50 protein-coding genes and 4 tRNA genes (1 of these 54 running past the window's edge) are annotated in these 56,900 nt (G+C 62.8%); 44 read left to right on the top strand and 10 right to left on the bottom strand.

Translation table 11 applies throughout. The features are described from left to right. From ACP7D4_RS22505 to ACP7D4_RS22495, 3 genes are all read right to left on the bottom strand, one after another. A protein-coding gene (locus ACP7D4_RS22505) for an AAA family ATPase (protein WP_426211418.1) crosses the window boundary here: on the bottom strand, positions 1 to 1,043 show its 5' portion. The gene continues 2,695 nt to the left of window position 1, outside the view; 1,043 of the gene's 3,738 nt are visible here — the first part of the coding sequence; its start codon is at positions 1,041 to 1,043; the stop codon falls past the left edge of the window. After that, positions 1,040 to 2,338, bottom strand: a complete 1,299-nt coding sequence (locus ACP7D4_RS22500) for an exonuclease SbcCD subunit D C-terminal domain-containing protein (RefSeq protein WP_426107072.1) — start codon at positions 2,336 to 2,338, stop codon at positions 1,040 to 1,042. The genes ACP7D4_RS22505 and ACP7D4_RS22500 overlap by 4 nt, the downstream gene beginning before the upstream one ends. A gap of 74 nt (positions 2,339 to 2,412) precedes the next feature. Then, positions 2,413 to 5,436 (bottom strand): PAS domain S-box protein, encoded by a 3,024-nt coding sequence (locus ACP7D4_RS22495; protein WP_426107073.1) that lies wholly within the window; start codon positions 5,434 to 5,436, stop codon positions 2,413 to 2,415. Positions 5,437 to 5,567: 131 nt separating this feature from the next. On the opposite strand from ACP7D4_RS22495, the gene ACP7D4_RS22490 reads away from it, so the two are divergent. Together ACP7D4_RS22490 and ACP7D4_RS22485 are read left to right on the top strand one after the other, a co-directional pair. Beyond that, the gene (locus tag ACP7D4_RS22490) at positions 5,568 to 6,896 is read left to right on the top strand and encodes a winged helix-turn-helix domain-containing protein (RefSeq protein ID WP_426211417.1); all 1,329 of its coding nucleotides are present in this window, start codon (positions 5,568 to 5,570) and stop codon (positions 6,894 to 6,896) included. Beyond that, entirely contained in the window at positions 6,893 to 7,864 is a 972-nt protein-coding gene (locus ACP7D4_RS22485; protein ID WP_426211415.1) for a DUF2804 domain-containing protein, read from the top strand. The genes ACP7D4_RS22490 and ACP7D4_RS22485 overlap by 4 nt, the downstream gene beginning before the upstream one ends. A gap of 18 nt (positions 7,865 to 7,882) precedes the next feature. On the opposite strand, the gene ACP7D4_RS22480 is transcribed toward ACP7D4_RS22485, so the two are convergent. Continuing rightward, complete coding sequence (locus tag ACP7D4_RS22480) at positions 7,883 to 8,041, bottom strand: hypothetical protein (RefSeq protein ID WP_426107077.1); 159 nt, start codon at positions 8,039 to 8,041, stop codon at positions 7,883 to 7,885. A gap of 23 nt (positions 8,042 to 8,064) precedes the next feature. On the opposite strand from ACP7D4_RS22480, the gene ACP7D4_RS22475 reads away from it, so the two are divergent. The 5 genes from ACP7D4_RS22475 to yiaA all read left to right on the top strand — a co-directional run bounded on the left by ACP7D4_RS22475 (position 8,065) and on the right by yiaA (position 12,702). Further along, entirely contained in the window at positions 8,065 to 8,658 is a 594-nt protein-coding gene (locus ACP7D4_RS22475) for a hypothetical protein (protein WP_426107078.1), read from the top strand. A gap of 188 nt (positions 8,659 to 8,846) precedes the next feature. Then, positions 8,847 to 11,417 (top strand): DUF349 domain-containing protein, encoded by a 2,571-nt coding sequence (locus ACP7D4_RS22470; RefSeq protein ID WP_426211413.1) that lies wholly within the window; start codon positions 8,847 to 8,849, stop codon positions 11,415 to 11,417. Continuing rightward, entirely contained in the window at positions 11,414 to 11,872 is a 459-nt protein-coding gene (locus ACP7D4_RS22465) for a molybdenum cofactor biosynthesis protein MoaE (protein ID WP_426211411.1), read from the top strand. Before ACP7D4_RS22470 ends, ACP7D4_RS22465 begins: the two co-directional genes overlap by 4 nt. Next, positions 11,857 to 12,243: a fluoride efflux transporter CrcB gene (gene crcB / locus ACP7D4_RS22460; RefSeq protein ID WP_426107081.1), complete on the top strand. Its 387-nt coding sequence runs from the start codon at positions 11,857 to 11,859 to the stop codon at positions 12,241 to 12,243. The genes ACP7D4_RS22465 and crcB overlap by 16 nt, the downstream gene beginning before the upstream one ends. Before the next feature lie 24 nt (positions 12,244 to 12,267). Continuing rightward, on the top strand, positions 12,268 to 12,702 hold the full coding sequence (yiaA, locus tag ACP7D4_RS22455; protein WP_426107083.1) for an inner membrane protein YiaA: 435 nt from the start codon (positions 12,268 to 12,270) through the stop codon (positions 12,700 to 12,702). A 173-nt stretch (positions 12,703 to 12,875) separates the two neighbouring features. On the opposite strand, the gene ACP7D4_RS22450 is transcribed toward yiaA, so the two are convergent. Both ACP7D4_RS22450 and pepN read right to left on the bottom strand, forming a co-directional pair. Then, complete coding sequence (locus ACP7D4_RS22450; RefSeq protein ID WP_426107084.1) at positions 12,876 to 13,643, bottom strand: DUF4184 family protein; 768 nt, start codon at positions 13,641 to 13,643, stop codon at positions 12,876 to 12,878. A 66-nt stretch (positions 13,644 to 13,709) separates the two neighbouring features. Next, positions 13,710 to 16,391, bottom strand: coding sequence for an aminopeptidase N (gene pepN, locus ACP7D4_RS22445; RefSeq protein ID WP_426211409.1), 2,682 nt, complete (start codon positions 16,389 to 16,391; stop codon positions 13,710 to 13,712). 137 nt (positions 16,392 to 16,528) lie between these two features. Between pepN and clpB the strand changes: the two genes are divergently transcribed. Next, positions 16,529 to 19,147 (top strand): ATP-dependent chaperone ClpB, encoded by a 2,619-nt coding sequence (gene clpB, locus ACP7D4_RS22440; RefSeq protein WP_426211407.1) that lies wholly within the window; start codon positions 16,529 to 16,531, stop codon positions 19,145 to 19,147. Positions 19,148 to 19,172: 25 nt separating this feature from the next. Here clpB and ACP7D4_RS22435 read toward each other — a convergent pair whose 3' ends face one another. Further along, positions 19,173 to 20,759 (bottom strand): hypothetical protein, encoded by a 1,587-nt coding sequence (locus ACP7D4_RS22435; RefSeq protein WP_426211405.1) that lies wholly within the window; start codon positions 20,757 to 20,759, stop codon positions 19,173 to 19,175. A gap of 276 nt (positions 20,760 to 21,035) precedes the next feature. On the opposite strand from ACP7D4_RS22435, the gene rraA reads away from it, so the two are divergent. The 4 genes from rraA to ACP7D4_RS22415 all read left to right on the top strand — a co-directional run bounded on the left by rraA (position 21,036) and on the right by ACP7D4_RS22415 (position 25,758). After that, positions 21,036 to 21,530, top strand: a complete 495-nt coding sequence (gene rraA, locus ACP7D4_RS22430; protein ID WP_426107089.1) for a ribonuclease E activity regulator RraA — start codon at positions 21,036 to 21,038, stop codon at positions 21,528 to 21,530. Between the two features lie 308 nt (positions 21,531 to 21,838). After that, positions 21,839 to 23,137, top strand: a complete 1,299-nt coding sequence (gene aceA, locus ACP7D4_RS22425; protein WP_426211404.1) for an isocitrate lyase — start codon at positions 21,839 to 21,841, stop codon at positions 23,135 to 23,137. 136 nt (positions 23,138 to 23,273) lie between these two features. Continuing rightward, complete coding sequence (locus ACP7D4_RS22420; RefSeq protein ID WP_426211402.1) at positions 23,274 to 24,419, top strand: 23S rRNA (adenine(2030)-N(6))-methyltransferase RlmJ; 1,146 nt, start codon at positions 23,274 to 23,276, stop codon at positions 24,417 to 24,419. A gap of 79 nt (positions 24,420 to 24,498) precedes the next feature. Then, on the top strand, positions 24,499 to 25,758 hold the full coding sequence (locus ACP7D4_RS22415; protein WP_426107092.1) for an EAL and HDOD domain-containing protein: 1,260 nt from the start codon (positions 24,499 to 24,501) through the stop codon (positions 25,756 to 25,758). 18 nt (positions 25,759 to 25,776) lie between these two features. Here the strand turns inward: ACP7D4_RS22415 and ACP7D4_RS22410 are convergent, their stop codons facing one another. The 3 genes from ACP7D4_RS22410 to ACP7D4_RS22400 all read right to left on the bottom strand — a co-directional run bounded on the left by ACP7D4_RS22410 (position 25,777) and on the right by ACP7D4_RS22400 (position 27,996). Then, the gene (locus ACP7D4_RS22410; protein WP_426211400.1) at positions 25,777 to 26,460 is read right to left on the bottom strand and encodes a DUF6445 family protein; all 684 of its coding nucleotides are present in this window, start codon (positions 26,458 to 26,460) and stop codon (positions 25,777 to 25,779) included. A gap of 179 nt (positions 26,461 to 26,639) precedes the next feature. After that, positions 26,640 to 27,377: an SAM-dependent methyltransferase gene (locus ACP7D4_RS22405; protein ID WP_426211398.1), complete on the bottom strand. Its 738-nt coding sequence runs from the start codon at positions 27,375 to 27,377 to the stop codon at positions 26,640 to 26,642. A 7-nt stretch (positions 27,378 to 27,384) separates the two neighbouring features. Further along, positions 27,385 to 27,996, bottom strand: coding sequence for a Maf-like protein (locus tag ACP7D4_RS22400; RefSeq protein WP_426107097.1), 612 nt, complete (start codon positions 27,994 to 27,996; stop codon positions 27,385 to 27,387). 91 nt (positions 27,997 to 28,087) lie between these two features. On the opposite strand from ACP7D4_RS22400, the gene ACP7D4_RS22395 reads away from it, so the two are divergent. The 32 genes from ACP7D4_RS22395 (at position 28,088) to ACP7D4_RS22240 (ending at position 56,701) form a co-directional block, all read left to right on the top strand. After that, the gene (locus ACP7D4_RS22395; RefSeq protein WP_426107098.1) at positions 28,088 to 28,585 is read left to right on the top strand and encodes a YceD family protein; all 498 of its coding nucleotides are present in this window, start codon (positions 28,088 to 28,090) and stop codon (positions 28,583 to 28,585) included. Positions 28,586 to 28,773: 188 nt separating this feature from the next. Then, positions 28,774 to 28,956: a 50S ribosomal protein L32 gene (gene rpmF, locus ACP7D4_RS22390; protein WP_008449924.1), complete on the top strand. Its 183-nt coding sequence runs from the start codon at positions 28,774 to 28,776 to the stop codon at positions 28,954 to 28,956. 196 nt (positions 28,957 to 29,152) lie between these two features. Beyond that, the gene (gene plsX / locus ACP7D4_RS22385; protein WP_426107100.1) at positions 29,153 to 30,211 is read left to right on the top strand and encodes a phosphate acyltransferase PlsX; all 1,059 of its coding nucleotides are present in this window, start codon (positions 29,153 to 29,155) and stop codon (positions 30,209 to 30,211) included. Between the two features lie 14 nt (positions 30,212 to 30,225). Then, entirely contained in the window at positions 30,226 to 31,212 is a 987-nt protein-coding gene (locus tag ACP7D4_RS22380) for a beta-ketoacyl-ACP synthase III (protein ID WP_426211397.1), read from the top strand. A gap of 81 nt (positions 31,213 to 31,293) precedes the next feature. Further along, the gene (gene fabD, locus ACP7D4_RS22375; protein WP_426211396.1) at positions 31,294 to 32,244 is read left to right on the top strand and encodes an ACP S-malonyltransferase; all 951 of its coding nucleotides are present in this window, start codon (positions 31,294 to 31,296) and stop codon (positions 32,242 to 32,244) included. Between the two features lie 21 nt (positions 32,245 to 32,265). Next, entirely contained in the window at positions 32,266 to 33,003 is a 738-nt protein-coding gene (gene fabG / locus ACP7D4_RS22370; RefSeq protein ID WP_426107104.1) for a 3-oxoacyl-ACP reductase FabG, read from the top strand. A gap of 177 nt (positions 33,004 to 33,180) precedes the next feature. After that, a complete protein-coding gene (acpP, locus tag ACP7D4_RS22365; protein WP_018059410.1) occupies positions 33,181 to 33,420 on the top strand; it encodes an acyl carrier protein in 240 nt (79 codons plus the stop codon). A 25-nt stretch (positions 33,421 to 33,445) separates the two neighbouring features. Continuing rightward, a complete protein-coding gene (gene fabF, locus ACP7D4_RS22360; RefSeq protein ID WP_426107105.1) occupies positions 33,446 to 34,693 on the top strand; it encodes a beta-ketoacyl-ACP synthase II in 1,248 nt (415 codons plus the stop codon). A gap of 153 nt (positions 34,694 to 34,846) precedes the next feature. Further along, positions 34,847 to 35,332 carry a flagellar hook-length control protein gene (locus ACP7D4_RS22355; protein WP_426211395.1) on the top strand — a complete coding sequence of 162 codons (486 nt, stop codon included), beginning with the start codon at positions 34,847 to 34,849 and terminating at the stop codon, positions 35,330 to 35,332. Between the two features lie 70 nt (positions 35,333 to 35,402). Then, on the top strand, positions 35,403 to 36,005 hold the full coding sequence (gene rpoE / locus ACP7D4_RS22350) for an RNA polymerase sigma factor RpoE (RefSeq protein WP_426107107.1): 603 nt from the start codon (positions 35,403 to 35,405) through the stop codon (positions 36,003 to 36,005). Between the two features lie 65 nt (positions 36,006 to 36,070). Then, on the top strand, positions 36,071 to 36,460 hold the full coding sequence (locus ACP7D4_RS22345; RefSeq protein WP_426107108.1) for a sigma-E factor negative regulatory protein: 390 nt from the start codon (positions 36,071 to 36,073) through the stop codon (positions 36,458 to 36,460). A gap of 218 nt (positions 36,461 to 36,678) precedes the next feature. Beyond that, positions 36,679 to 38,142, top strand: coding sequence for a DegQ family serine endoprotease (locus ACP7D4_RS22340; protein ID WP_426107111.1), 1,464 nt, complete (start codon positions 36,679 to 36,681; stop codon positions 38,140 to 38,142). Beyond that, the gene (locus tag ACP7D4_RS22335) at positions 38,142 to 38,408 is read left to right on the top strand and encodes a glutaredoxin family protein (RefSeq protein ID WP_426211393.1); all 267 of its coding nucleotides are present in this window, start codon (positions 38,142 to 38,144) and stop codon (positions 38,406 to 38,408) included. Before ACP7D4_RS22340 ends, ACP7D4_RS22335 begins: the two co-directional genes overlap by 1 nt. Positions 38,409 to 38,612: 204 nt before the next feature. Further along, complete coding sequence (gene lepA / locus ACP7D4_RS22330; RefSeq protein ID WP_426107114.1) at positions 38,613 to 40,403, top strand: translation elongation factor 4; 1,791 nt, start codon at positions 38,613 to 38,615, stop codon at positions 40,401 to 40,403. Continuing rightward, the gene (lepB, locus tag ACP7D4_RS22325) at positions 40,404 to 41,324 is read left to right on the top strand and encodes a signal peptidase I (protein WP_426107115.1); all 921 of its coding nucleotides are present in this window, start codon (positions 40,404 to 40,406) and stop codon (positions 41,322 to 41,324) included. Between the two features lie 16 nt (positions 41,325 to 41,340). Further along, the gene (locus ACP7D4_RS22320; protein WP_426107116.1) at positions 41,341 to 41,748 is read left to right on the top strand and encodes a DUF4845 domain-containing protein; all 408 of its coding nucleotides are present in this window, start codon (positions 41,341 to 41,343) and stop codon (positions 41,746 to 41,748) included. 24 nt (positions 41,749 to 41,772) lie between these two features. After that, positions 41,773 to 42,624: a ribonuclease III gene (gene rnc / locus ACP7D4_RS22315; protein ID WP_426211391.1), complete on the top strand. Its 852-nt coding sequence runs from the start codon at positions 41,773 to 41,775 to the stop codon at positions 42,622 to 42,624. Further along, on the top strand, positions 42,621 to 43,523 hold the full coding sequence (gene era / locus ACP7D4_RS22310; protein WP_426107119.1) for a GTPase Era: 903 nt from the start codon (positions 42,621 to 42,623) through the stop codon (positions 43,521 to 43,523). The genes rnc and era overlap by 4 nt, the downstream gene beginning before the upstream one ends. Positions 43,524 to 43,541: 18 nt before the next feature. Further along, the gene (gene recO / locus ACP7D4_RS22305) at positions 43,542 to 44,363 is read left to right on the top strand and encodes a DNA repair protein RecO (protein ID WP_426107120.1); all 822 of its coding nucleotides are present in this window, start codon (positions 43,542 to 43,544) and stop codon (positions 44,361 to 44,363) included. Positions 44,364 to 44,378: 15 nt separating this feature from the next. Further along, positions 44,379 to 45,161, top strand: a complete 783-nt coding sequence (gene pdxJ, locus ACP7D4_RS22300; protein ID WP_426211389.1) for a pyridoxine 5'-phosphate synthase — start codon at positions 44,379 to 44,381, stop codon at positions 45,159 to 45,161. Continuing rightward, positions 45,158 to 45,556 carry a holo-ACP synthase gene (gene acpS, locus ACP7D4_RS22295; RefSeq protein ID WP_426211388.1) on the top strand — a complete coding sequence of 133 codons (399 nt, stop codon included), beginning with the start codon at positions 45,158 to 45,160 and terminating at the stop codon, positions 45,554 to 45,556. The genes pdxJ and acpS overlap by 4 nt, the downstream gene beginning before the upstream one ends. Continuing rightward, positions 45,557 to 47,470: an excinuclease ABC subunit UvrC gene (uvrC, locus tag ACP7D4_RS22290; RefSeq protein WP_426107124.1), complete on the top strand. Its 1,914-nt coding sequence runs from the start codon at positions 45,557 to 45,559 to the stop codon at positions 47,468 to 47,470. Positions 47,471 to 47,706: 236 nt separating this feature from the next. After that, complete coding sequence (gene pgsA, locus ACP7D4_RS22285; RefSeq protein ID WP_426107125.1) at positions 47,707 to 48,291, top strand: CDP-diacylglycerol--glycerol-3-phosphate 3-phosphatidyltransferase; 585 nt, start codon at positions 47,707 to 47,709, stop codon at positions 48,289 to 48,291. 69 nt (positions 48,292 to 48,360) lie between these two features. Next, positions 48,361 to 48,436, top strand: a tRNA-Gly gene (locus tag ACP7D4_RS22280). Between the two features lie 76 nt (positions 48,437 to 48,512). After that, positions 48,513 to 48,588 (top strand) — tRNA-Gly (locus ACP7D4_RS22275). A 44-nt stretch (positions 48,589 to 48,632) separates the two neighbouring features. Next, a tRNA-Gly gene (locus ACP7D4_RS22270) sits at positions 48,633 to 48,708 on the top strand. 62 nt (positions 48,709 to 48,770) lie between these two features. Further along, positions 48,771 to 48,844 (top strand) — tRNA-Cys (locus tag ACP7D4_RS22265). 114 nt (positions 48,845 to 48,958) lie between these two features. Beyond that, complete coding sequence (locus ACP7D4_RS22260) at positions 48,959 to 54,217, top strand: Ig-like domain-containing protein (RefSeq protein ID WP_426211386.1); 5,259 nt, start codon at positions 48,959 to 48,961, stop codon at positions 54,215 to 54,217. 192 nt (positions 54,218 to 54,409) lie between these two features. After that, complete coding sequence (locus tag ACP7D4_RS22255; protein WP_426107130.1) at positions 54,410 to 54,901, top strand: Hint domain-containing protein; 492 nt, start codon at positions 54,410 to 54,412, stop codon at positions 54,899 to 54,901. Positions 54,902 to 55,046: 145 nt separating this feature from the next. Continuing rightward, positions 55,047 to 55,205: a hypothetical protein gene (locus tag ACP7D4_RS22250; RefSeq protein ID WP_426211384.1), complete on the top strand. Its 159-nt coding sequence runs from the start codon at positions 55,047 to 55,049 to the stop codon at positions 55,203 to 55,205. A gap of 15 nt (positions 55,206 to 55,220) precedes the next feature. Next, entirely contained in the window at positions 55,221 to 55,988 is a 768-nt protein-coding gene (locus ACP7D4_RS22245; protein ID WP_426211383.1) for a hypothetical protein, read from the top strand. A 218-nt stretch (positions 55,989 to 56,206) separates the two neighbouring features. Next, complete coding sequence (locus ACP7D4_RS22240) at positions 56,207 to 56,701, top strand: Hint domain-containing protein (RefSeq protein ID WP_426107133.1); 495 nt, start codon at positions 56,207 to 56,209, stop codon at positions 56,699 to 56,701. Positions 56,702 to 56,900 lie beyond the last annotated feature (199 nt).

Genomic DNA, 56,900 nt, shown 5'->3' with positions numbered 1-56,900 from the left:
ACGCCGGCCTGTTCCTGGACGGCGCTTGCCGACGCCAGCTCGGCGCCGGCACTTTCGATGGCCGCTTCGATCGCGCTGCACTCGCGCGCCAGGCGCATGCTGTCGGCCTGCAGCGCGCGCGCCGGCTCCACCGCTTCGCGCGTCTGCTGGCGGCGGCGCCGTTCGCCGGCCGCCTCGCGCGCGGCGTTCGCCAGCGCGACGGCTTGTTCGGCCTGGGCTTCGCTGGCGTGCAGCTTATCGCCTTCCTGGTGCCAGCGCAGCTCCCGCTCCAGCGCGGCCTTTTGCGCGTCGGCCACGGCCAGCGCGGCGTCGGCGGCGCAGCACTGGGCTTCCAGTGCGTTGCGCACGTCGTGCGCCAGCGGCGTATGGTCGGCCAGGCGCGCGCTCAGTTGCAGCATCGCGTTTTTCTCGGCATGAAAGCGCTCGTGGGCGCGCTTTGACAGCGCGCTGTAGATCGCGCTGCCGGTCAGCGTTTCGAGCAGGGCGCCGCGTTCGTTTTCTTCGGTATTGAGGAAGGCGGAAAATTCATTTTGCGCCAGCAGCACGGCGCGCGTGAACTGGTCGAACGACAAGCCCACGCGCTCGACGATCTCTTTTAACACTTCGGTGTTGGTGCCGCCCAGCGCCGTCAGTTCGGGCAGCCGGTGCAGGCTCATGCCCACTTTTTGCAAGGCGCCGCCGGTCCTGCCGCGCGAACGGCGCACGTTCCAGCGCGCGCGGTAGCGCACGTCGTCGTTGCCCACGAAGTCAACCTCGGCGTAAGCTTCGCTCGCGCCGCGCCGCAGCAGCGTGCGCGAGTCGTGCGCGCCCACCGTCTCGCTCCCCACGTCGGGCAGATGGCTGCCGCTGCGCATCTTGGGCAGGCGCGGCGTGGCGTCGTACAGGGCCAGGCACAGCGCGTCGAGCAGGGTCGACTTGCCGGCGCCGGTCGGGCCGCTGATGGCAAACAGGCCGGCCGTGGCCAGCGGCTTTTGCTCGAAGTCGACGCAAAATTCACCGGCCAGCGAGGCCACGTTCTTGCCGCTGATTTTCAGGATCTTCATGCGGCGTCGATCGGGGCGGCGGTGTTGAGCAATTCGGCAAAGGCTTGCAACTGGTCGTCGGGCGCGTCGGCGCCGTATTTTTGCAGGTACAGGCGGCGGAAAATATCGTCCGGCTGCAGTTGCGCGAGCTGGTCGAGCGACATCGGCGCCTGGGCGGCTGCGTCGCCGTCAAGCCTGCGGGTCGGTTCGATTTTTGCCAGGCGCACGGGTTTGCTTACGAGCGCCGCTTCGATGCGCCCGCGCAGGCCAGGTTCGGGCGCCTCAAGCAGCACGCGCACCTCCAGAAAAGGCTGTTGGTGCAGCGGCAGTTCGGCCAGTTCCAGCGCCTCAAGGGCGGCCAGCGCTTCGGCCAGCGGCGCCGGCTGCGGCGGCACGCGCAGCAGTTCAACGGCGCGCGGCACCATCAGCGGCGTGACCGTGACCGCGCCGTCCAGCAGGTCCACGCGCAGTACCTGGTGCTGGTAGAGGACTTCCGCGAACGAGAGCGGCAGCGGGCTGCCGCTGTAGCGCAGGTGCTCTTTCTGGCCCACGCGCTGGGCCAGGTGCAGGTGCCCGAGCGCGGCGTAGGCAATCGCCGGGTTGAAGATCCCGGCCGGCAGCGCCTCGGTGCCGCCGATGACGATGCGCCGCTCCGATTCGAGCGAGGCTGTGCCGTCGACCATATGGCAGTGGCCCATGGCGACGATGGCCTGGCCGTCGCTGCGGCGCGCGCTAGCCAGCGCAAAGGCTTGTGCGTACAACAGACTGATGCCGGCCAGGTAGGGGTCCGTTGAGACAGGGCCGGTGCTCGCCGCCTCGCCATCTTCGCCATCCTGGCCATCCTCGTCTTCCTCCACTTCAGGGCGCGGCACGTCGCCCGGGCGCAGGAAGGGAATGGCGAGGCACCAGGCCCTTACCGCGCCGGTCTTGTCGTGCAAGGGGATCAGATGGCGCTCCAGGTCGATGCTGCCGTCGGCCAGGCGCAGCACGTGGCCCACCACGCTGGTGCCGTGCGCCTCGAGCAGCGGGCCGGGCGCTTCGAGGCGGCCGGGCGAGTCGTGGTTGCCGGCGATGACGACGATGTCGAGCAAGGGCGAACGCGCGCGCGCCTGCTGCAGGAAGCGATACAGCTGCTTTTGCGCCGCCGCCGACGGATTGGCCGTGTCGAACACGTCGCCGGCGATCAGCAGCGCGTCGATGTCGTGGGCGACGATGGTGTCGAGCAGCCAGTCGAGAAAGCACTGGTGTTCGTAGGTACGCTCGTAATTGTGCAGGGTCTGGCCGAGATGCCAGTCGGAAGTGTGAAGCAGCCGCATGAGTGGATGTGAGTGAAACGCCAGCATCTACTATAGCGTATCTGGTGCTCTCGGGCAGATCTCGGGCAGCGCGCTCAGGCAGCGCTGCGGTAAGTGTTGCGTCCGGCTTCCTTGGCCTGGTACAGCAGCCGGTCGGCCTGCCTGATCAGCGCGTCAGGGTCGATGTCTTCGTCGCGGTAAAAGACCAGGCCAATACTTGCTGAGACGCTCACCGTCACGCCGTCGAGCTCGAACGGAGCTTGCATGGCGGAAACGACCTTGTCGGCCAGGATTGCCGCGTCCTCGCGTCGGCCGAGTTTTTCGGTAATGATGGTAAATTCGTCGCCGCCGATGCGCGCGATCACGTCGCTGGCGCGCAGCGTTTGCAGCAGGCGCGCCGAAAATGCTTTCAGCAGGCCGTCGCCCACGTGGTGGCCATACGTGTCGTTGACCGGCTTGAAGTGGTCGATGTCCATGTACATGAGCGCCATCAGACGCTTGTCGGCGGCGCTGGCGCGCATCGCGCCGGCCAGCTTGTGCAGAAAGCCCGCGCGGTTGGCCAGGCCGGTCAGCTGGTCGACCTGCGCCAGTTTCAGCAGCCGATTTTTCTCGCGCTGCTGGCTGGTGGTATCGTGCCGCATGACGTGAAAGCCGACCACGCTGCGCCCGTCCTCGCCGTACTGGGGAATGTACGTCACTTCCAGTGTGCGCTCCAGGCCGTCCACGCCGTCGTGCTCTTCGAAGGTCAGGGTTTCGCCAGCCAGCGCGCGCCGCACGTAAGGCGCCAGCACGGCGTAGCGTTCCGGCCCCACCGTGGCCAGCACCGACATGCCCAGCACCTCGATGCCGTTGCGCCCGAACTCGCGATCGTAGGCGCGGTTGTGGAAGCGGTAAATTTCGGACGCATCGAGGTAGGCGACCATGGTCGGCAGCGTGTCGGCGATGGTGCGCAGGCGCGCCTCGCTTTCGCGCAGCGCCATTTCGGCCTCGCGCAGGGTGGTGATGTCGTCGATGGTGCCGATAAAGCCGGTGATTCTGCCGTCGATGCGAATGGCGGCAGTCTTGGTCGAGGCCCAGATCATTTTGCCGTCGCGCCGGCGCACGTGCGAGACCTGCACGTACGGCTCTTCATGGTCGCGCTGGTGCTCGAACACAAGGCGCATGTAGGCGGCGCGGTCCACCACCAGGGCGTCGAGCCAGCCCAGGCCGAGCGACTCTTCGCGCGTGAGGCCCGTGATGGTTTCAAAGCGCCGGTTGACGTAGGTGCAGTTGCCGCGCACGTCGGCCCGGATCAGCCCCAGCGGCGAGGCGTTGGTGACGGCGGCCAGGTGCGCTTCGCCGGCGCGCAGGCTTTGCTGCTGCGCGCGTTTTTGCGTCACGTCTTCGGCGATGTAGAGAATGAATTCCATCTTGCCGTGGTCGTCGAACAGCGGCACCGTGAGCGAGCGCAGGTAGCGCGCGCTGCCGTCGGGCGCGGGCAGCGGCCTTTCGGGCAGGTCGAGCACCATGGGGCGCGCCAGCATGGCCTGGTCTTCGGCCGGATTGTAAAAGGCGAAACCGGGCGGGAAGACGGCGCCGTCGCGCGCGCCGAGCACGTCGGCGGCGGCGAAACCGGTGGCCGCTTCGGCCGCCTTGTTCCAGACCATCATCGTCCCCTTGCTCGCTTCGCGCACGCTTTTCACGGCCACCAGCAGCGGCAAGTGGTCGATCAGCGACTGCAGGAAGCTGCGGCTGTTGTGGATCTCGATCTCGCTGCGCTTGCGCGCGCTGATGTCGCGCGAGGTGACGGCCACGCCGGTGTCGAGCGGCACAATCTGATGGTGGATCCAGCGCGGCGCGTCGTCGTCCAGGCGCACTTCGACTTCTTCCTCGACCGGCCTGCCTTCGCGGTAGACCTGGACGTAGCGCGCGAAAAAGCCGGTCTGGCGATAGCGCGGCAGCAGCGCGAATGCCTTTTGTCCGAGCAGCGCGGCGCGCGACTGGCCGAACAACGCGGCGCCGCGCTCGTTGATGTGCTCGATGACGAAGTCTTGCACCTCGCGCGCGCCCGGCGGCCAGGCCGCCAGGATCAGCAAGCCGTCCAGGCTGCCGTCGGAGGCGGCCCGCAGCGTGGCCTGGGCGCGGCGCGCGGCGCGCACGGCGGTGCGCAACTGGGCGCTCTGGCGCATCAGGATGGCGACAATGACGGCAATGAGCAAGCTGGCGCCGAGCGCAATGTGCAGGTACCGGGTGTGATGGCGTTCGAACGCGGCCATGGCCACGCCGGTCTCGATGCCGACCACGGCCGACAGATTGTAGCGCGGCACCGGGCTCTGGCTGTAGATGCGCGGCGTGGCGTCGAGGGCGTCGAGCGGGGCCAGGGGAACGATTTCCTCGGACGAGGCGCCCGGCGCGCGCTGCGGCGCGAACGCCAGGCTGCTGCTGACAAACAGGCGCTCGCCGGTGCGTCCGGCCGACAGCGCTTTCGCTTTACCCCGGGTCGTCAGGATCAGTGCGCCGTTTTCGCCCACGTTCAGGCGGTCGTAGTCATCCACGAACAGATACGGGTCGATCATGATGATGACGGCGCCGGCAAATGCGCCTTCCGGCCCGGCCAGGGCGCGCACCACGCGCAGCTGCCACTTGCCGCTGGCCTGGTCGACGATCGGGGTTGACAGCAGCGTTGGCGCCGAGCCGTTGTTGGCCAGCGCGCTGAAGAACGCTTCGTCGGCCACGCTTCCGGGCGCAAAGCCATTAAGCGTGTCGATGGTCTGGCCGTCGCGATTGATGACGGCCATCGGCAGGTCGAGCCGCACCGGCAGCACCGAGTCGAGCAGGCCGCCGCGCACGGCGAACGTGGCCAGGCTGTACTGGCCGCCGGTTTCCAGGTACTTGAGCCCGAACAGCTGGGTTGCATGGCCGCTCTGGCGCAGGATGTGGCTAACGTGTTCGGCCAGCACGCGCGAGAGCGCCTGGCTGTGGGCGACCGCCTCGCCGTGGCTGGCCTGGCGTTCGAGTGAACTTTGGTACAGCACGCCGACCCACATCGCAACGGTCAGCGCGAGGGCAAAGGCGGGCAGCAGCGCCACCCGGAACAGGCGCCGTGCCGATTTGCGGAGGATGCTCGCCGAGGTAATCAAAGAATCCTAAAGTGAAAGTAGATGACGGTAGATGTTACTTTTGAGCTATTTTGCGCGAAAAATCGCTTTCCCGCTCGCCTGGCGGTAAATATAGGTCCATTCCGGAGCCGCTTCATGATTAAAATGCCCACATGACCGAACTGACACTCACCTTGGCCGGCGCGCGCGCCCTGCATCTGGCCGCGCAGGGCATGCTGGTTCCGCCCCGGCGCAAGGCGGGCAAGGCGGACGTGCTGGACGCAATCCGGCGCATGGGCGTGCTGCAGATCGATACCATCAGCGTAGTGGCGCGCAGTCCCTACCTGGTGCTGTGGAGCCGGCTGGGCGACTACGACATGGAGTGGCTGGACCAGCACCTGGCCGAAGGCTCGCTGTTTGAATACTGGGCCCATGAGGCCTGCTTCGTGCCGATCGAGGATTACGCCCTGCTGCGCCACCGCATGCTGGACCCGGCGGCGATGGGCTGGAAGTATGCCCAGTCCTGGCTGCGCGACAATGGCGCGGCCGTGGCCGGGGTGCTGGCCCACATCCGCGTCAACGGGCCGACCCGTTCGTCGGACTTCGAACGCAGCGACGGCCGGGCCGGCGGATGGTGGGAGTGGAAGCCGGAAAAACGCGCGCTGGAAGTATTGTTTACCTCGGGCGCGCTGATGATCGCGCGGCGCCACAATTTTCAGCGCATCTACGACCTGGCCGAACGGGTGCATCCATCCTGGCACGACGAGCGCCTGCCAAGCATCACCGACGCTCGGCGCGAGCTGGCCCTGAACGCCGTGCGGGCGCTGGGCTTGTGCAAGGCCGGCTGGGTGGCCGACTACTACCGCACCAAAAGGCCGCACGCCGACCTCGATGCGCTGGTCGAGCGCGGCGCGCTGCTGCGCGCCAGCGTGCAGGGCTGGATTGAGCCGGTCTACATCCACGCCAGTTTGCGCGCACTGGCCGAACGGGCCGCCGCCGGCGCCTTGAAGCCGAGCGTGACGACGCTGCTGTCGCCCTTCGACCCCATCGTCTGGGACCGGCGGCGCGCGCTCGAACTGTTCGACTTCGACTACCGGCTCGAATGTTATACGCCGGCCGCCAAGCGGCGCTACGGCTACTTCACGCTGCCCATTTTGCGCCGCGGCGTTCTGGTGGGCCGGGTGGACGCCAAGGCGCACCGGCGCGACGGCGTGTTCGAAGTCAAGTCGCTCGAACTGGAGGCGGGCGTGCGCGTGAGCGAGCGTTTTTGCCGGGACGTGGCGCAGGCGCTGCTGCGCTGCGCGCGCTGGCATGCGTGCCCGCAGGTGCGCGTTACGCGCACGGTGCCGGCGTCGTTGGCCGCGCCGCTGGGCGCCGCGCTGGGTTGCGATCCGGATTGCGATCCGGGTTTCGATCCGGGTCTCGATCCGGGTCTCGATCCGGGTCTCGATCCGGGTCTGGATCCGGGTCTGGATCTACGCTGCACGCCCTGCGATCCATGACGCTGCCCGCCGCGCCGCGCAGCATCGTCGGCCCTGACGGCCAGGTCGCGCTGGGCCGCTTTTGCGGCCTGGCCGAAGGCATCGACTGGCGCGCGCTGGCCCCGCCTTACCGGCGCAGCGCCTGGTGGCGCCGCTTTCACCACAAACGCTGGCACTACGTGGCGCTGGCCTGCGAGGACGTATTTTGCGCAGTCGCCATTGTCGACCTGGGCTGGACCAGTACCGCGTTTGCCTACGTGTTCGAGCGCCGCGCGCGCCAGCTGATCGCCTCGTTCGCGCAGGACGGCCTGCCGGGCCTGTCGGCGCGCTTGGCCGATCACGGCGCTGGCGCCAGCCGCTTTCGCTTTCTGGCCAGCCAGATCGACATCGGGCCCGATGCGCTGACGCTGCGCTGCGCCGGGTTCGAGGTCGACGCACTCTTTCATGGCGGCGCGCCGCACCTGCTGGCCGTGGGCACGGTGGCCGGCGGCTCGGTGCACGCCACCCAAAAGTCGGCCGGCATGGCGCTGACGGGGGAGGCGAGGGTGGGTGGACGGCGCATCGCGCTGGACGGCGGCGTAGCCAGTGTCGACTATTCGAACGGCTTGCTGGCGCGCGAAACCGACTGGCGCTGGGCCTGCGCGCACAGTCGCACGCTGGGCTTCAATTTGCAGGCCGGCTACTTCGGGGCCAATGAAAACGCGCTGTGGCTGGGCGGCGCGCTGATCCCGCTCGGCGCGGCCCGGTTCGCTTTTGACGCTGCCGATCCAATGGCGCCTTGGCGCATCCACACCGACTGCGGCTTGCTCAATTTGCAATTCACGCCCGAAGGGTTGCGTCGGGACGACAAGAACCTATTGATCGCGGCCAGCAAATATGTGCAGCCGATCGGCACTTTCAGCGGCTGGGTAAAAGCCGATGCAAAGGGGCCCGCCATTGCGGTCGAGGCACTGCTCGGGGTGACGGAAGAGCACCGGTCGCGCTGGTAGAAAAGAACGCCCGCTCGGTTAAGGCTTGCGATATATCAAACCGGCTTTGTCGGTCTTCTTTACACTAGCTTCTCCGGGCTGATGAAAAAGTTCATAAAGAACAACCTCAAGCCCGTCCAAAACCAACGACTCCAGCCAGGCCCACTGTGCATCCCCGTACAAGTGGCGCTTGCGCATGGAGCACTTTCTGAGGAGAGAGTATGTTAACGGCGACATATACCCTGGTGGCACTATCGGTCGAACAGGCCAACGTGCGAGTCAGCTTGCAATCCCTGCAAAAGCAACTTGAAACCAATTTTGTTCACCAGAGCGCGCTGACACCAGGCCAGGTCAGCTACGCATGCGATGTCGTCCAGCGTTTGTACGAAAGCTGCCATTGGCGCAAGCTGGACATGTTTCTGATCCCGGCGATCCGCAGCGCTACCGCCGAAGCCGACGAATTGCTGCACAGCCTTGAGGAACTGGGTCGTGCCGCCGCCGACGCCGTGGGCCTGCTGGCCATCAAGCTTGGTTCGACCGCCGTCGACAGCAGTGGCAAGGTGGCCCAGTTTTGCGACGCCATCGAGTCGTTCAGCATGGCCACGCTCAAGCGCCTGGAACTGGAAGAAAAAAAGTTGTTTCCCGTGGCGCGGTCCGTTATTTCCGGTGAAGCCTGGTTCTCGATCGCCAACCAGATGCTGGCGCACGACGCTTATGTGCAGGAGTCGCGCCCCATGCGCGCCGTGACGGCGGCCCAGGAATTGCCGCATGAGCAGGGGCGCCAACAGCGCCTTGCCGCCAATCTCGTGCATTGATCTCGTGCCTTGATCTCGTGCCTTGATCTCGTGCCTTGATCTCGTGCCATGATCTGCCCCTGGATTGGTAGCGCGATTCAATACCACGGGAATCATCGATCGGTCTGACCGGGCGGCAATGCAGGCAATCGCCCGCTTTGGCGGCGGTTCTTGCTATGATGACGGTTTTGAATGGTTGATCACACGTCATGTTCGAATTCCTTTTCAAGCGACCGGGCGACAAGCCCGGAGACAAGCCGGGTGACAACGCCGCCGCACAGCCAACGCAAGCCGAGCAGAACGCGAGCGCCAAACAGGCGGCGAGCGCATCGTCGCGCGAGCTGCAAGCCCAGAAAATGGCCGGGCTGCGCGGAGACGAAGTAGGCACCGCCGAGTTCATTTTGCAGTGCGAATATTCGGAACTGCGCCTGACCGCGGCCGAACAGATTACGTCGCGCCACCAGCTCGAGCGCGTGTACGCCGCCATCCGCAATACCGACCGTCGCGTGGCCAAGCTGATGCAGTCGCGCCTGGACGCGATGCGCCACCACGACGCCGAACTGCAGCGTGGGCAACTGTGCATCGAGCAGGCCGACGCTCTGCTGCGCGAAGAAAAGCTGACCGCCAACCAGGTTGCCGACCTGGACCGCAAATGGTCCGTCGTTGCCGCGCCCGAACTGACGCCGCGTTTTGACGTCTTGCGCGCGCAATTGGCCGCGCGCCTGGAAGCGCAGGTGCAGCTGCAGCGCGCCATGATCGACCGCCTGGGCCAGGTGCGCAAACTGCCGAACAGCGCTCTGCCGGCGAGCGAGATCGCCGAGCGGCTGCACCAGATGGCGCGAGACCAGCAAAGCGCGCTCGCAGCGCCCGAACACGCCTCGCTGCCGCGCAGCCTGACCAATGAATTTGCCACGGAACACGCGCGCGTGGCCGCCATGCTGAGTCATATCGAGCAGGACCAGGCGGCGCTCGCCAAGCGCGACGCGCTGCTGGCCGAGTGGCGCGGCGTGGCGCCCGATACGCTCAACGCCGAGCTCCTGAACAAGGCTTGGCGCCAACTGCCGCCCGCGCCCGAACCGGAAGCTGCGCAATTGCGCCAGCGTTTCGACGAACTGCTGGCCACGATCCCGGTGACGGTGGCCCCGGCCCCGGCGCCGGCCCCGGGGCCGCGCAAGGGTGGCCCGGCGCCGGCCCCCGACCAGCATTTCATGGACGTGCTCGAAGCCATGGAAGCGGCGCTGCAGCATGGTTCGCTGGGCGCGGCGGCCGACTTTGACAAAGGCCTGAAGGACAGCAAGGACGGCAAGGCCATGCGCCTGACGCCGGCCCTGTCCGAGCGGCTGGCGCATGCGCGCGCCGAACTGAAGCGATTGTCGGACTGGGCGCGCTGGGGCGGCAATGTCTCGCGCGAAGAACTGATCAAGGCGGTCGAACAATTGAGCACGCAATCGCTGGCCATGAGCGAACTGGCCAAAAAGGTGGGCAGCATGCGCGACCGCTGGAAAGCGCTCGACACCCTGTCCGGCCCCGCGCCCAAAACCTTGTGGGAGCGCTTTGACGCGGCCTGTTCGGCTGCCTACGCGCCCGCCGCCGCCCACTTCAAGCATTTGGCCGACGAGCGCCACACCAACGCCGCCAAAGCCGAGGCCTTGATCGCGGAAGCGGCGGCCGAAACGGCGCGTCTGGCCAGCGGCGAATCGGTCGACTGGAAGCACATGGCCGTCACGGTGCAGCGCATGCGCCTGGCGTGGAGCCACCTGGGCGCGATCGACCGCAAGGACAAAAAACGGCTCGACCAGGCCTTTGCCGATGCGCTCAACGTGCTGCAAGGCCCGCTCGAAGAACAGCGCAAGGGCGAAGTGGCCGAGCGCGAGGCGATGATCGCCGAAGTGGCAGCCTTGAACCCGAACGAACGGCACGCGCTCGACGCGCTCAAGGCGCTGCAGGAGCGCTGGCAGGAGCATGCGCGCGCGCTGCCGCTCGAACGCAAGACCGAGCAGGCGCTGTGGCAGCGTTTTCGCGCCGCCTGCGACGCCGCTTTTGCCAAACGCAAGGAAACCGCGCACGCGGCCGACGCCGAACGGCGCGGCCACCAGGAAGCCAAGGAGGCCATCAGCGCCGGCCTGGAACAGGCGGCCGCGGCCACCGACACCGACGCTGCGAGCGCCGGCAAGCTGCTGCGCGAAGCGGCGGCGCAGTGGCACGCGATCGGCCCGGTCCCGCGCGCCAATGAAGCCAAGGTCGACAAGCGCTATCACGCGGCGGTGGCGGCGTTGCAGCACCATGTCGACGTCGCCCGGCGCAATGCCGGCAAGGCGCAGGCCACGGCGCTGCGCGACAAGCTGCGCCTGTGCCAGGAGCTCGAGTCGACGCTGGCGGACGGCGCCGCCGATCCGGCATCGGTCGACTGGGCGGCGCGCTGGGCCGCGCTGCCTGCAGTGGGGGCCGAGTACGAGCGCGCGCTCAAGGGACGGCTCGACGCGGCCCTGAGTGCGCCGCGCGCGGCGTACGCCGCCACGCTCGAGCAAAACCGCGCCCGGTTGCTGCACGAAGTGCTGCGCCTTGAAATTGCGGCCGGCATCGACAGCGGCAGCGAGTTCGCGCGCGAGCGCCTCAAGCTGCAGGTCGAGACGCTGCAATCGTCGCTCAAGTCGGGCCACAAGCCGGCCAGCGCGACCACCCAGTTCCAGCAACTGTGCGTTCTGCCGGCGCTGGCCGACGAACGCACCGCCGCGCGCATCGAGCACCTGTTCGCCCGTATCGCGAAAGACGGCAAGTGAGCACCGTGCGCGTCCAGGCGCAAGACTTCGACCTTTCCGCCGAAGTGGCCGCCCTGCGCAGCGGCGACGCGGGCGTTGGCGCCATCGTCAGTTTTGTCGGCACCGTGCGCGACATGAACGACGGCGCCGGCGTGGCCGAAATGGAGCTCGAACACTATGCCGGCATGACCGAGCAGTCGATTGAAAAAATCATCGACCAGGCCAGGGCGCGCTGGCCGCTGTTGGGCGCGCGCGTGATCCACCGCGTCGGCCCTTTAAAGCCGATGGAGCAGATCGTGCTGGTGGCGTGCAGCGCGGCGCATCGGGGCGAAGCATTTGCGGCCTGCGAATTTATCATCGACTACCTCAAGACCGAGGCCCCATTCTGGAAAAAGGAACAAACGAGCGAGGGCGCGCGCTGGGTGGACGCGCGCGCGACCGACGACGCCGCACTGGAAAAATGGGCGGCGCGCTAAGTTTCGCCGCCGTCGGCCTGGGCGCCGCCATCGGCGCCTGGCTGCGCTGGGCGCTGGCCCTGTGGCTGGCGGGTGCGCACGACAAGGTGCAGGCCGGGACGCTGGCGGCCAACCTGGCCGGCGGCTACCTGATCGGCATCGCACTGGGTTTTTTTGCCGGCTACCCGCACCTGTCGCCGGAATGGCGCCTGTTTGCCGTCACCGGCTTTCTGGGCGGGCTGACGACGTTCTCCACCTTTTCCGGCGAAGCGATGACGCTGCTGCAGCGCGGCGACTACGCCTGGGCGCTGGCGCACAGCGCGCTGCACCTGATCGGATCGATTTTTTGTTGTATCGCCGGGTATGCCACCTGGCGCGCATTGTCAGCGTAAGTCCCAACCACCCAGGAGAACTGCATGTCCACTCACATATCCCCACGTCCTACCGCGGCATTCGTCGGCGCTTCGTGGCTCGCGCTGCTGGTCGGTACCACGACCTACATGATCGGCCTGTGGAACGCCCAGATGCTGCTCAACGAGAAGGGCTACTACTTCACGCTGCTGATGTACGGCCTGTTCGCGTCGGTGTCGCTGCAAAAGTCGGTGCGCGACCGGCTCGAAGGCGTGAACGTCACGAACATTTATTTCGGGCTGTGCTGGATCTCGCTGATGCTGGCGGTCCTGCTGTTGACGGTGGGCTTGTGGAACGCCACGCTGGCCGCGAGCGAAAAAGGGTTTTATGCGATGTCGTTCCTGCTTAGCCTGTTCGCATCGGTGGCCGTACAAAAGAACGTGCGCGACAACGCCCAGGCCGACCTCACGTCGCCACCGGCCGCTTACAGCAAGGAATAGGGCGCGCATAGCGGGAACTCGCCTCCCGCGTGGAAAGCCGGCCTGCGCCGCCACGTTCCGTTCTGGCACACGGCGCAGCTTACACATCGGGCAAGCGCGGGCAAGCGCGGGCAAGCGCGGGCAAGCGCGGGCAAGCGCGGGCAAGCGCGGGCAAGCGCGGGCAAGCGCTTTGTTCAGCGCTTCATCGGCGCTCTGCCCATTTTCCAGGCGACGCACAGACATACTGTCGCAAGGGCTGCACAAGCCATGCCGGTAACAACGAAATTGAAGAGGCCATGCTCCACGCTGACGGCACTGCGAAGCAGCACGCCAGTCGTACCGCCGGCCGCAGCGGCAGCGCCCACAGCGGCGAGCGACAGAAAGCGCTGCCTCGTGCTCAAGTGCGCTCGATGCACACCATCGGGTGCGGTTCGTCTACACCATGCAACAATATAGCTTGCGATAACGATCAATCCCAGCAGGTTGCTCACCTGCTGCAACACCTTGAAAAGCGCAATGTCATGCCCGCCCACGGTAATAAAGGAGCGGAACAGGCTGAAGCGATGGACGATCGGGGTATCGGCGTGCGTAAACGCGTCCCAGAAAATATGCGACGCGGCGCCGATTATCAGCGATATCAGCACGATCCGGACAGCGCGCGCACTGTACCATGGCGTTGGCACTTGCTGCTCCATGCGCGAACTCAACGCTTGCGGAAGCCATGCCAGCAGGGGCTCCCTCATAAGCGCGTAATAGATTGCCAGGACAGCAGCGCCCGCAGGGACGCAATAGATGAGGATGCCAGGCACACTATGGCTGAACTTGCCAGTGACGCCCAGTGAGCAAAAATAGACAAAATCGGGCGCCATGCTGCCGATGACCAATCCCGGCAAGGAGGTCAGGCGCCCGGCGTGGCGATGCAGCGGGATCACGAGCGCCGGGTGGCACAATGTAAACGGCATCCGTCTCTTTCGTTTAGCACAAGTAAATTGGCGCACCCCCGGCCAAGAGCGCGCGCCACTGCAGCGTCAACGCACCGTCATCGCCTTCTTGATGGCCACGCAGCGCACTTCATGCTCATGCGTGTCCTTCAGCGCGCGCATGATCCCGGCCGACAGGTTTTTGTTCTGCGCGATGACCTTGTCCAGCCGCGCCACGTTGGCTGCGGTGCAGTTGGCCGGGATCATCGAGCCGCCGTAGGAACGCATGAAGACCGGATCGGCCGCCTTGTCGATCGCCGGCAGTTTGGCCAGGCGCTGTTCGGCGCTCGCTTCGGCCAGCGCCGCCTGCTCGACCGGGTACATGCTGCCCATCGCCGCGCGCAGGCGCGGGAATGGCGTGCTGGTCTTCACGTCCTCGATCTTGGCCAGCCATTCGGCCTTGACGGCAGCGTCGGGCCGCATCACGCTCGCCCGCAGCGCGGCCGTTTGCCCGCTGTCGGACTTGTCGCGCGCAAGTTCGGCCGGGATCAGCGCGGCGCTGTTCGGATAGTCGTAACGGTTCAGCGTCGTGATCAGGCTCCAGCGCAGGTCCTGGTTCAGCGGCATGCCTTGGATGACGGTTTCGCCCGACAGGATCGAGGCCAGCTTGTCCAGGCCCGCCTTGTCGGTGGCGACATCCTGGTACAGGCGGAACCAGCGGCGCGCAAAATCGAGGTTGCCGCTGTTTTCTTCGATGCCCTTCCATGCAATCTGCTGCAATTGGGTCATGGTCTTGGCCGCGTAGGCGGCCGGCGCGGGCATCGCTTTCAGGTAGTAGGCGCCGTTCGAGATGCGTCCGATCGCTTCGCCCAGCAAGGTGTAGTCCTTCTCGGCGCCGACGTTGTCCATCGCCGTCTGCATGAAGTCATTGAGCGGATACTTGGCGGCCCGCACGCCGTCCCACAGGCTTTGCCACAGCATGGTGCGCAGCAGCGTGTCGTCCACCTTGCCCAGCACCTTGCCGGCGGTGGCAAACGAGGCAGCGTCCAGCTCGACCATCGCAAAACCCCAGTCTTCGTAGTTCGGATACACCAGGTCAGGGCAGGCGCCGCCGATTAGTGCCTTGATCGGCGTGCTGGCGCCCTTGTAGGTCACCGGGACTTTCTTGTCGAGGACCAGTTTGCCGTTTTTCATGGCGAACGTGGCCACCTGCACGCGCTGCTCGCGCAGGGTAGCAGGCTTGCCGGCGCCGGCCGGCAACTGGCGCAGATTGAAGCTGGCGATCTTGCCGCCGCTGCACGTGAAGTCGGCCGCGATCGTGTTCACCCCTTCGGTGTAAAGCCATTGCTGCTTCCATGGCCCCAGGTCGCGCCCGGCCGCCTTGCCCAGTTCACCGATAAAGTCGTCCAGCTTCGCGTTTTTGAACTGGTACTTGACCAGGTAGTTGTGCACGCCCTTGCGGAACGCTTCCTCGCCCAGCAAATGGCGCAGCTGCTTGAGCGTGGAGGCGCCTTTCGAATAGGTGATCGCATCGATATTGTCGAACGCGTTGGCCGTGGACGGCACCGCCACTTCGATCGGATGGCTGGACGGCCCGGTATCTTGCACGTACGCGCTTTGCTTGTCGCTGATATAGAACGACTGCCAGGCGTTCTTGAATTCGGTCGACTCGCCCAGCGCCAGCGTGGCCATGAAGGACGCGAAGCTTTCGTTCAGCCACAGGCCGTTCCACCAGTCCATGGTAACCAGGTCGCCGAACCACTGGTGCGCCATTTCATGCAGGATCACTTCGGCCAGTTTCTCGCGCTCGCCGCTGGTCATCGCGCTCTTGTAGACGAAGCCGCGTTCGGCAAAGGTGATGGCGCCCGCGTTTTCCATCGCGCCATACAAAAAGTCGGGCACGAGGATGGTGTCGTATTTTTCAAAGGCGTACGGCACGCCGAAGTAGCCGTCAAAGTAAGCCAGGCCCGCCTTGGTGTACTTGAACCAGACGTCGGCCGGTATCTGCCCGGCCAGCGACTGGCGCGCGAACAGGCGCATCGGGTATGTGCCGCTGTTGTCTTCCCAGACCTTGTAGGGTCCGGCGTGCAGCGAGAAGTTATACGAGCTCAGTTTTTTGGTGGCCGGGAAGGTCCACCGGCGCGTGGCGCCCTGGTCGTCGATTTTGGTTTCGCGCTTGGTCGAGATGACGGTCCAGTCGGCGGGCGCGGTTACCGTCAGCGCGTAAGTTGCTTTCAGGTTGGGCTGGTCGAATAGCGCGAACATCTGGTTGGCGGCCGCCGGTTCAAAATGCGAGTAGGTATAGACCTTGCCGTCGAGCGGGTCTTGCATGCGGTGCAAGCCTTCGCCATTGGTGCTGTGCGATCGGGTGTAGGTGACGGAGACGGTGTTGCGCCCGGCGACCAGGTCCTTGGCGGCGACGGTGATGAACCAGTTGTTGTACTGTGGCGTGACGGCCTTGCCGTTAACGGTCAGCGCGCTGATCGTGCCCTTGTTCAGGTCTATCGTCAGCGGCGCCGACGCGTCCTTCAAGTCGAACGCGATGGTGCTGGTGCCGCCGAAGGTTTCCTTGCCGGTCAGCTCAAAGGCCAGCGTGTAGGCCACGTTCGACACGCGCGCGGAGCGCTTCATTGCTTCTTCGCGCGTGAGGTAGGCGTTTTCGGCGCGCGGGGCGGCGGCGGCGGCAATTTTGGCAGCCGGGGCGGCAGCCGCCGGCGCAACTGCGGCGAGCGCAAACAGTGAGCCAACGATGGCGGCGAGGGTCAATACGCGTGGAACGGGACGGCTCATGGAGGCTCCTTGATGTGGAATCGCGCAACGATATCACCATTGCTTTTCATTGTGGAAAATTTTCTGGCGACTTGAAATGTGTCCATACGTCCCAATCTCGTTTTCAACATATACATACCTTTTCAGGGAGCTAGACCATGCGTCAAGACAAGATGACCACCAAGCTGCAGGAAGCGCTTTCCGATTCGCAGAGTCTGGCGGTAGGAAACGACAATCAATACATCGAGCCCGTGCACTTGCTCACCGCCTTGCTGAACCAGGATGACGGCGGCGCCCGCTCGTTGCTGCAGCGCTCCGGCGTGAACGTGGGCGGCTTGAGCACCGCGCTCAAGAGTTCGCTTGAGCGTTTGCCGAAAGTGTCGGGCAACGGCGGCGAAACGCAGATCAGCCGGGAGCTGCTGGGCATGCTCAACCTTGCCGACAAGGAAGCGCAAAAACGGGGCGACCAGTTCATCTCCAGCGAAATGATCCTGCTCGCGCTCACCGACGACAAGTCCGACGCGGGCAAGCTGGCGCGCGAACAGGGCTTGGCGCGCAAGTCGCTGGAAGCTGCCATCGACGCGGTGCGCGGCGGGGCCGGCGTGCAGTCGGCCGACGCCGAAGGCCAGCGCGAGTCGCTCAAAAAATACACGCTCGACCTGACCGAGCGCGCGCGCCAGGGCAAGCTCGATCCCGTGATCGGGCGCGACGATGAAATCCGGCGCGCGATCCAGGTGCTGCAGCGGCGCACCAAGAACAACCCGGTGCTGATCGGCGAGCCGGGCGTGGGCAAGACCGCCATCGTCGAGGGGCTGGCGCAGCGCATCGTCAACGGTGAAGTGCCCGAGTCGCTCAAGGGCAAGCGCGTGCTCTCGCTCGACATGGCCGCGCTGGTGGCGGGCGCCAAGTACCGCGGTGAATTCGAAGAGCGCCTCAAATCCGTGCTCAAGGAGCTGGCGCAGGACGAGGGCCAGACCATCGTCTTCATCGACGAGATGCACACCATGGTCGGCGCGGGCAAGGCCGATGGCGCCATGGATGCGGGCAATATGCTCAAGCCGGCCCTGGCGCGCGGCGAACTGCACTGCGTCGGCGCGACCACGCTCGACGAATACCGCAAATACATCGAGAAGGATGCCGCGCTCGAGCGCCGCTTCCAGAAGATCATTGTCGACGAGCCGAGCGTGGAGGCGACCATTGCCATCCTGCGCGGGCTGCAGGACAAGTACGAGCTGCATCACAAGGTCGAAATCACGGACGCGGCCATCATCGCCGCAGCCGAACTGTCGCACCGCTACATCACGGACCGCTTCCTGCCGGACAAGGCGATCGACCTGATCGACGAGGCGGCCTCGAAGATCAAGATCGAGATCGACTCCAAGCCCGAAGTAATGGACAAGCTGGAACGGCGCATCATCCAGCTGAAAATCGAAAAGGAAGCCGTCAAGAAGGAAAAAGATGAAGCGTCGCGCCGGCGCTTGGACCTGATCGACGAGGAGATCGCGCGCCTGGAACGCGAGTACAACGACTTTGAAGAAATCCTCAAGGCCGAAAAGGCGATGGTGCAGGGGACCACGCACATCAAGGAAGAAATCGAGCGCATCCGCCACCAGATGGACGAGGCCACGCGCAGCAGCAACTGGCAAAAGGTGTCGGAGCTCCAGTACGGCAAGCTGCCCGAACTCGAGGCGCAGTTGAAGCACGCCGAAGACGACACGGCGCGCCAGGCGGCCGACGCCGGAGCCAAGCCCAAGCTGCTGCGCACCCAGGTGGGCGCCGAGGAGATCGCCGAAGTCGTCTCGCGCGCGACCGGCATTCCCGTCTCGCGCATGATGCAGGGCGAGCGCGACAAGCTGCTGCACATCGAGGAAAAGCTGCATGAACGCGTGGTCGGCCAGGACGAGGCGATCGAAGCGGTGGCCGACGCCATCCGCCGTTCGCGCGCGGGTCTGGCCGACCCTAACCGGCCGTACGGCTCGTTCATGTTCCTCGGGCCCACGGGCGTGGGCAAGACCGAGTTGTGCAAGGCGCTGGCCGGCTTCCTGTTCGACACCGAGGAATCGATGATCCGGATCGACATGAGCGAATTCATGGAAAAGCATTCGGTGGCGCGGCTGATCGGCGCGCCGCCCGGGTACGTCGGCTACGACGAAGGCGGCTACCTGACCGAGGCGGTGCGGCGCAAGCCCTACAGCGTGATTTTGCTCGATGAAGTCGAAAAGGCGCACGCGGACGTATTCAACGTGCTGCTGCAGGTGCTCGACGACGGGCGCATGACGGATGGCCAGGGGCGCACCGTGGACTTCAAGAACACGGTGATCGTGATGACGTCCAATCTGGGCTCGCACCGGATCCAGGCGATGGAAAGCGACGATCCGGGCGTGGTCAAGCTGGCCGTGATGGCCGAGGTGCGCGCCCATTTCCGGCCCGAGTTCATCAACCGCATCGACGAGATTGTGGTGTTCCATGCGCTCGACGAGAAGAACATCGGCGCCATTGCCAAGATCCAGTTGAAGCACCTGGAACAGCGCCTGGCCAAGATGGAAATGACGCTCGCCGTGTCGCAGGAAGCGCTGCAAAAAATCGCCGAGGCGGGTTACGATCCGGTGTATGGCGCGCGTCCGCTCAAGCGCGCGATCCAGCAGCAGATTGAAAATCCGCTGTCCAAACTGATTCTGTCGGGCCGCTTCGGGCCGAAGGATACGATTTCCGTCGGCGTCGGTCCTAGCGGACTGGTGTTTGGCGAGGCGGGCGCCGTCGATCTCGACAAGGCGTGACGCAAGGTGCGGCGCGGCGCGGCGTTCAGGCGCCGCTGCGGGTCCGCGCGCCCGCAGTCTTTTCCAGTAAAGCTTCCATCTGCTGCTTGAGTTCGCCTTGCGCTTCCGAGCACCAGGCGCGCTCAAGGACGTCTTCAGCTTGCGCGTGCCAGTGGACACTGCGCCAGCGCGCCAAGGTGTCGACCGCGTTGCTCTTGTTCGCCCGGTCGTCGCCGCTGAGCGCCGCGCGCAGGATGGGCCAGCCTTTGCCGGAAAATTTGCGCAGGCCGATCGCCAGCCAGTTGATGGCCGAGCGCGTTTCGGCGTCGTGCGGACCCTGCTCGGCCGCCAGGTCGAGCTGCTCCAGGGCCAGCGCTACATAGCGCTCGACCCGGGCCGGGTCGGTCGTGCTGGTCAGGCCGAACCACTGGCTGCGTTCGCGCCGTTGCTGCTTGGCGAAGTGAAAATCCCACGGATCGACACGGAAGTCGGGCGCCAGCTGCGCGGCCAGTTCAAACTGGTCGTCGGTGCCCGAGCGCAGCTTGTCGCGCACCAGCGCCGGCCAATCGTCCATGGCCAGCACTTGCCCGGCCAGGTGCCTGACGTGGCGCAGCTGCGCGTCGTCCCAGCCATCGCTGTCCATGGCGGCGATGGCGCGCACCGTCGCCGCCACCTGTAACTGTTGCGGCCGCTGGCGCTGCACGCAGTGCAGGTAGGCCAGGGTGGCCGCGGCGCCGTCGGCGTAATCGGCCATGGTCTTGTCCGGTCCCTCACGCCCCTCGCACAGGATTTGAAGGATCTCGCCCGCGCCAAGCAGCAGCCGCTCGTCGGGGGCCGGCGCCTTTAGTGCTTCCAGCAAGTTCCCGCCGGTGGCGCACAGGTAAGCCAGGCTGGCGCTCATGCGCGTATTCTTGTAGCCGTCGCGCAGCAGCCATTGCTGGATTTCGGGACACTGCGTGCCGGCCAGCTTGCGCACCACGTGAATGCGGCCCCAGCCGCGCACACGCCGGGCCAGGTTCCACATGGCTGTTTGCGATTGCTCGGGGCCGAGCAGCTGGCACAGGGCAATTGCACACAGCTGGGTGAACGCTTCGTGCAGGCCGAGTGTCATCAGCAGGTCGGCGTCGCTGGCGTTGCCGTAGCGGCCCAGCACGGCAATGGCGATCTTGACAGGCATCGCGTCGGGCGCCTTGCGCGCCAGCCAGCGCGCCAGCAGCGCCATGCGCGCGGGGTCGGCGCCGGTTTTGTCCAGCCGTGTAAGCACGTCGCCGGCGAGCATTTCGTCTGGGGCGGACAACAAGGCCTGGTACAGCGTGTCCAAGTGAGGCGCGGCATGGTGGCCGGCGGCGCGGTGCAAGGCCGTATTCACCGCGTGTGCTTGGGCACGTGCCGGCGCGCTTCGGTGGTCGTTGGCGCTGTAGTCGGTGGCGCCGTCCCACGCCGTGGCGCCGGGCGCTCGTTCGCCGAACAGGGGAAAACTGGGGTTGCGCAGACTGCCGTCGCTTTGCGTTTCGCTGGTGCAAATGCGGTCATGCACCGCCATGCGGCCTGCGCTCCACGGAACGGGCAGGGCGTCCGGCGCCAGCTGCAAGCGCGGCGCAGGCATGAACAGGGAACGCAGCCAGTTCACCATGCGCGCTGGCTTGCGCCGCCCCTCTTTCCGGTCCGATTGCCGACCATCTCTTCCTTGAGCCGTTTCCACGCGCGCGGCAGCGGCAAGGCCGCATGAGCAATCAGAATGTACACCACGGACTCCCTGTAAAGATAGGTGCTCACTATACGGGATAAGTGCTTGAAGGAAATATCTCATTTGCAAAGACGGCCGTGCTCGTGCAAGCCTTGTTCATTGGGCTTAAAATTGGCGCCAGCCTGACAATCATTCATCCATGCCATCTGCCGCGAGCCACCCATGACCTTTGCCACCACCGATCTGTGCGACGACCATCCCCAACTGCTTGAAGATGGCCGCCTGTCGGTCTTGCCCCCGCTGTTCCGGCACCTGGGGCGGCACGCCAAGTTCTACGGGCGCGTGAGCACCCTCAAGGTGTTTGAAGACAACGCGCTGGTGCGTTCCACGCTGGAAGGGCCTGGCAACGGCAACGTGCTCGTCATTGATGGCGGCGCCAGCCTGCGGCGCGCGCTGGTGGGCGGTCAACTGGCGCTGCTGGCCCAGGACAATGGCTGGGCCGGCATCGTGGTCGACGGTTGCGTGCGCGACAGCGATGAAATCAATGCCTGCGATATCGGCGTACGCGCGCTGGGCGTGCATCCGCAAAAAAGCGCGAAAAAGGGTGCGGGCGAGCGCAACATTCGCGTGCTCATCAGCGGCGTGCCGGTCAGTCCCGGCGACTGGATCTATGCCGACGCCGACGGGGTGCTGGTGGCGCAGCAAAAGCTGGCGTAACGGTGACTGCGGCCAATTTGTGCGCGCGGCGCGGACCGATCCGGCACGCGCGTGGCTGACTGAGCTTTTCATCAGGCGAAAGTCTCATTTCACATTGTGAAAACTGGCTGGCGCGCTGGGTGCTCACGCTTTTCCATTTAAAGAAATTTTGTTTCGCATCGCGAAATGTTGGCGGCAAGCGTCTGATTTTTATGTGTTTTTAATTGGTTATGTGTCTTATATAAGAGTATTGTTGCGCTGCGCAATTGGGCCTATCATTTGGATAAGGGATACCACTGCTCATTTAGCTACTCAATCAGGAGAACACCATGGCAACGCGCGAACAGCAAGCAGCACTATTGCAAGAGGACTGGGACAGCAATCCCCGCTGGACCGGCATCGTGCGCAATTACACCGCCGCCGACGTCGTGCGCCTGCGCGGTTCGCTCCCCATCGAGCACACGCTGGCCCGGCGCGGTGCGCTCAAGCTGTGGGACTTGCTGAGCCGCGACCACTACGTCAACGCGCTGGGCGCCATGTCCGGCAACCAGGCCATGCAGCAGGTCAAGGCGGGGCTCAAGGCCGTGTATTTGTCTGGCTGGCAAGTGGCCGGCGACGCCAATGCGGCTGGCGAAATGTACCCCGACCAATCCTTGTATCCGGCCAATTCAGTCCCGCAGGTGGTAAAACGCATCAACAACACCTTCCAGCGCGCCGACCAGATTCAGTGGTCCGAAGGAAAAGATGACATTGATTATTTTGTTCCCATCGTGGCCGATGCGGAAGCCGGTTTCGGCGGCGTGCTCAATGCCTACGAACTGATGAAGTCCATGATCGATGCGGGTGCGGCCGGGGTGCACTTCGAGGATCAGCTGGCATCGGTCAAGAAATGCGGCCACATGGGCGGCAAGGTACTGGTGCCCACGCGCGAAGCCGTTGAAAAACTGACGGCAGCGCGCCTGGCGGCCGATGTGATGGGCGTGTCCACGCTGGTCATCGCGCGCACCGATGCCGATGCGGCCGACTTGCTCACCTCCGACATCGATGCCAATGACCGCGCGTTCTGTACGGGCGAGCGGACGGTCGAGGGTTTCTACAAGGTGCGCCCCGGAATCGAGCAAGCCATCGCGCGCGCGCTGGCGTATGCCCCTTTCGCCGACCTGGTCTGGTGCGAAACGGGCAAGCCCGACCTGGCTTACGCCAAGCAGTTCGCCCAGGCCGTGCATGCCAGGTTCCCCGGCAAAATGCTGGCCTACAACTGCTCGCCATCCTTTAACTGGAAGAAAAACCTGGACGACGCCACGATCGCCAAATTCCAGAAGGAACTGGGCGCCATGGGATACAAGTTCCAGTTCATCACGCTGGCCGGCTTCCACGCGCTCAATTATGGCATGTTCAACCTGGCGCACGGCTATGCGCGGCGCGGCATGCCGGCCTTTGTCGAGTTGCAGGAGGCCGAATTTGCCGCAGCCCAGCGCGGCTTCACTGCCGTCAAGCACCAGCGCGAAGTGGGCACTGGCTATTTCGACACTGTCACCCAGACCATCCAGCAACACCAAAGTTCGACCACGGCCCTGCACGGCTCGACCGAAGACGCCCAATTCTTCGACGAAAAGAAGGTCGCCTGACCCGTTAGCGCACGCCGGGCTGGATTGGCGCGCCGCCGCAGCACGGAAATTGTGCTGCGGCTTTTTTTCGTGGCGGCGCGGATTAGTGGATAATGGTGCAATACGTTGTTAACACCTTTTTCATTGGAATTATCTTATGTTGAGCTACCGCCACGCCTTTCACGCGGGTAATCACGCCGACGTCTTGAAGCATTTCGTGCAGATCCAGTTGCATGAATACATGAATCAGAAAGACACTGCTTACACCTATATCGACACCCACTCGGGCGCCGGCGTGTACGCGCTCGATGGCGGCTATGCCTCGAAAAACGCGGAGTACGAGACCGGCATCGGCCCCTTGTGGGAACGCACCGACTTGCCGAAAGGCTTGAAGGAATACGTGGACCTCGTCAAGGGACTCAATCCCAGCGGCAAGATGCGCTATTACCCAGGCTCCCCTTACTGCGCCGACAAGGCCATGCGCGAGCATGACCGGCTGCGCCTGTTCGAACTGCACCCCGCCGACGCCAAGATCCTGGCTGACAATTTCCGCAAGGTTGAATTGCACCAGGCGGAAAACGGTATTCGTCCGATCACCCGCGGCAAGCGTGTGCTGGTCGAGCGGGGCGATGGTTTTCATGCTCTCAAGACCTTGCTGCCGCCGCCCTCGCGGCGCGCCCTGGTGCTGATCGACCCGCCGTACGAGGACAAGCAGGATTACCGCAAAGTGCGCGACGCGATCGACGATGCGCTGGTGCGTTTTCCGTCTGGAATTTATGCAATCTGGTATCCGGTACTGCAGCGCATGGAGTCGCGCGGGTTTGCCGACAAGCTCAAGCGCTTGCCGGCCAAGGAATGGCTCAACGTCACGCTGACCGTCACCACGCCGGGCCCGGACGGCTTCGGCTTGCACACCAGCGGCATGTTTATTTTCAATCCGCCATTTACGCTCGAGCCCATGCTGCGCCAGGTAATGCCTTACCTGGTCCAGGTGCTGGGCAAGGATGCGGGCGCTACCTTCGTCATTGAAAAGGGTGCCCAGGTGACGGGCTCGACCACGTCGCGCAGCGCCAGCGGCGCCCCTCGCGTGCCGGTTGGCAATGCTCGCCGCGGCAGCCCGACGGCCGGCACGGGCAGCTTGCGCCTGCCCGGGCAAGCACCGGCTGGCACGCCGGGTGCGGCCGGGGCGGACGCAGTCCGGCCGCGCGCTGCGGCGCCGGCCCGGGCCGGGCGCCCGAACGGTCCGCGCCCCACGGGTTCGGGGAAAACCGGTCCGGGAAAAACCGGACCGCGTCGACCTTGAACCATGGTCCGTAGTATAGTTATAAATATTGCATTAAAATGCGCCGCCCCTGGCGCTGCATTAGCTTACGGATATTTTCATGCTCAGTGAAGCAGTCAGCGACGTCGTGCTGCCGACGGATGATTTTTTTCTTGCTCGGCAACCAATTCTGGGGCGCAACCAGCGCCTGGTGGCGTTCGAATTGCTGTTTCGAAGCGCCGACGCGCCCGAGGCCAACGTCGTCGATCACGCGGCGGCCACGGCCGCCGTCATTTCGCATGCCTCGCAATTGGGCATGCAGCGCGTGGTGGGCGAACGCCTGGCTTTCGTGAACGTCGATGAAATCGTGTTGATGAGCGACTTCGTGCGCTTCCTGCCGCACGACAAAGTCATCCTTGAAATCCTGGAAACCGTGCGCGCCACGCCCGAAGTGATCGCCCGCGTGACCGAGCTGCGTGCGTTCGGCTTCAAGTTCGCGCTCGACGACGTGATTGCCGAATCGGACGACACCAGCAAGCTGATCGGCCTGGTCGACGTGGTCAAGATCGACGTTCAGGCGGTGCCGGCGGCCAACCTCGCGGCGCTCGTCAAGACCTTCACCTTGCCTGGCAAAAAGCTGCTGGCCGAAAAAGTCGAAACGGTCGAAGAATACGAAATGTGCATGGCGCTGGGATTCGAATATTTCCAGGGCTATTATTTTGCCCGTCCAGCCATTCTGAGCGGCAAGAAGATCGCGCCCTCCGAGCTGGTCATCCTCAATTTGCTGCAGCTGATCAATTCCGATGCCGACGATGGCGACCTTGAAATGTCGATCAAGCGCGATCCTCTCATCAGCCTTAATTTGCTGCGGCTGGTCAACACGCCGGCTGCGGGTGCGCGCCGGCACATCAATTCGCTGGCCGAAGCGCTGCTGGTGTTGGGGCGCGACCAGCTGCAGCGCTGGCTGCAAATTTTGCTCTACGCCACGCCGGGTACCGCAGTCGAACTCACTTCGCCACTACTGCAAATGGCCACCACGCGCGGCAAGCTGATGGAGTTGATGGCGCGCAAGCTGCCGGCCGAGCAGCGCGCCGGGGCCGCCGCTGCGTTTACGGTGGGCATCATGTCGCTGATGGATGCGCTGTTTTCCATGTCGATGGCCGACGTGCTCGACACGGTGGCCGTCGCGCCCGAGGTGCGCACCGCGCTGCTCGAGCGCGAAGGCGTGCTGGGCGAGATGCTCAAGATCGTGGAGTTGCTTGAAAATCCGAAGCGCGGCTCGCAGCTGAGTAAGTCGCTCAAGGCGCTCGGCGTGACGGTCAAGGAAGTACGCGAGATTGAACTTGAGGCGTTTAGCTGGGTCAATGAATTGGTGGCGTAAACAGGCCGGACCTGGGCCTTACGCCATCCAGAAAAACACCGCCGTCATGCGTTTGTCGGCATCGTCAAAGCCGAAATAGCCGCTCGCCGAATGCACCAGGTTGCCCCGGTACAGCAAGATCCGATTGAACCGGTTGTCGATCCGCAGCTCTTCCTGCCACGCCTCGGGCGGCAAGCCCTTGACGCCCAGCGCTTCGCGCAGATTGGCGTGCGGCGGGCTGCACGTGTTGCCGCTCAGCGTGCCGTTCGGGTAGCGCAAGCGATAGAACGAGGTACCGCAGCTCGGGTCCGGGTCGGGCGTGAGGTAGATCACGCAGGCGTAGCGGCACAGCTTGCGCGAGTCGGTATGCGGGCGCGGGCCGGAGTCGGCCATGCCCACCAGTTGCACATGGTTATGGTTTAGCGTGCTGCCCTCGGGCGTGGCTTCTTGCCACAGCCGCTTGGCGCCAGTCACTTGCTTGACCCACGTTTCCACGTATGCAATTTGATCGGGCGTGAGCGCATCCGGGCAGCGCTTGCCTGGCCACGGCTCGGGCCGGTAGGGCGCGCCGAGCTGCCAGTCGGTCCGGGCGTAGCAGCGTTGCGAAACCTCGACCGCGTCAGGCAGGAAATCGTCGGCGACCCAATAGTCGCGCCCGAGTTGCGGCTTCACGTACGTAAGGGTTGGCAATTTAACCGGGGCAGGGGAGTTGGGTCGAAGCATGCCGCTTTCCTGTAAAAGAAACGTGAATGGCTGAACGAGCCGAAGGATAGCACGCCCCAACTTGCCCCATCTTGCTAGCGCAACACCTCACCCGGGGTCAGTTCCCCCATTGCGACACGAGCTCATCAGCCCGCAGATGAGCTCGTGTCGCAATGGGGGAACTGACCCCGTGGTGGATTTTACTGGGCGAGCAGCAGGAAGACGGTGGGTTTTTTGTGGAAGTCGGGTGCGTTGCCGCTGGCGAGCAAGGCTTTCCATTTGGCACCGCTCAGCGTGCGGATCGCTTCCGTCGGCAAGCTCAAATCGGTTGCCACGCAGATCAGCGTGCTTTGCTGGCAGCCAAGCACCAGCGCGTCGAGCATGGCGGCGTTGCGGTAGGGCGTTTCAATCAGCAACTGGGTCTGTTTTTCGCTCCGCGAACGGTTTTCCAGTTCCTTGATGCGCTTGATGCGCAGGGCGGCGTCGGTCGGCAAATATCCATTGAAGGCGAAGCTTTGCCCGTTCAGCCCGCTCGCCATGACGGCCAGCAGCAGCGACGAGGGCCCCACCAGCGGCTTGACGATAATGCCGTGCTGATGCGCCAGGCGCACCAGGTCGGCGCCCGGATCGGCGACCGCCGGCACGCCCGCTTCCGAGACCAGGCCCGCGTCGCGTCCCGCCAGCAGCGGCGCCAGCAAGCCCGCCAGCGCAGTGGCCGGTGTATTGACGTTCAGTTCGGCAATCTCGATTTCTTGCAGTGGCCTGGCCAGCGGATGGCCGACGGCAATCAATTTCAGAAAGCCCCGTGCGGTCTTGGCGTTTTCGGCGACAAAGTAGTCCAGCCGCGCGGTAATCGCCTGCACGTGCTCGGGAATGACATGCGACAGGGCGTCGGTCGCGCCCAAGGTGTTGGGAATCAGGTAGAGGGTGCCGGTCATCGGGTCTTTAGTTGAAAAAGGTAAAGCCGGCCTTGCGCAGCATGCCGCTCAAGGCGATCAGCGGCAAGCCGGTCAGGGCGGTCGGGTCGGTGCTGTCAATGCGTTCCAGGATGGCTATGCCCAAGCCTTCATTCTTGGCGCTGCCGGCGCAGTCGTATGGTTGTTCCAGGCGCAGGTAAGCGTCGAGCTCGGCGTCGGGCAGGTCGCGGAAGGTGACGAAGGTCTGCACGTTTTCCAGTTGCGCGCCGCCGGTGAGGGTGGCAGCGCGGTCGTCCCACACGCATAGCGCGGTATGAAACACCACGCGCCGCCCGCGCATGGTTTGCAACTGGGCCAGGGCGTTGGCGTGGTTGCCCGGCTTGCCGATTTGCGCGCCGTCCAGCGTGGCAACCTGGTCCGAACCGATGACCACACTGCCGGGGGCGCGCGCCGCCACCGCCTGCGCCTTGCAGCGCGCCAGGCGCAGGGCGGTGGCTTCCGGCGCTTCGCCGGGCATGGCGTTTTCATCGATATCGGGCACCATCACGTCGAAGGGCAGGCGCAGCCGTTCGAGCAGCTCGCGCCGGTAAACGGAACTTGATGCAAGAATCAGACGCGGAGGGGAATAAGTTGGTATCATTGCGGCCTTCAGCAGGAAAAACACCGTAAGTCTTTGACTGCACAGCGGTAAGCCTGCTATTATCGCAGGTTTTCCGGGGAAAATTTCTGTAATGAGTGCTTTTGTCATCGACGCTTTTGAGTTTTGTCGAAGCAACGGCCATCGCGAGGGCATCACGCCTGTCGCTGAAATGAGCCGGTTGAACAAGGATTGTGCGGACCACTCGGGTGAAGTTACCTGGGCTGTGAATGGCGCAACCAGCAAGCAGGGCTATCCGCAATTGACGCTGTCGGTCTCCGGCACTGTCCAGCTGATGTGCCAGCGTTGCCTGACTCCGTATGCTTTTGAGATGGATTCGTCCACCGCGCTCATGCTCGGCAAGGACGACCAGCACGCCGATGAAATCGAAGAGGCGCTGGACGATGAAAGCATCGACGTGATCGTCGGCAGCCGTTCATGCGATATTCGCGACCTGGTCGAAGATGAGGCGCTGCTGGCCTTGCCGCAAGTGCCCAAGCATGATGTCTGTCCCGAGACCAAGCTGCTGGACGAGCTGAAAAGCGAGAAGCCGTCGCCGTTCGCCAGCCTCAAGGACTTGAAGGCGGAGTAATACCGAATTTGCAGTAAGTAAGGAACGTGTCAAACGCGTGTCGTAATCGAGTATGGCAAGTTGCAGTGCAATGTAAGACGGCGTTAAACGTGTCGGCAATAAGGTTTATTGCCGCTGGGATACTCGATTCGCATGTATTTGCTGGTCGATTGTGTTAGAATTTTAGAACTTATGTATTAGGAGTCATCATGGCAGTTCAGCAAAATAAGAAGTCCCCATCCAAGCGCGGTATGCACCGCTCGCACGACTTCCTGGTCGCGCCGCAACTGGGTATCGAGCCAACCACCGGTGAAACGCATCTGCGTCACCACATCAGCCCGAACGGCTTCTACCGTGGCCGTAAAGTTCTCAAGACTAAGAACGACGAGTAATCGACGTCTTATTACTGAGTAAGATGAAAGCGGTGCAACGTATTTTTCTGCGTGGCGCCGCTTTTTCCGTTTCTTCGGCTGCAAACGATTTTTGCACACCGTCATTTCGATTTACGCAGACTCTGGCTGGCATTCGCCCACTTACAGAGCGCATACTGCCGCCTTGGCCTGTCCGGCTGCGGTACGAACCCAACAAATGACAATTAAAATTTCCATCGACTGCATGGGCGGCGATCACGGCCCCTCGGTTACCATTCCCGCAGCCATTTCCTTCGCCAAGCACGAGCCCGGCGCCGAGCTGATCCTGGTTGGCCTCGAAGACGTCGTGCGCGCCGAACTGAAAAAATGCAAGGCCGAGAACCACCCGCGCCTGTCGATCGTGCACGCCTCCGAAGTGGTCGAGATGGACGACCCGATTGAAGTGGCCTTGCGCCGCAAAAAAGATTCTTCGATGCGCGTGGCGATCGAGTTGGTCAAGGACGGCAAGGCGCATGCCTGCGTTTCGGCCGGCAATACGGGCGCCTTGATGGCGATCTCGCGTTACGTGCTCAAAACCATGGCCGGCGTCGACCGTCCCGCCATCTGCTCGATTTTGCCCAATCAAAAGGGTGGCCCGACCTATATGCTGGACCTGGGCGCGAACGTCGATTGCGAGCCCCATCACCTGCACCAGTTCGCCATCATGGGGTCGGTGTTGGTGTCCGCGATGGAACGCATCGAACGCCCGACCATCGGTTTGCTCAACGTGGGCACCGAAGAAATCAAGGGTAATGAACTGGTCAAGGAAACGTCGAAACTGTTGCGCGCGGACCAGCAGCGCGGCGCCCTCAATTTTGTCGGCAATGTCGAAGGCAACGATATCTTCAAAGGCACGGTCGACATCGTCGTTTGCGACGGTTTCGTGGGCAACGTCACGCTCAAGGCGGCCGAAGGGCTCGGCCGCATGATCAAGACCGTGCTCACGGCGGAATTTCGGCGCAACCCGCTGACCATGCTGGGCGCCCTGATTGCGCGCGGCGCGCTGAAAAACTTTGGCAACGTCATCAATCCATCGCGCTATAACGGCGGCGCCTTGCTCGGCTTGCGCGGCCTGGTGTTCAAGAGTCATGGCGGGGCCGATGCCTATTCCTACGAATGGGCGATCAAACGCTCCTTCGATGCAGCGAACTATCATTTGCAGGAGCATCTTTCGGAGAAAATTGCCGAACTGATGCCACGCGCGCCTGAGGCGGAAGCGACAGGCTCAACAACTTAGCAGGACGGCAAGCAATGACTTTGTATAGCAAAATTATCGGCACCGGCAGTTACCTGCCGCAGCGACGGGTGAGCAACGAAGACCTGACGGCGCAACTGGCGGCGCAGGGCATTGAAACGTCGGATGAGTGGATCGTCTCGCGCAGCGGCATTTCAGCGCGCCACTACGCGGCTGACGGGGAATTGTCGTCGGACCTGGCCGCCAACGCGGCGCGCAAGGCGCTGGAAATGGCCGACCTGGAAACCGATCAGATCGATCTCGTCATCGTCGCCAGTTCGACCCCGGATTTCTATGGAAGTTTCCCCAGTACGGCGTGCATCGTGCAGCGCAAGCTCGGCATGCACAACAATAGCGCCGCTTTCGACGTGCAAGCCGTGTGCAGCGGCTTTGTCTACGCCGTCTCGGTGGCCGACGCCTTTATCAAGTCGGGCGCGCACAAAAACGTGCTGGTGGTCGGCGCCGAAGTGTTTTCGCGCATTCTTAATTTCCAGGACCGCACCACCTGCGTGCTGTTTGGCGACGGCGCCGGCGCGATCGTCATGACCGCTTCGAGCGAGCCGGGCATTTTGGCCACCAAGTTGCACGCCGACGGGCGCCACGCGGACATCCTGTCGGTCCCGGCCAACCTGGCCGGCGGCGCGCTGGCCGGCAGCGGTTTCCTGTTTATGGATGGCCCCGCCGTGTTCAAGCTGGCCGTCTCGGTGCTCGAGCAGGTGGCGCACGAAGCGCTGGCGCATGCGGCCATGCTGCCGTCCGACATCGACTGGCTCATTCCCCACCAGGCCAATCTCCGCATCATGAAAAGCACGGCCAAAAAACTCGGCTTGCCGATGGAAAAAATGGTCGTCACCGTCGACCAGCATGGCAATACCTCGGCGGCATCAATTCCACTCGCGCTCGACATTGCAGTGCGCGACGGCCGCGTCAAGAAGGGCGACAACGTGATGATGGAAGGCGTGGGCGGCGGCTTTACGTGGGGCGCGGTGCTGGCGCGCATGTAATGCCGAACCCGATGCAAACCCCGAGGCAGTACCCTATTTAGGTAAAGAGTTCTAACCAATAAAAACAGGAGAGCAACTCGCATGAATAATTTTGCATTCGTATTTCCAGGCCAGGGTTCGCAGGCCATCGGCATGTTGAATGGCTTTGCCGGCAACGCCGTCGTGGCGCACACGATTGCCGAAGCCAACGAGGCGCTCGGCATGGACCTGGGCAAAATGATTGCCCAAGGTCCCAAGGAAGACCTGGACCTGACCACCAATACCCAGCCCGTGATGCTGACGGCCGCGGTCGCGGTGTACCGCGCGTGGATCGCCGCCGGTGGCCCTCCGCCCAGTGTCGTTGCCGGCCACAGCGTGGGCGAATACGCGGCGCTGGTTGCCGCCGGCGTGATTGCCTTCAAGGATGCGGTGCCGCTGGTGCGCTTTCGCGCGCAAGCCATGCAGGAAGCGGTGCCGGTCGGGCAGGGCGGCATGGCCGTCATTCTCGGCCTGGCGGCCGACGAGGTGCGCGCCGTCTGCCGCGAAGCTGCCGCGCTCGCGCCCGGCAGCGTGGTGGAAGCGGTCAACTTCAATGAGCCGGTCCAGATCGTCATTGCCGGCCACAATGCGGCGCTCGACCGCGCCTGCGAACTGGCCAAGGCGCGCGGCGCCAAGCGCGCCATGCGGCTGTCGGTGTCGGCGCCGTTTCATTCGTCGCTGCTGAAACCTGCCTCTGATCGCTTGCGCGCCTACCTGCAGGACCTGCACTTCGGCGCGCCCCGGATCGCCTTGATCAACAACGTGGACGTGGCGGTATTGAGCGACCCGGCGCTGATCAAGGATGCGCTGGTGCGCCAGGCGGCCGGCCCGGTGCGCTGGGTGGAAACGATGCAAAAGCTGGCCGCCGACGGCACCACGCTGGTCATTGAAAGCGCGCCGAGCAAGGTATTGATCGGCATGGCCAAGCGCATCGATGCGCGCTTGGCGGGCGAGGCGCTGGTCGACCAGGCTTCGCTGGAGCGGGTGCTCGCTGCGCTGAACACCAACGTTTAAATATAGAAAGCAGGAACCGTAATGAATTTGGAAAAACAAGTTGCACTGGTGACGGGCGCTTCACGCGGGATCGGCAAGGCGATTGCCCTCGAACTGGCGCGCCAGGGCGCCAAGGTGGTCGGCACGGCCACCACCGAAGCGGGCGCGAGCGCCATTTCTGCCTACCTCGACGAATTCGGCGGCAAGGGCGTGGTACTGAACGTGACCGACAGCGCCGGCTGCGCCGCCGTCATTGACGACGTCCAGAAGCGCTTTGGCAGCCTGTCTATCCTGGTCAATAATGCCGGCATCACGGCCGACCAATTGGCCATGCGCATGAAGGACGACGAGTGGGACAGCGTGATTGCGACCAACCTGACGGCGGTGGGCCGCTTGTCGCGCGCCGTCTTGCGCGGGATGATGAAAGCACGGCAAGGGCGTATCATTAACATCACGTCGGTGGTCGGCTCGGCCGGCAACGCCGGCCAAATGAATTATGCGGCCGCCAAGGCGGGCGTGGCGGGCATGAGCCGCGCGCTGGCGCGCGAGATCGGCAGCCGCAATATCACCGTCAACTGCATTGCACCGGGCTTTATCGACACCGACATGACCAAAGCGCTCAGCGCCGAGCAGCACGCCGCCTTGCTGACCCAGATTCCCCTGGCACGCCTGGGCGCACCCGAAGACATCGCGCACGCGGTTGCCTTCCTGGCCGGTCCGCAAGCTGCCTACATCACGGGCACGACCTTGCACGTGAATGGCGGCATGTATATGAGTTAATATCCGGTGCACCAATGCTCACGCTTTGGTGCGCGACGCAAAACCAAAATGCGGTCAAATAGATTGATTTAGCAGCAGTTTCGGTGGTTTTTACAGTAGACGTTGAAATTAGTTTTTCAGCGCGCAAACCTGATAAAATGCGCGCACTTTCCGTAACACACACAATGGAGCCATAACATGTCGGATATCGAACAACGCGTTAAAAAAATCGTCGCTGAGCAACTGGGCGTTGCTGAAGTGGACATCAAAATCGAATCCTCGTTCGTGGACGACCTCGGTGCCGATTCCCTCGACACGGTCGAGCTGGTGATGGCGCTGGAAGATGAATTCGAAATGGAAATCCCTGACGAACAAGCGGAAAAAATCACCACCGTAAAGCAGGCAATCGACTACGCCACGGCGCACGTCAAGGCCTGAGTTTTATAGTTTCCGGGAGAATCGCTTGAGCCGTTCACGCAACCGTCGTGTTGTTATCACTGGCCTGGGCTGCGTATCACCGATCGGCAATACCATTGCCGAGTCGTGGAGCGCAGCGCTGGCCGGCAAGTCGGGCATTGCCACGATCACCAAATTCGACGCGACGCCGTTCTCGACCCGGATCGCGGGCGAGGTCAAGGGTTTCGATGTCGAGCAATACCTGCCTGCCAAGGAAGCGCGCCACATGGATACCTTCATCCATTTCGGCATGGCGGCAGGCATCCAGGCCTGGCAGGATTGCGGCCTGACGGTGACCGAGGAAAACGCCGACCGCATCGGCGTCATCATCGGTTCGGGCATTGGCGGCTTGCCGCTGATTGAAGATACCAAGGACGAATACGCCAAGCGCGGCCCGCGCCGTATTTCGCCATTCTTCGTGCCGGCGTCGATCATCAACATGATCTCGGGAAACCTCTCGATCAAGTACGGCATGCGCGGCCCGAATCTGGCCATCGTCACCGCCTGCACCACCGGCTTGCACAGCATTGGCGCGGCCGGGCGTCTGATCGAATACGGCGACGCCGACGTGATGATCGCCGGCGGCGCCGAAGCGACCATTTCGCCGCTGGGCCTGGGCGGTTTCGCCTCGGCGCGCGCGCTGTCGGCGCGCAATGACGATCCGGCCACGGCCTCGCGGCCATGGGACCGCGACCGCGACGGTTTTGTGCTCGGCGAAGGCGCCGGCGTGATGGTGCTGGAAGAGTACGAGCATGCCAAGGCGCGCGGCGCGACAATCTATGCCGAGCTGCTTGGCTTTGGCATGAGCGCCGACGCCTATCACATGACCTCGCCCGTCGAAGATGGCGCCGGGGCGTCGCGCTGCATGGTGTCGGCGCTGTCCAACGCCGGCGTCAACGCCGACCAGGTCGACTACGTCAACGCCCATGGCACCTCCACGCCGCAGGGCGACGTAGCCGAAGTGCAAGGCTTGAAAAAGACCTTTGGCGACCATGCCTACAAGCTGGTGGTCAATTCGACCAAATCGATGACGGGCCACCTGTTGGGCGGCGCCGGCGGCCTGGAAGCGGTGTTCACGGTGCTGGCGATGCATCACCAAGTCTCGCCGCCCACCATCAATCTGTTCAACCAGGACGCCAACTGTGATCTTGATTTCTGCGCCAACACGGCGCGTGCCATGAAGATCGACATTGCGGTGAAAAATTCCTTTGGCTTCGGCGGAACCAACGGAACCCTGGTCTTCGGCAAGGCGTAAGCGTGGCAAGTAAGGGCGCTGCATTGTAAAAGTCCTGTAACAGCTTGAACCCGAGGTGCCCATTTCCTGTCCAAGGAAGTGGGCGTTTTGCTTTGTGCGGGCGGCTTTCGCCCGTTCACCTGGTTTCCTTGCGCCTGCCATTCCCACCTGTCTATGTCGATTGCGCTATCAGCCGTCATTCACCCGTCGCGCTTGCTGCGCCTGGCGCTTGTTGCCTGGGGCGCGGCGGCGGGTGCGGCGGCCTTGCTGCTGGTGTTCGCGCAGCCGGCGCTCTGCGCGGAGCCGGCGCCGCTGGCGTTGTCGTGCGCGGGGGTCGCGCTGCTGGCTTGGCGCTGCGCGCTGGAAAGCGCGAATGCGCGCCAGATTGACATTTCTGGACCCGGAGAGATTCGCCTTTCGGTAAAACAGAGTCTGGGAGCCGCACGGGCGTTTGGCGAACCTTTGCTGCTGCTGCCGGGTTCCACGGTCTGGCCATCCTTGCTGATTTTGCTGCTTCGCGACAACACCAGCGGCGTCATCACAGTCGTGCCAATCTTGCCTGACAGTGTAGCTGCTGGACAATTTCGCAAAATTGCCGTGTCGATAAGATGGATTGCCAGGCGGGACAATAAATTTTCAGATAAAAACAAAATACTTTGAACTTATTGCAACGGGCCAACTCTATATACATAGGGACGCGCCCCACGCCGCAGCCAAGAGGGCATGGTCAGTGACGACAGAACGCGAGTGTGATCAACTGCTGGTTGAGCGTGTCCAGGCAGGCGAACGCCAAGCATTCGACCTGCTGGTCGGAAAGTATCAGCGCAGGCTGATGCGGCTGGTGTCGCGGCTGGTGCACGACCCGGCGGAAGCAGAAGACGTTGTACAGGAAACGTTTATCAAGGCGTATCGCGCCTTGCGGCATTTTCGCGGTGATTCGGCATTCTATACTTGGTTGTATCGCATAGGAATCAACACGGCAAAGAATTATCTCGTCACACAGGGCAGGCGTGCCCCGACCTCGACCGAGGCCGATGCAGAGCGCGCCGAAGCGTTTGACGATGCGGATAGCTTGCGCGACATAAATACGCCGGAATCGATGTTGGCCAGCAAGCAAATCGCGTACACGGTCAATGCTGCGATGGAGGCGCTGCCGCTCGAATTGAGAACGGCAATTGTACTGCGCGAAATTGAAGGTTTGAGCTACGAAGAAATATCTGAAGTCATGGCCTGCCCGATCGGCACTGTTCGTAGCCGTATTTTCCGGGCACGCGAAGTCATCGCTGAAAAGTTGAGACCGCTTCTCGACTTGCCAGTTGACAAGCGACGTTAGGTGTAGCGATGATCGTCATGCCCGGTTGATTTTTGGTCACACACCTATGCTGATGGAATAACCCGATGGACACTCACAAAAAAATCCGCGAGCACATTTCGACCCTGAGCGATGGGGCGCTGTCGAACTCGGACCTCGAGCTCGCGCTCGCGGCGCTGCAGTCCGCTGACGGCCAGCAGGCATGGAATACCTACCACCGGATCGGCGACGCGCTCCGGGCGCAGGCTACGCCTGAACTGTCGGACGCCTTTGCCGAGAAGCTCGCTGCCAGGCTGGCGCTTGAACCTGTCCCGCTGCGCAAGGTCACCCGGCCGGCGCCCGCGCCGGAGAAACGTCCGATCACGGCCTTATCCCGGCAGCAGCAAGCCTCGAGTGCGAGTGCCGTCACCGGCGATGCGGCGCCCGAAGCAGTGGCAGTGTCGCAGGCCAAGCCCGCCGTCATTTCAGTGTCGTAAAGGCCGCCGCGCGCTTCCCCCATACTTGGCTGGCTCGGGCGACGCCGCCGGCTTTGGGCTGGCGGCGCGGGCCCGGCAGCGACGGGCGCCGGGCCGTCATCGATCCACATGCGTTTTTTTTGGTCCACACCAGCCGGCTGTTTTCGGACCTTTCCCACTTCTTGCCGTTTTGGCTTACCATAACGCCAATACGAACTTTCCCATTCGATTCCATGACCATGACCTTTCCTGCTGGCCGCAAACTTGTTTTCGCCCTGATCGTCGCAGCCTCAAGCCTGAGCCTGACGAGCCCGTCCGCACTGGCGGCGCCCGTCGCCGCGCCGCTGGTCACGGGCTTGCCCGATTTCACCGACCTGATCGACAAGGTGGGACCGGCCGTCGTCAATATCCGCACCACCGAAAAGCTGCGCCAGGGGCAGGGCGGGGGCGGGGGGCAGGATGAGGAAATGCAGGAATTTTTGCGCCGCTTTTTCGGCGCCCCGGGCCCGTCGACGCGCCCGGCCCCGCGCGGACGGCGCGCGCCCCAGGCGCAGGAAGAAGAAGTGCAGCGCGGCGTCGGTTCCGGCTTCATTATTTCCAACGATGGCTATGTGCTCACCAACGCCCACGTGGTCGACGGCGCCGACGAAGTGATCGTCACGCTTACCGACCGCCGCGAATTCAAGGCCAAGGTGCTCGGTTCGGACAAGCGCTCCGACGTTGCCGTGCTCAAGGTCGACGCGGCCAACCTGCCCTACCTGACGGTAGGCGACTCGAACAAGATCCGGGTCGGCGAATGGGTGATTGCCATCGGTTCACCCTTTAACCTCGACAATACCGTGACGGCCGGCATCATTTCCGCCAAGTCGCGCGACACGGGCGAATTTTTGCCGCTGATCCAGAGCGACGTGGCCGTCAATCCGGGCAACTCGGGCGGCCCTTTGATCAATATGCGCGGCCAGGTGATCGGCATCAATTCGCAGATCGCCACGTTGTCGGGCGGCTACAACGGGATTTCCTTTGCCGTGCCGATCGACGAGGCGATGCGCGTGTCCGACCAGCTACGCAAGAGCGGCAAGGTCACGCGCGGGCGCATCGGCGTTGAAATTGGCGAAGTGAGCAAGGACGTGGCCGAGTCGCTCGGCCTGGGCCGCGCGCGTGGCGTGGAGGTGGCGCGGGTGGAAGCGGGCGGGCCGGCCGAAAAAGGCGGCATCAAGGTTGGCGACATCATCCTGAAATTTAACGGTACCGACGTGGAGCGCTCCGGCGACCTGCCGCGCCTGGTGGCGGCCGCGCCGGTTGGCAGCAAGGCGGTCGTCACCGTCTGGCGCAAGGGCGCCCAGCAAGACATCAATGTCAGCATCGTCGAGCTGGAAGACGACAAGGCCAAGCGCGTTCCCGTCAAAAAGCCGAAGGCCGAGCAGGCGCCGAACGCGATCGGGCTGCACGTGTCCGACCTGTCGGATGTGCAGCGGCGCGAACTCAAGCTCGACGCCGGCGTCGTGGTCGACGCCAGCGAGGGCGCCGCGGCACGCGCCGGCGTGCGTCCGGGCGACTTGATCTTGCAGCTGAACAACGTGGAAGTGAAGGACGCCAAGAGTTTTAACGCCATGGCTTCCAAGCTCGACCCGAAACGCAGCGCCGCCCTGCTGGTGCGGCGCGACGACAGCACCCAGTACGTCGTGATCCGGCCGCGGCAATAATGCGCATCCCGCATTTCACGCTGTACGCGCGTTCCTACTGCCACTTGTGCGACGACATGCTCGTCGCACTCGAGGCACTCCAGAGCGCGACCGTGCGCTTTACGGTGTCGGTGGTCGACATCGACGACTATCCGGCCCTGGTGGCCCGTTTCGACGAGCTGGTGCCGGTTCTTTTTGGCCACCTTGCCGAACCGGAACTGTGCCATTACCACTTCGATGAAGCGGCCGCGCGCCGTTTCCTGGCCAGCTCGCCGGTGTCTATCTAGCAATATTTTATCCGGAGGCGCATAAACCGGGCTTTCTACTGTGAAATCCGGTAAAATGCGGGGGTCGGAAAAGCTTCTGCCAAAAGGCAATGCTTCTCTTGCATGATAAGGCGCTCGCCTGGGGATTGCCATGCCCCCCTCGGAGCGCTTTTTTCGTATTGCCTGCGCAAACGCTGCCCCTCCTACTCGGTCAAAATTGCATCAATGAACAACATACGTAACTTCTCCATCATCGCCCACATCGATCACGGTAAATCGACACTGGCCGACCGTATCATCCAGATTTGCGGCGGCCTGTCCGACCGCGACATGGAAGCCCAGGTGCTCGATTCGATGGACCTGGAGCGCGAGCGCGGCATCACCATCAAGGCCCAGACGGCCGCCTTGCACTACAAGGCCAAGGATGGCGTGGTGTACAACCTGAACCTGATCGACACCCCGGGCCACGTGGACTTCAGCTATGAAGTGTCGCGCTCGCTGTCGGCGTGCGAAGGCGCGCTGCTGGTGGTGGACGCGTCGCAGGGCGTGGAAGCGCAAACGGTTGCCAACTGCTACACCGCGCTCGACCTGGGCGTGGAGGTGGTGCCGGTGCTCAACAAGATCGACTTGCCGCACGCCGACCCGGCCAATGCCATCAAGGAAATCGAAGACGTGATCGGCATCGATGCCGCCGACGCCGTGCAATGCTCGGCCAAGAGCGGCTTGGGCGTCGAAGACGTGCTCGAGTCTTTGATCGCGCGCGTGCCGCCGCCCAAGGGCGACCCGACGGCGCCGCTGCAGGCGCTGATTGTCGACTCGTGGTTCGACAACTATGTCGGCGTGGTGATGCTGGTGCGGGTGATCAACGGCACCTTGAAGCCTAAGGAAAAAATCCTGTTGATGGCGTCCGAATCGACCCAGCTGGTGGAATCGGTCGGCGTGTTCAGCCCCAAATCGCAACCGCTGCCGCAATTGTCGGCCGGCCAGGTAGGCTTTGTGATTGCCGGCATCAAGGAATTGAAAGCGGCCAAAGTGGGCGACACCGTCACCCACGCCGCCCGGCCCGCTGCCGCGCCGCTGCCAGGTTTTAAAGAAGTCCAGCCGCAAGTGTTTGCCGGCCTGTTCCCGGTCGAGGCGAACCAGTACGACGCACTGCGCGACTCGCTGGAAAAACTCAAGCTCAATGACGCCGCGCTGATGTACGAGCCGGAAGTGTCGCAGGCGCTCGGCTTTGGTTTCCGTTGCGGTTTCCTGGGTTTGCTGCACATGGAAATCGTGCAGGAGCGCCTGGAGCGCGAATTCGATATGGACTTGATCACCACGGCGCCGACCGTGGTGTACGAAGTCTTGATGCGCGACGGCAGCATCATCAAGGTCGACAACCCGTCCAAGATGCCGGAAACGACCAAGATCGAGGAAGTGCGCGAGCCGATCGTCATCGTCAACCTGTACATGCCGCAAGAGTACGTCGGTTCGGTCATCACGCTGTGCATTTCCAAGCGCGGCGTGCAGATGGACATGAGCTACCACGGGCGCCAGGTCAAGCTGATCTACGAAATGCCGATGGCGGAAATCGTGCTCGATTTTTTTGACAAGCTCAAGTCGACCTCGCGCGGCTACGCCTCGATGGATTACGAGTTCAAGGAAAACCGGGCCTCGGACGTGGTCAAGGTCGACATGCTGATCAATGGCGAAAAGGTCGATGCGCTGGCCATCATCGTGCACCGCGCCAACGCCATTTACCGCGGCCGGCAAGTGGCCGCCAAGATGCGCGAACTGATTCCGCGCCAAATGTTCGACGTCGCCATCCAGGCCGCGATCGGGGTGAACGTCATCTCGCGTGAAAACGTCAAGGCGCTGCGCAAGAACGTGCTGGCCAAGTGTTACGGCGGCGACATCAGCCGCAAGAAAAAGCTGCTTGAAAAGCAAAAGGCCGGCAAGAAACGCATGAAGCAAGTTGGTTCGGTGGAAATCCCGCAAGAGGCTTTCCTGGCAATTTTACAGGTGGATGGTTAAATGACACTACAAACGATTCTCAGCAACTTCGCCCTGATCCTGTTTGTCTTGATGGTGGTCACCGGGGTGGTCTGGTGCCTCGATGTCTTTGTGCTCGCCAAGCAGCGCCGGCGCGCGGCCGATGCCGCGCTGGCCGAATTCGACATCCGCGCCGCCAAGCTGATGGCCGACGGCGTCAAGCCCGACAGCAATGCCAATGCGCGCGCCGATATCGAACGCCATCACCTGGCGCAGCCAACCTGGATCGAGTATTCGGGCAGTTTCTTCCCGGTCATCGCGCTGGTGTTTTTCCTGCGCTCGTTCCTGTACGAACCGTTCAAGATTCCATCGGGTTCCATGGTGCCCACGCTGGTGATCGGCGACCTGATCCTGGTGAATAAGTTCACCTACGGCGTACGCCTGCCTATCCTCAACGAGAAAATCCTCGACGTCAACGACCCGCAGCGGGGCGACGTGATGGTCTTCAAGTACCCGAAAGACATGAGCCAGGACTACATCAAGCGCGTGGTGGGCGTGCCGGGTGATAAAATCACGTATGAGAACAAGCGCCTGACCGTCAATGGCAAGCCGCTGGCCTATACGCAGATGGATGACTACTTGCACGATGAGAAATTCTCTTACGACAAGCAATTCGTGGAGAACTTGCCTGGAAAGACACACCGGATATTGAACAAGGAAAATACCCGCAGTATTAATCAGGAACAGGTGCAAGATTTCCCTTTCCATGACGCTTGCGCGTATTCCGACGACAAATTTACGTGTATCGTACCTCCAGGCAATTACTTTATGATGGGCGATAACCGGGACGACAGCATGGACAGCCGCTATTGGGGTTTTGTACCCAATAAGAACATTGTCGGCAAGGCATTCTTCGTCTGGATGAACCTGGGTAATCCGAAGCGTATCGGCGGCATTGACTAGACCATAAGGAAACACCATGTACGGTTCCAAGCGTGTAAATCTTCATTCGCAGCGTGGCGTGTCGCTCTCGGGCCTGATCGTCGGCCTCGCGGTGATTTTCGCCGTCGCGCTGCTCGGCATGAAAGTGTTTCCGTCAGTATTGGAATACCGCGCCGCGAAAGAAGGCATCGTCAGCGCCAAGCGCCAGGGCGGCACGCCCATGGAAATGCGCTCTGCCTTCAACAAGGCTGCCGACATCAACATGATCACGTCGATCGACGGCAAGGACCTGATCGTCACCAAGGTCAACGGCGAAACCGAACTGGCCTTCGATTACGAGAACAAGATTGCCCTGTTCAAGGACGTCTACCTGGGCATTCACTACGCGGCGACGACCGACAAGAGCGGCGTGGTCCCTGAAAAGTCCGACGCGACTGTGCATTAAGGCACGACAACCATACCACCGACAATGAATCTTCAGTTATTGCAAACCCGTTTGGCGTACACGTTCCAGGATGCTGGCCTCTTGCAGCAAGCCTTGACGCACCGCAGCCACAGCAGTTTGCATAACGAGCGCCTCGAGTTTTTGGGCGATTCGATTCTGAACTGCGTTGTCGCCTCGGTGCTCTACGAGCGCTTTGCCAGCATCGACGAGGGCGACCTGTCGCGCCTGCGGGCCAACCTGGTCAAGCAGCAGTCGCTGTATGAAATCGCGCAAAAGCTCGAACTGTCGCAATTCTTGCGCCTGGGCGAAGGTGAACTCAAGTCGGGCGGCTTTCGCCGGCCGTCGATCCTGGCCGACACGCTCGAAGCCTTGCTGGGCGCCATTTTCCTCGATGCGGGCTTTAATGCCGCGCGCGACGTGATCCGCGCCTTTTACATTCCCATCCTCGACTCGGTCGATCCGCGCACGCTGGGCAAGGATGCCAAGACACTGCTGCAAGAGTTTTTGCAGAGCAAAAAAATCTCGCTGCCGACCTACAACGTCGTCGCCACCCATGGCGCGGCGCACAGCCAGGAATTCGAGATCGAATGCCTGGTGCCCAAGCTGGGCATCCAGGTTTATGGCCGCGGCGGCAGCCGGCGCGCCGGCGAACAGGCGGCCGCCAAGCTGGCGCTCGACGTCGCCCAGCAAGCGCTGCTCAAGACCCCGGGCGCAACGCGCAAGGCCAAGCCGCGCGCCGCCCAGCTCAAGCTGGCCGGCATCGCCACCATCCAGAGCGACGGCGACGGCGAGGGCGATGCAGAAGTTATCCTGGCCACACCCGCAAAATCCGCCGACGCCAAGGCTCCCAAACACCCTGAAACGAAATCAGCATGACAAGCCCAACTACCCCAGACAATTTCCGTTGTGGCTATATCGCCATTGTCGGCCGCCCCAACGTGGGCAAATCGACGCTGATGAACCAGCTGATCGGCGCCAAGGTGTCGATCACCTCGCGCAAGGCGCAGACCACGCGCCACCGCATCACCGGCATCCAGACGCTGGACGACGCCCAGTTCATTTATGTCGACACGCCCGGTTTCCAGACGCGCCACTCGAACGCCCTGAACAAGACGCTCAACAAGACCGTTACCAACACGCTCATTTCGGCCGATGTGATCTTGTACCTGGTGGAAGCGGGCACCTTCGGCCCGGCCGACCAGCAGGTGATCGACCTGCTGCCCCAGGACGTGCCGTGCATGTTGGTGATCAATAAGTCCGACCGCGTCAAGGACAAGGCGGCGCTGATGCCGTTCGCCCAGGAGCTGGCCGCCAAGCATAACTTTGCCGCCATCGTGCCGGTGTCGGCCAAGCTGCGCTTCCAGCTCGACGCGCTGCAAAACGAAATCAAGCGCTTCCTGCCCGAGAACGCGCCCGTGTTCGGCCCGGACGACATCACCGACCGCAGCGAAAAATTTTTGGCGTCGGAAATCGTGCGCGAAAAGCTGTTCCGCTTGGTGGGCGACGAGCTGCCCTACACCAGCACGGTATTGATTGAAAAGTTCGAACAGGAGGGCGATTTGCGCCGCATTTTCGCGGCCATCCTGGTGGAGCGCGACACCCACAAGTCCATGGTCATCGGCAACAAGGGCGCGCGCCTGAAGGAACTGTCCACCCAGTCGCGCCTGGACATGGAAAAACTGTTCGGCGGCCCGGTCTACCTGGAAATCTGGATCAAGGTCAAATCGGGCTGGGCCGACAACGAAGCCGGCCTGCGCGCTTACGGTTACGAGTAAGCAAAGCGTCCCTCCTGCATGCCCACGCCCAGCGCCGACACGGCCGACACGGCCCTCACCGCGCCATCTGACAGCGCGCCGGCCCCGGCCAGGCGCACAGCCGCCGCGCGCTCGCGCAATCCCGCCCTGGCCGGGCGCGTGGCCGGCCAGCCGGCGTTCGTGCTGCACAGTTACCCTTACAAAGAAACCAGCCTGATCGTCGACATGTTCACCCGCGATTACGGCCGCATTGGGCTGGTGGCCAAGGGCGCCAAGCGGCCCCATTCCAAGCTGCGCGGCGTGCTGCAGACTTTTCAGCCGCTGCAGGCGTCGTGGAGCGGCAAATCCGAACTGCGCACCATGATCGACGCCGAGTGGGTGGGCGGCATGCTGCCGCTGGAAAAAACGGCGCTGCTATGCGGCTTTTACCTCAACGAGCTGCTGGTTAAATTGCTGGCGCGCGACGACCCGCATCCGGTGCTGTTCGACCATTACGTGGCCACGCTCAACGCGCTCGCGCACGGGGAATCGGCGCCCATCGTCTTGAGAAAATTCGAACGGGCCTTACTTAAAGAGACAGGCGTGGCCGCCGACCTGACGCGCTGCACCAGCACGCGCGCCGCGGTCGACCCGCTCGTCGAGTACGTCGTCGACCCGGAACGCGGGCCGCGCCTGGTGCGCGCGGCCGACACCTGGCCGGCGGTGCTGGGCAAGACGCTGCTCGACATGGAAAACGAAGACTACCGCGACCCTGTCACGCAAGCGCAAAGCAAGCAGCTGATGCGCTTTTTGCTGGCGCACCACCTGGGCGGCGCGCCGCTCAACACGCGCCAGATTTTGATCGACCTGATGCAGTTATAACCTGAGAACAACGTCATGAGCTTCCTCCAGCCGTCCGGCCCTGTGATTGACCTGGGCATCAACATCGACCACGTGGCCACCTTGCGCAATGCGCGCGGCACCGTCTATCCCGACCCGCTGCGCGCGGCATTGCTGGCCGAGCAGGCCGGCGCCGACGTCATTACGCTGCACCTGCGCGAAGACCGGCGCCACATCAAGGACGCCGACGTGGTGGCGCTGCGCCCGCTGCTCATGACGCGCATGAACCTGGAAGCGGCGGTCACGCAGGAGATGATCGACTTCGCCTGCGCCATCAAGCCGCAGGACGTGTGCCTGGTGCCCGAGCGGCGCGAGGAAGTGACCACCGAAGGCGGGCTCGATGTGGTGCGCTACTACAAACAGGTGGAAGCGGCCATCAGGCAGTTGCAGGGGGAGGGCATCCGCGTGTCGCTGTTCATCGACGCCGACGAGCAGCAGATCAGCGCCGCCGCCGAGCTGGGCGCGCCGGTGATCGAACTGCATACGGGGCGCTACGCGCAGGCCCACGCCAGCGACCTGGAACGCGAGCTGGCGCGCATCAAGGCCGGGGCCAGGTTTGGCGTGGAACGGGGCTTGGCGGTCAACGCCGGCCACGGCCTGCACTACACCAACGTGCAGGCGATTGCCGCCATTGCCGACATTGGCGAACTCAATATCGGCCATGCGATTGTCGCCCACGCCGTGTTCGCCGGCTGGGAAAACGCCGTGCGCGAAATGAAGGCCATCATGGTGGCCGCGCGCCTAGGCGTGAGCCTGGCCGGCCTGGCCCGGGGCGCATGATCTACGGGATCGGCACCGACATCGTCCAGGTCTCGCGCATTGCGCAGGCGCTGGCGCGGCATGGCGTGCGCTTCGCCGAAAAGATCCTGGGACCCGACGAACTGGTCGAATTTCACGAGCGCAGCGCCAAAAATCCCGTGCGCGGCATGCGCTACCTGGCCACGCGCTTTTCGGCCAAGGAAGCGTTTTCCAAGGCCATTGGCCTGGGTCTGCGCGAACCGATGACGTGGCCCGCCGCGCAAACGCTGAATCTGGATAGCGGCCAGCCGGTGCTCGCGTGCAGTGGCGCGCTTGCAGCGTTTATGCGTCAAAATGGGCTCAGTGCCCAGGTGACCATCAGCGACGAAGCTGAGTACGGGGTTGCCTTCGTGATCGTGACGCAAGAGGTTCAGTAGATGTCAGCAGCAACTCCAGCAGTCACTCCAGCAGTCACTCCAGCAGTCACTCCAGCGCTCACGCCAGTAGTCACTTCGGAGGCGCGCGCCATCGTGCTCGACACGGTCGGCAAGCTGCCCAACCTGCCCGGCGTGTATCGCTATTTCGATGCGCAGGACGGCGTGCTGTACGTGGGCAAGGCGCGCGACCTGAAAAAACGGGTGTCGAGCTACTTTCAAAAGAACCTGGCCAGCCCGCGCATCGCCATGATGGTCGAGCGCATTGCACGCTTGGAGACTACCGTCACGCAGAGTGAAGCGGAGGCGCTGATCCTTGAAAACAACTTGATCAAGACGCTCAAGCCGCGCTTTAACATCTTGTTCAGGGACGACAAGTCCTACCCGTACTTGAAAATCACCGGCGGCGCCACGCCGCGCATGGCCTACTACCGCGGCGCGATCGACAAAAAGAGCCAGTACTTCGGCCCATTCCCGAGCGCGTGGGCGGTCAAGGAATCGATCCAGATCCTGCAAAAGGTGTTCATGCTGCGCACCTGCGAAGACAGCGTGTATTCGAACCGCACCAGGCCCTGCCTGCTGCACCAGATCGGGCGCTGCAGCGCGCCGTGCGTAGACCTGGTGGAGCCAAGCGACTACCAGCGCGATGTCGACAACGCCGCCAAGTTCTTGCGCGGGCGCCAGAGCGAAGTGCTGGCCGACCTGGAAGCGAAGATGCACGCCTTTGCCGGTGAACTGAAGTTCGAGCAGGCGGGCGCGGTGCGCAACCAAATCCAGGCGCTCTCGCGCGTGCTGCACCAGCAAAGCATGGAGAGCGGCGGCGACGCCGACGTCGACATCATCGCCGTGGTGGTGCAGGGCGGGCGCGCCTGCGTCAACCTGGCGATGGTGCGCGGGGGGCGCCACCTGGGCGACCGCGCGTATTTTCCGTCGCAGCTGGCGGAAGCTGCGGCGATTGCCGAAGGGGCGATCGAATGCGAAGTGCTGGCCGCCTTTCTGGCCCAGCACTACACCGAAAAATTCGTGCCCGGCACCTTGATCCTGAATATCGAATTCGACCAGCCGGCGCTGATGGTGGCCTTGACCGAGCAGTGCGGCCACCGCATCAATCTGCTCTTCCAGCCCCAGGGGCAGCGCCGCCAGTGGCTCGACATGGCGCACAAGGGGGCCGAGATTTCGCTGGCGCGCCTGCTCTCCGAACAGGGCTCGCAGCAGTCGCGCACGCGCGCGCTGGCCGAGGCGCTGCTCATTGAATCGGAAGACCTGGAGACCTTGCGCGTGGAGTGCTTCGACATCAGCCACACTATGGGCGAGGCGACCCAGGCCTCGTGCGTGGTGTTCCATCACCACGCCATGCAAAACGGCGAGTACCGGCGCTACAACATCAACGGCATCACGCCGGGGGACGATTACGCGGCCATGCGCCAGGTACTGATGCGCCGTTACGAGAAAGTGGCCAATGGCGACGGCGTCATGCCCGACGTGGTCTTGATCGACGGCGGCAAAGGCCAGATCGAAATGGCGCGCCAGGTGTTTGCCGAACTTGGCCTGGATATTTCGCTGATCGTGGGCGTAGCCAAGGGAGAAGGGCGCCGCGTCGGGCTCGAGACGCTGATGTTCGTCGACGGGCGCGCCGCGCAGGAACTGGGCAAGGAATCGGCCGCGCTGATGCTGGTCGCCCTGATTCGCGACGAGGCGCACCGCTTTGCCATCACCGGCATGCGTGCCAAGCGCGCCAAGACGCGCCAGACGTCGCGCCTGGAAGAGATCGAGGGTATCGGCGCCAAACGCCGCCAGCGCCTCCTGGCGCGCTTTGGGGGCTTGCGCGGGGTGGTCGATGCCAGTGTCGAAGACCTGATGTCGGTCGAAGGCATTTCGACCCAGCTGGCCGAAGAGATTTACCGGCAGCTGCATTAACCGCGGGTGGATACGCGGCGCAATGCGCTGCGCTTTTGTTCCCTGCGTTTGCGCGTGCTTCGCACGGCGTGCAAACCGGTGCAAGCGGCACTGCGCCGCGCCCGCGCCATGTTGCCTCCCGAACTGGTGCAATATGCATTAGCAAGGTAGACTAGCGGCGCAAGTATTCATAATGCCTAACTAGTTCGTGCGCCTCTGTGCCCTGCCTCTATGCCCTGTCTCTATGCCCTGTCTCTATGCCCTTTAACATCCCGATTCTCCTGACCTGGTTACGCGTTGCCCTCATTCCCCTGGTGGTAGGCGTGTACTACCTGCCGCTGCACTGGCTGCCGCGCTCCGACCAGGACCTGGCGGCAACGGTGGTGTTTGTCGTTGCCGCCGTCACCGACTGGTTCGACGGCTTTCTGGCGCGGCGCTGGAACCAGACCTCGGCCTTCGGCGCCTTTCTCGACCCTGTGGCCGACAAGCTGATGGTGGCCGGCGCGCTGCTGGTCCTGGTGCACCTGGACCGGGTCGACCATTTCATCGCTTTTATTATCATCGGGCGCGAGATCGCCATCTCGGCGCTGCGTGAATGGATGGCGCAGATCGGCGCCTCGCGTTCGGTGGCGGTCAGTTCGATCGGCAAGATTAAGACGGCCGCGCAAATGATTGCCATCCCCATGCTGCTGTTCCATGACAAGCTGTGGGGCGTGCTCGACACCCAGCTGCTGGGCGACTACCTGATCATCCTGGCGGCGATCCTGACGGTGTGGTCGATGTTTTATTACATGCGCCTGGCGTGGCCATTGATCAAGGAAAAGGCTGGCGACGCCTTATAAAAAATCGAGTGGGAAACCAACCTTGACAACCCGCTCAGATGATCTATAATGCCTGCCTGTTGTGACGACGCGGGAGTAGCTCAGTTGGTAGAGCGCAACCTTGCCAAGGTTGAGGTCGAGAGTTCGAGACTCTTCTCCCGCTCCAGAAGTTTGGAGCAAATGTCGTAAGGTTATCCTTGGAAAGTAGCTCAGTTTCTGCGATAATCGTTGTCTTGCAAAGTGCGGGAGTAGCTCAGTTGGTAGAGCGCAACCTTGCCAAGGTTGAGGTCGAGAGTTCGAGACTCTTCTCCCGCTCCAGTTTTCTGGGGTTTGCAAAAGTAGTGAAATAGTTAGGCTCCAATGCGGGAGTAGCTCAGTTGGTAGAGCGCAACCTTGCCAAGGTTGAGGTCGAGAGTTCGAGACTCTTCTCCCGCTCCAGAATTCAAAAGGGAAGCCTGGCTTCCTTTTTTTTCCTCTCAGGGGAAAGTAGCAAAGTTTCTGGCGAGGTAGCAAAGAGGTTATGCAGCGGCCTGCAAAGCCGTTTAGACGGGTTCGATTCCCGTCCTCGCCTCCAGAAATCAAGGACTTAGCGATTTTTTCGCTGGTTCGAACAAACGTCGACCTCTTGAAAACGGAGGTTGACCACACCTCGAAACGGCCTGCAAACGGCCTGCGCCTCCTTGACAACATGACCGCCCATGCGCAAACTTGCGTGCATGGGGTGCTCAGCCGCAACGCCGGCGGTACGCTCAAGTACACCCCGGCCCTGCATTTTTACGGTGCCGACAGCTTCGAGTACAGCTACGAAGTCGAGGGCCAAGTGTCGAATCTGGCCACCGTGCACGTCACCGTCAGCGAAGTGATCTATGCCCCTGTCAGCGGCGGTAACGTCAATGCGCAGGCAATCGGCGGCGTGCCGTTCACCTTCGATCCGCTGGCCGGTGCGCAGGACATCAACGGCCACGCCATGAGCGCGGTGCTCGACACGCCGCCTGCGCACGGCGCGCTGGTGGTCAATGCCAACGGTAGCTGGACCTACACCGCCAACGCCGACTACGACGGCGCGGACGTGCTGGTGTTCCACATCAACGACGGCCTGGCCGACTCCGCGCCAGTCGGCGTCAGCTTCCAGGTCACGCCTGAGAACCGTGCGCCGACCGTGGTGCACAACGCCGCCATCGAAGTACTGGAAGACGGCAGCCTGGTGATCGACTTCGGCAGTTTCGGCGCCGATGCCGATGGCGACGCGCTCAGCGCCGTCATTACGTCGCAGCCAAGCCGTGGCGTGCTGGCCCAGAACGCGAACGGCACCTGGACTTATACGCCTGGCCTGCATTTCTACGGCAGCGATACCCTCAGTTTCATCCTCAGCGACGGCTTTCTCAGCTCGCAGGAGGCAAGCCTGGGTATCACCATCGCCAAGGTGCAGATCGCGCCGACCCTGGTCGACAGCGCTTACGCGCTGGACGAAAATGGCAGCCTGACGCTGTCGCCGTTCGCCGCGGCGAACAGCGTCAACCATGAGCCGCTGACCGCCCTTGTGGTGTCCCAGTCTGCCCACGGCCAGATCGCCGTCAACGCTGACGGTAGCTGGACCTACACGCCGGCACTGTATTTTTTCGGCACCGACAGCTTCAGCTACAAGGTCAACGACGGCATCGACGACTCGAACACGGCAACCGTCGTGCTCAACGTCGCCGAAATCGCGTTTGCACCGACCTTGGGCGACAGCATCGTCAATCTCGATGAAAACGGATCGGCCCGCTTTGAACCGCTGGCGACCGCCTTTGACCGCAATGGGGATGTGCTGTCCGCGGTGCTGCTGACGCGGCCAGCGCACGGCCTCATCACCGTCAACGCCGATGGCAGCTGGACCTATACGCCGGAGCTGTTCTACTTTGGCAGCGACAGCTTCACCTACAAGGTGAGCGACGCTGCCGCCGACTCAAATACGGCGACGGTCACGCTTAACGTGGCTGAAATCGCATTCGCGCCAACGCTGGGCGACGTCAGCATCCACCTCAGCGAGAACGCTGCGGCCAGCTTCAACCCGCTGGCCAGCGCGGCCGACCTAAATCACGACGTGCTCAATGCAGTGCTGGTGTCGATGCCGTCGCATGGCGTCCTCACCGTCAATGCTGACGGCAGCTGGACCTACACGCCCGCGCTGTACTACTTTGGCAGCGACAGCTTCACCTTCAAGGTGAGCGATGGCAACGCCTACTCGAACACGGCAACGGTCGTGCTGAACGTCGCCGAAATCGCCTTTGCTCCAACGCTGGCCAACAGCGCGCTCAGCCTGGACGAGAACGCATCGGTCAGCGTCAACCCCCTGGCGCATGCATTGGACCTGAACCCGAATGACGTGCTGACGGCACTCGTGGTGTCGCAGCCGGCACACGGCGCCATCAGTGTGAATGCCGATGGCAGCTGGACTTACACGCCTGCGCAGTACTACTTCGGCACAGACAGCTTAACCTACAAGGTCAACGACGGCGTCGCGGACTCCAACACGGCAACGGTGACGTTTACTGTCGGCGAGATCGAGTTCGCACCCACCCTGGCCGACAGCACCGTCAATGTGAGCGAGAACGGGAAGACCACGTTCAACCCGCTGGCCGGGGCGGCCGACCGCAATGCAGACGATGTGATCAATGCCAGCGTGGTCCGCCCGCCGGCCCACGGCGGCTTGACCATCAACGCCGACGGCAGTTGGACGTATACGCCGGCGCTGAACTACTACGGCCCCGACAGCCTGACCTACCAGGTCAGCGATGGCGTTCAAGCGTCGAACGTTGCCACCTTAACCTTCGATGTCGCGAAGGTCAATTACGTCCCGGTCCTGGCCGGCAGCACGGCCACGGTGAACGAAGGGGCAAGCGTCGTGATCACGCCGCTGGCCCATGCCACGGACGTCAACCTGGACGCGCTAGCGGCCACCGTCGTCATCCAGCCGGCGCATGGCGCGATCGCCGTCAACGCCAACGGCACCTGGACTTACACCCCGCAGGCCGGCTACTTTGGCGCCGACCGCTTCACTTACAAAGTGAACGATGGCGTCTACGATTCGAACCTGGCGACCGTCTCGCTGACGGTGGTCCAGACCAACCATGCGCCGGTGGCCGTCAACGGTTCCGCCAGCGTGAATCGCGACACGTCCGTCGTGCTCAACCTGCTGGCAGGCGCGGTCGATACCGATGGCGACAGCCTGACGGTCAAGCTGGTGGCGGCGCCGGCCCATGGCGCGCTGGCGGCCAATGCCAACGGCACCTTCACCTATACGCCAGTGGCGGGTTATGTCGGCAACGACAGCTTCAGCTACAAGGTCAGCGACGGCAAGCTCGATTCGGCGCTGATCACCTTCAGCCTGTCGGTACTGCAGGTGAACCGGGCGCCGGTGGCGCTCAATTCGCTGGTGGCAGGCACCGAGGATACTGCTGTGCTACTGCGCTGGAGCGACTTTGCCGTCTCCGACGCCGACAACGACGTCCTCACGCTCGCCATCACGGCGCTGCCTGCGGATGGCGTACTGCAGAAGCTCGCCTCGACTGGGAGCTGGGTCAGCGCAGCGCTGGGCGACAAGTTCGTCGCGGCCGACCTTGCTGCCGGCAAACTGCGCTACGTGCCCGCGGCTAACGCGTCGGGCGGGGCAGGGTATGCCACGGCTGGCTATGGCAACCAGCGCGCGCATTACGCCCGCTTCAGCTATACCGTGTCGGACGGCATCCTGACCAGCGCCGCGGCGACGGTCAGCATCGACATCGCCGCAGTGGCCGATGCGCCGGCCATGCAAGTGCTCGGCAGTACCCTGGTGCACCGCATGTTCGCCACCGGCTGGGAAGGTGCGGCCAACATCGATTCCCAGTCCACCCTGGTGGCCGGCAGCGTGTTCGACGGCTGGAGCCTGGTCACGACGGGCGACCAGCTGAGCGGCGGCCAGAATGGTTTCGAAATCTGGAGCAACGGCGACATGATGACGGACGTGAACGGCACCGCGCGGTCGGTCAGGGCGGCGACCGGCAACGGCAACAACTGGCTCGAGTTGAATGACGCCAGTTCGACCCAGGCGCAAACGCTGGGTATTTCGCGCCAGGTCAACACCGACAAGGGCGCCAGCTACAACCTCAGTTTCGACCTGGCAGGCCGCCTCGGTTATGTGAGCGACTACACCCGGGTCGGCGTGTACGTGGATGGCGCGCGTGTTGCGCTGTACGACAACACCAGCGGCACCACGGCGCTGAACTGGCAGCATGCCAACATCAGCTTTATCGGCAACGGCAGCAGGCAGACCATCAAGATCATCTCCGAAGCGAGCCGTCGCGATACGGCAGGGCGCGGCATGATGCTTGATAACATTTCGCTGGTGGAAAGTCTGGAGCTCAACCATGGTGTGCAGGGCGGCAGCGTGCAACTGCAAGCGGTCCAGGCAACGCTGGCCGACGCCGATGGTTCGGAAGCGCTGCAGTTGAGCGTGGCTGGCCTGCCGGTGGGCAGTGTACTGACCGACGGCGTACGCACCGTCACGTTCACTGCGGCACAGCCGATGGTTGACATTACGGGATGGAATGCCAACACCTTGTCGCTCACGCCACCGGCCACCTACCGCGGAGCGCTGGCATTGCAGGTCACGGCGACATCGACCGAAGCGGCGAACGGCAGCAAGGCCAGTGTCAGCCGGACCCTCAATGTCCAGGTCGATGCCGTGGCCCAGGCGCCGGTGCTGACGCTGACCCCGCCAACGGGCAAGCTGAGCCGGACGATTGTCAGCACCGACTGGGGCAGCGGCTACTGCGATTCGAGCTGGGACACCGGTCCCGACCTGTTGGCATGGAGCCAGCTGTCTGGGTGGAACATCCAGGCCGCCAGCTACGGAAAAACCGCTGCCTTCCCGATCTGGGAAGATGGCGACCGCATGACCAATACGCTGGGCACCAGGGTGACGGTGTATGGTCCCGTGGCAGGATCCTCGAGCGACGAATGGCTGGCCCTGAACAATGGCGTCAATGCGAGCTACCAGTCGTCGGGCATCAGCCAGCGGATCTCCACGATCGACGGCGCCGCTTACACCTTCAACCTGAACTATGCCGGCGCGCTCGGCATGGCCAGCGCCAACACCAAGGTCGGACTGTATGTCGATGGCGTGCTGGTGGGAAGCTATGCCAACACCAGTAGCATCGCGGTGCTGAACTGGCAGGCGGTGTCGTTCGCCTTCAAAGGCGATGGCCTGGAACACAATGTCAGCCTGAAATTGATGGGCGGCAGTTCAACCGTTGCCGCCAGCGCGATGATCGAAGGCATCCGCCTGATCGAGACTTTGCCGGACAGCGCCACCGTAGTCTACGGCATGCAGGGCACCCCAATTGCCTTGCCGGGTGTGACGGCGCAGTTGGCGGCCGGCGATGGCGCAACGCTGGGCCTGCAGTTGCTCGGCCTGCCGTACGGGGCGGTGCTGTCGGACGGTGTCCACCGGGTCACGGCCTACGTCAACAACGCAACGGTCAACCTTGCTGGCTGGGACTTGTCCAAGCTGACAGTGGTGCTCGATGCGGGCTGCGGCTACAATGACGTTCCGGTCCTGCTCAAGTTTGAGGCAAGCAGTACCGTTGCTGCAAACAATACCAGGGCCACCATCACGCGCAGCTTTACAGTGCAGCAGTTGTCCGGGTGCGCGGTTGCCACTCCGGTCGGTGTCAATCCGTATGTCAGCTACGCTAACAGCACCGCTGTCACTACCAGTAGCGCCATGGCTTCGGCCGCGACGGTCAGTGCATTGGTGGCGGTGGCGAGCGGCTACACGGCGGGGGTATCGGCAGCGATGTTGGCGCCGGGCCTGCATGCGGACCCGAGCGACAGCGACAAGACGATGAACGACTGGATGCAGAGTTTGAGCTTGGCCCTCAGCAGTGCGTTCGTGAGGGAGATGGACCAGGTGCTGTCAGGGAAATAAGTCATGCAACAGGCGGGCGGGAAATAGGGCGTCCGCCAGTGAACGGTGCCCTTTGCCGCTCGGGTCCCAAACCTCTTCTCAGAGTTCGTGGTCACCCCAGGCTTACTAATTTTTTTATCGTAAAGAATTGCTCGGCAAGTGCGATATTTCAGATTGAATTCGCCGGCAGGGCTGCAATAGGAGAAAATACAGATGCCGACGCTGACGGTGTGGGACACCAGGATCGAATGGAAAGGGGCCGGTTGCTTCTTTCCCGACACTATGGTGCATATGGAGGACGGGAAGCTGTGTGAAATTCAATTCCTTGGCCCTGGGGATACGGTATTGTCCAGATCGAAAGAGACGGGCGAACTTGCATATCGCAAGGTTGTCAGGAACTTCGAACACGACGGTAAGCAAGTCCATACAATCGATTATTTCGTTGCGGCCCGACCTGGGCATACTTACCGGCTCTACGCAACTGCAGAACACCCTGTATGGGTCGAGACGATCGGCTGGACCAAGGCATGCAATCTTCGAAGCGGTCATTTGTTGCGCTTGCATGACCATACCTTCGCGCCGGTGGTTGAGGTGAATAACCTAGGTGATGTCGGCGCGGTTCACAACATCGAGGTCGAGGATTTTCATACTTATTTTGTCGATGATTCAGGCGTATGGGTCAGCGACGGAGTGCATCAACGGTAGGTGATACACCAGAGGAAAATCACGGCACTGCGCTCTGGCCATGCTGGCATGGAACCGGTTGCCCAAGTTGACTCCATGCCGCGGGCTATGACAAAACCACTGCCGGCCGAATCTGGAAGGACAGTGGCGGCATGGTCCACTCGATGTGGACCACGGTGTATCGACATCGGCGCAGTGGCCGGTGCGCCGGCCACCCAGGTTTGGGCTATCGGCTTTGCATGGCAGCCGGGTGCTCAGTTCGTCGGGCATCAGCCAGCGGATCTCCACGATCGACCGTGCCGCTTACACCTTCAACCTGAACTAAGCCGGCGCGCTCGGCATGGCCAGCGCGAACACCAAGGTCGGACTTTATGTCGACGGCGTGCTGGTGGGAAGCTATGCCAACACCAGTAGCGGCGCGGCGCTGAACTGGCAGGCGGTGTCGTTCGCCTTCAAAGGCGATGGCCTGCAACACAATGTCAGCCTGAAATTGAAGGGCGGCAGTTCAACCGTTGCCGCCAGCGCGATGATCGAAGGCATCCGCCTGATCGAGACTTTGCCGGACAGCGCCACCGTAGTCTACGGCATGCAGGGCACCCCGATTGCCTTGCCGGGCGTGACGGCGCAGTTGGCGGCCGCCGATGGCGCAACGCTGGGCCTGCAGTTGCTCGGCCTGCCGTACGGGGCGGTGCTGTCGGACGGCATCCATCGGGTTACGGCCTACGTCAACAACGCCACGGTCAACCTTGCTGGTTGGGACTTGTCCAAGCTGAAAGTGGAGCTCGATGCGGGCTGTGGCTACAATGACGATTCGGTCTTGCTCAAGTTTAAGGCAAGCAGTACCGTTGCTGCAAACAATACCAGGGCCACCATCACGCGCAGCTTTACAGTGCAGCAGTTGTCCGGGTGCGCGGTTGCCACTCCGGTCGGTGTCAATCCGCATGTCAGCTACGCTAACAGCACCGCTGTCACTACCAGTAGCGCCATGGCTTCGGCCGCGACGGTCAGTGCATTGGTGGCGGTGGCGGGCGGCTACACGGCGGGGGTATCGGCAGCGATGTTGCGCCGGGCCTGCATGCGGACCCGAGCGACAGCGACAAGACGATGAACGACTGGATGCAGAGTTTGAGCTTGGCCCTCAGCAGTGCGTTCGTGAGGGAGATGGACCAGGTGCTGTCAGGTAGATAATGATGGTGAGCAGGCGGATGAAGCCATGGTCGTCCGCCTGCCACGAGTTTTCTATTTTTTTAGGTCGGTAAAACTGCTTGGTCAGTGCGATATTGCGGGTTGAACTCGCCAGCAGGTTTGCAATTGGAGAAAATACTAATGTCAACGGATACAGCGCAGGACACCAGGATTGAAGGCGAAGGAGCAAGCGGCTTCTTTACCGACACTTTGGTACATATGAAAGGCGGGGGGGCGTTAGAAATTCAGTTCCTTGGGCCTGGAGATATCGTATTGTCGCGATCGAAAGAGACGGGCGAACTTGCGTATCGCAAGGTGATCCGGAACTTCGAGTCGGATGACATCGCGGGCAAACAGGTTTATCGGATCGAGTATTCTCCTCGGAACGAAAGCACACCCAAGCTGTACGCCACGGCGGCACACACTGTCTGGGTCGAGACGATCGGATGGGTCAAGATGTGTAATGTTCGAATCGGCCAATTGTTGCGCTTGCGTGACGATACCTTGGTTCCTGTCGTAGCTGTGCATTGCCTCGGTGACGGCTATGCCGTTCATAATCTTGAGATCGAAGATTTCCACAGCTTTTTTGTCAACGATTTGGGCGTCTGGGTCGGCGACGGAGTGCAGCAAGGGTAGGGGATTCTCCACAGGGAAATCACAGCAAAGGCGCCTTGATGAACTTTCAAGTTGGTGATTACCCCACGCTTACAAATTTTGTGACTGTTCAGCCCCTATGACCGGCAGAAATTAGTTGTAAACAATTGTGATCGCGTTCATCATGCTGGCATGGCAACGAAACCTTCTTCTCCCGACCTGACTGGACTGTCCCACGAAC

Source organism: Massilia sp. TWP1-3-3, from assembly GCF_049897805.1.
Taxonomy (GTDB): Bacteria; Pseudomonadota; Gammaproteobacteria; order Burkholderiales; family Burkholderiaceae_D; genus Telluria_A.
Note: the sequence above shows the minus strand (reverse complement) of the source record. Positions and strands in the feature narration are given on the sequence as shown.

What these genes read in the sequence shown, in the direction of transcription:
- ACP7D4_RS22500 (WP_426107072.1), bottom strand. Translation starts at nt 2,338, where the DNA reads ATGCGGCTGCTTCACACTTCCGACTGGCATCTCGGCCAGACCCTGCAC.
- ACP7D4_RS22490 (WP_426211417.1), top strand. Translation starts at nt 5,568, where the DNA reads ATGACCGAACTGACACTCACCTTGGCCGGCGCGCGCGCCCTGCATCTG.
- ACP7D4_RS22485 (WP_426211415.1), top strand. Translation starts at nt 6,893, where the DNA reads ATGACGCTGCCCGCCGCGCCGCGCAGCATCGTCGGCCCTGACGGCCAG.
- ACP7D4_RS22480 (WP_426107077.1), bottom strand. Translation starts at nt 8,041, where the DNA reads ATGCGCAAGCGCCACTTGTACGGGGATGCACAGTGGGCCTGGCTGGAG.
- ACP7D4_RS22475 (WP_426107078.1), top strand. Translation starts at nt 8,065, where the DNA reads ATGTTAACGGCGACATATACCCTGGTGGCACTATCGGTCGAACAGGCC.
- ACP7D4_RS22470 (WP_426211413.1), top strand. Translation starts at nt 8,847, where the DNA reads ATGTTCGAATTCCTTTTCAAGCGACCGGGCGACAAGCCCGGAGACAAG.
- crcB (WP_426107081.1), top strand. Translation starts at nt 11,857, where the DNA reads ATGGGCGGCGCGCTAAGTTTCGCCGCCGTCGGCCTGGGCGCCGCCATC.
- yiaA (WP_426107083.1), top strand. Translation starts at nt 12,268, where the DNA reads ATGTCCACTCACATATCCCCACGTCCTACCGCGGCATTCGTCGGCGCT.
- ACP7D4_RS22450 (WP_426107084.1), bottom strand. Translation starts at nt 13,643, where the DNA reads ATGCCGTTTACATTGTGCCACCCGGCGCTCGTGATCCCGCTGCATCGC.
- pepN (WP_426211409.1), bottom strand. Translation starts at nt 16,391, where the DNA reads ATGAGCCGTCCCGTTCCACGCGTATTGACCCTCGCCGCCATCGTTGGC.
- clpB (WP_426211407.1), top strand. Translation starts at nt 16,529, where the DNA reads ATGCGTCAAGACAAGATGACCACCAAGCTGCAGGAAGCGCTTTCCGAT.
- ACP7D4_RS22435 (WP_426211405.1), bottom strand. Translation starts at nt 20,759, where the DNA reads ATGGTGAACTGGCTGCGTTCCCTGTTCATGCCTGCGCCGCGCTTGCAG.
- rraA (WP_426107089.1), top strand. Translation starts at nt 21,036, where the DNA reads ATGACCTTTGCCACCACCGATCTGTGCGACGACCATCCCCAACTGCTT.
- aceA (WP_426211404.1), top strand. Translation starts at nt 21,839, where the DNA reads ATGGCAACGCGCGAACAGCAAGCAGCACTATTGCAAGAGGACTGGGAC.
- ACP7D4_RS22420 (WP_426211402.1), top strand. Translation starts at nt 23,274, where the DNA reads ATGTTGAGCTACCGCCACGCCTTTCACGCGGGTAATCACGCCGACGTC.
- ACP7D4_RS22415 (WP_426107092.1), top strand. Translation starts at nt 24,499, where the DNA reads ATGCTCAGTGAAGCAGTCAGCGACGTCGTGCTGCCGACGGATGATTTT.
- ACP7D4_RS22410 (WP_426211400.1), bottom strand. Translation starts at nt 26,460, where the DNA reads ATGCTTCGACCCAACTCCCCTGCCCCGGTTAAATTGCCAACCCTTACG.
- ACP7D4_RS22405 (WP_426211398.1), bottom strand. Translation starts at nt 27,377, where the DNA reads ATGACCGGCACCCTCTACCTGATTCCCAACACCTTGGGCGCGACCGAC.
- ACP7D4_RS22400 (WP_426107097.1), bottom strand. Translation starts at nt 27,996, where the DNA reads ATGATACCAACTTATTCCCCTCCGCGTCTGATTCTTGCATCAAGTTCC.
- ACP7D4_RS22395 (WP_426107098.1), top strand. Translation starts at nt 28,088, where the DNA reads ATGAGTGCTTTTGTCATCGACGCTTTTGAGTTTTGTCGAAGCAACGGC.
- rpmF (WP_008449924.1), top strand. Translation starts at nt 28,774, where the DNA reads ATGGCAGTTCAGCAAAATAAGAAGTCCCCATCCAAGCGCGGTATGCAC.
- plsX (WP_426107100.1), top strand. Translation starts at nt 29,153, where the DNA reads ATGACAATTAAAATTTCCATCGACTGCATGGGCGGCGATCACGGCCCC.
- ACP7D4_RS22380 (WP_426211397.1), top strand. Translation starts at nt 30,226, where the DNA reads ATGACTTTGTATAGCAAAATTATCGGCACCGGCAGTTACCTGCCGCAG.
- fabD (WP_426211396.1), top strand. Translation starts at nt 31,294, where the DNA reads ATGAATAATTTTGCATTCGTATTTCCAGGCCAGGGTTCGCAGGCCATC.
- fabG (WP_426107104.1), top strand. Translation starts at nt 32,266, where the DNA reads ATGAATTTGGAAAAACAAGTTGCACTGGTGACGGGCGCTTCACGCGGG.
- acpP (WP_018059410.1), top strand. Translation starts at nt 33,181, where the DNA reads ATGTCGGATATCGAACAACGCGTTAAAAAAATCGTCGCTGAGCAACTG.
- ACP7D4_RS22355 (WP_426211395.1), top strand. Translation starts at nt 34,847, where the DNA reads ATGTCGATTGCGCTATCAGCCGTCATTCACCCGTCGCGCTTGCTGCGC.
- ACP7D4_RS22345 (WP_426107108.1), top strand. Translation starts at nt 36,071, where the DNA reads ATGGACACTCACAAAAAAATCCGCGAGCACATTTCGACCCTGAGCGAT.
- ACP7D4_RS22340 (WP_426107111.1), top strand. Translation starts at nt 36,679, where the DNA reads ATGACCTTTCCTGCTGGCCGCAAACTTGTTTTCGCCCTGATCGTCGCA.
- ACP7D4_RS22335 (WP_426211393.1), top strand. Translation starts at nt 38,142, where the DNA reads ATGCGCATCCCGCATTTCACGCTGTACGCGCGTTCCTACTGCCACTTG.
- lepA (WP_426107114.1), top strand. Translation starts at nt 38,613, where the DNA reads ATGAACAACATACGTAACTTCTCCATCATCGCCCACATCGATCACGGT.
- lepB (WP_426107115.1), top strand. Translation starts at nt 40,404, where the DNA reads ATGACACTACAAACGATTCTCAGCAACTTCGCCCTGATCCTGTTTGTC.
- ACP7D4_RS22320 (WP_426107116.1), top strand. Translation starts at nt 41,341, where the DNA reads ATGTACGGTTCCAAGCGTGTAAATCTTCATTCGCAGCGTGGCGTGTCG.
- rnc (WP_426211391.1), top strand. Translation starts at nt 41,773, where the DNA reads ATGAATCTTCAGTTATTGCAAACCCGTTTGGCGTACACGTTCCAGGAT.
- era (WP_426107119.1), top strand. Translation starts at nt 42,621, where the DNA reads ATGACAAGCCCAACTACCCCAGACAATTTCCGTTGTGGCTATATCGCC.
- recO (WP_426107120.1), top strand. Translation starts at nt 43,542, where the DNA reads ATGCCCACGCCCAGCGCCGACACGGCCGACACGGCCCTCACCGCGCCA.
- pdxJ (WP_426211389.1), top strand. Translation starts at nt 44,379, where the DNA reads ATGAGCTTCCTCCAGCCGTCCGGCCCTGTGATTGACCTGGGCATCAAC.
- acpS (WP_426211388.1), top strand. Translation starts at nt 45,158, where the DNA reads ATGATCTACGGGATCGGCACCGACATCGTCCAGGTCTCGCGCATTGCG.
- uvrC (WP_426107124.1), top strand. Translation starts at nt 45,557, where the DNA reads ATGTCAGCAGCAACTCCAGCAGTCACTCCAGCAGTCACTCCAGCAGTC.
- pgsA (WP_426107125.1), top strand. Translation starts at nt 47,707, where the DNA reads ATGCCCTTTAACATCCCGATTCTCCTGACCTGGTTACGCGTTGCCCTC.
- ACP7D4_RS22260 (WP_426211386.1), top strand. Translation starts at nt 48,959, where the DNA reads ATGACCGCCCATGCGCAAACTTGCGTGCATGGGGTGCTCAGCCGCAAC.
- ACP7D4_RS22255 (WP_426107130.1), top strand. Translation starts at nt 54,410, where the DNA reads ATGCCGACGCTGACGGTGTGGGACACCAGGATCGAATGGAAAGGGGCC.
- ACP7D4_RS22245 (WP_426211383.1), top strand. Translation starts at nt 55,221, where the DNA reads ATGGCCAGCGCGAACACCAAGGTCGGACTTTATGTCGACGGCGTGCTG.
- ACP7D4_RS22240 (WP_426107133.1), top strand. Translation starts at nt 56,207, where the DNA reads ATGTCAACGGATACAGCGCAGGACACCAGGATTGAAGGCGAAGGAGCA.